52 protein-coding genes, 1 tRNA gene and 3 pseudogenes (1 of these 56 only partly in view) are annotated in these 55,496 nt (G+C 66.3%); 28 read left to right on the top strand and 28 right to left on the bottom strand.

The window, feature by feature from the left end:
* Together AAFF27_13775 and AAFF27_13770 are read left to right on the top strand one after the other, a co-directional pair.
* A protein-coding gene (locus tag AAFF27_13775) for an ArgE/DapE family deacylase (GenBank protein ID XAH21101.1) crosses the window boundary here: on the top strand, positions 1-957 show its 3' portion. The gene continues 381 nt to the left of window position 1, outside the view; 957 of the gene's 1,338 nt are visible here — the last part of the coding sequence; the start codon falls outside the window, past its left edge; the stop codon is at positions 955-957.
* A gap of 113 nt (positions 958-1,070) precedes the next feature.
* Complete coding sequence (locus AAFF27_13770) at positions 1,071-1,265, top strand: hypothetical protein (protein ID XAH21100.1); 195 nt, start codon at positions 1,071-1,073, stop codon at positions 1,263-1,265.
* On the opposite strand, the gene AAFF27_13765 is transcribed toward AAFF27_13770, so the two are convergent.
* The 4 genes and pseudogenes from AAFF27_13765 to AAFF27_13750 all read right to left on the bottom strand — a co-directional run bounded on the left by AAFF27_13765 (position 1,257) and on the right by AAFF27_13750 (position 4,184).
* Positions 1,257-1,655, bottom strand: a complete 399-nt coding sequence (locus AAFF27_13765) for a hypothetical protein (GenBank protein XAH21099.1) — start codon at positions 1,653-1,655, stop codon at positions 1,257-1,259. The genes AAFF27_13770 and AAFF27_13765 overlap by 9 nt on opposite strands.
* A gap of 25 nt (positions 1,656-1,680) precedes the next feature.
* Entirely contained in the window at positions 1,681-2,889 is a 1,209-nt protein-coding gene (locus AAFF27_13760) for a pyridoxal phosphate-dependent aminotransferase (GenBank protein ID XAH21098.1), read from the bottom strand.
* The gene (locus AAFF27_13755) at positions 2,886-3,551 is read right to left on the bottom strand and encodes an RraA family protein (protein XAH26238.1); all 666 of its coding nucleotides are present in this window, start codon (positions 3,549-3,551) and stop codon (positions 2,886-2,888) included. The genes AAFF27_13760 and AAFF27_13755 overlap by 4 nt, the downstream gene beginning before the upstream one ends.
* Positions 3,551-4,184 (bottom strand): annotated as a pseudogene (locus AAFF27_13750) (RraA family protein). The gene AAFF27_13755 and the pseudogene AAFF27_13750 overlap by 1 nt, the downstream one beginning before the upstream one ends.
* A 98-nt stretch (positions 4,185-4,282) precedes the next feature.
* Here AAFF27_13750 and AAFF27_13745 point away from each other — a divergent pair.
* Entirely contained in the window at positions 4,283-5,200 is a 918-nt protein-coding gene (locus AAFF27_13745; GenBank protein XAH21097.1) for a LysR substrate-binding domain-containing protein, read from the top strand.
* Positions 5,201-5,207: 7 nt separating this feature from the next.
* Here AAFF27_13745 and AAFF27_13740 read toward each other — a convergent pair whose 3' ends face one another.
* The 13 genes and pseudogenes from AAFF27_13740 to AAFF27_13680 all read right to left on the bottom strand — a co-directional run bounded on the left by AAFF27_13740 (position 5,208) and on the right by AAFF27_13680 (position 17,738).
* The gene (locus tag AAFF27_13740) at positions 5,208-5,339 is read right to left on the bottom strand and encodes a hypothetical protein (protein XAH21096.1); all 132 of its coding nucleotides are present in this window, start codon (positions 5,337-5,339) and stop codon (positions 5,208-5,210) included.
* Positions 5,340-5,357: 18 nt separating this feature from the next.
* Positions 5,358-7,367 carry an ATP-binding cassette domain-containing protein gene (locus tag AAFF27_13735; protein ID XAH21095.1) on the bottom strand — a complete coding sequence of 670 codons (2,010 nt, stop codon included), beginning with the start codon at positions 7,365-7,367 and terminating at the stop codon, positions 5,358-5,360.
* A gap of 78 nt (positions 7,368-7,445) precedes the next feature.
* On the bottom strand, positions 7,446-7,847 hold the full coding sequence (locus AAFF27_13730; protein XAH21094.1) for a type II toxin-antitoxin system VapC family toxin: 402 nt from the start codon (positions 7,845-7,847) through the stop codon (positions 7,446-7,448).
* Positions 7,848-7,854: 7 nt separating this feature from the next.
* On the bottom strand, positions 7,855-8,088 hold the full coding sequence (gene vapB / locus AAFF27_13725; GenBank protein ID XAH21093.1) for a type II toxin-antitoxin system VapB family antitoxin: 234 nt from the start codon (positions 8,086-8,088) through the stop codon (positions 7,855-7,857).
* A gap of 83 nt (positions 8,089-8,171) precedes the next feature.
* Positions 8,172-9,038, bottom strand: a complete 867-nt coding sequence (prmB, locus tag AAFF27_13720) for a 50S ribosomal protein L3 N(5)-glutamine methyltransferase (protein XAH21092.1) — start codon at positions 9,036-9,038, stop codon at positions 8,172-8,174.
* Complete coding sequence (dapE, locus tag AAFF27_13715) at positions 9,035-10,216, bottom strand: succinyl-diaminopimelate desuccinylase (GenBank protein ID XAH21091.1); 1,182 nt, start codon at positions 10,214-10,216, stop codon at positions 9,035-9,037. Before dapE ends, prmB begins: the two co-directional genes overlap by 4 nt.
* 24 nt (positions 10,217-10,240) lie before the next feature.
* Positions 10,241-11,407, bottom strand: coding sequence for a PilT/PilU family type 4a pilus ATPase (locus AAFF27_13710; GenBank protein XAH21090.1), 1,167 nt, complete (start codon positions 11,405-11,407; stop codon positions 10,241-10,243).
* Between the two features lie 47 nt (positions 11,408-11,454).
* On the bottom strand, positions 11,455-12,288 hold the full coding sequence (gene dapD / locus AAFF27_13705) for a 2,3,4,5-tetrahydropyridine-2,6-dicarboxylate N-succinyltransferase (protein ID XAH21089.1): 834 nt from the start codon (positions 12,286-12,288) through the stop codon (positions 11,455-11,457).
* Positions 12,289-12,304: 16 nt separating this feature from the next.
* On the bottom strand, positions 12,305-13,522 hold the full coding sequence (dapC, locus tag AAFF27_13700) for a succinyldiaminopimelate transaminase (protein XAH21088.1): 1,218 nt from the start codon (positions 13,520-13,522) through the stop codon (positions 12,305-12,307).
* A gap of 43 nt (positions 13,523-13,565) precedes the next feature.
* Positions 13,566-14,459: pseudogene (gene mmsB, locus AAFF27_13695) on the bottom strand (3-hydroxyisobutyrate dehydrogenase).
* Positions 14,460-14,531: 72 nt separating this feature from the next.
* Positions 14,532-15,692 (bottom strand): acyl-CoA dehydrogenase family protein, encoded by a 1,161-nt coding sequence (locus tag AAFF27_13690; protein XAH21087.1) that lies wholly within the window; start codon positions 15,690-15,692, stop codon positions 14,532-14,534.
* A complete protein-coding gene (locus tag AAFF27_13685) occupies positions 15,689-16,066 on the bottom strand; it encodes a lysozyme inhibitor LprI family protein (protein XAH21086.1) in 378 nt (125 codons plus the stop codon). The genes AAFF27_13690 and AAFF27_13685 overlap by 4 nt, the downstream gene beginning before the upstream one ends.
* A 151-nt stretch (positions 16,067-16,217) precedes the next feature.
* Positions 16,218-17,738: a CoA-acylating methylmalonate-semialdehyde dehydrogenase gene (locus tag AAFF27_13680; protein XAH21085.1), complete on the bottom strand. Its 1,521-nt coding sequence runs from the start codon at positions 17,736-17,738 to the stop codon at positions 16,218-16,220.
* Positions 17,739-17,839: 101 nt separating this feature from the next.
* Here AAFF27_13680 and AAFF27_13675 point away from each other — a divergent pair, with 101 nt between their 5' ends.
* Entirely contained in the window at positions 17,840-18,781 is a 942-nt protein-coding gene (locus AAFF27_13675) for a LysR family transcriptional regulator (protein ID XAH21084.1), read from the top strand.
* A 110-nt stretch (positions 18,782-18,891) separates the two neighbouring features.
* A complete protein-coding gene (gene glgC, locus AAFF27_13670) occupies positions 18,892-20,160 on the top strand; it encodes a glucose-1-phosphate adenylyltransferase (protein XAH21083.1) in 1,269 nt (422 codons plus the stop codon).
* A 2-nt stretch (positions 20,161-20,162) separates the two neighbouring features.
* Here glgC and AAFF27_13665 read toward each other — a convergent pair whose 3' ends face one another.
* Positions 20,163-20,660, bottom strand: coding sequence for a hypothetical protein (locus tag AAFF27_13665; GenBank protein ID XAH21082.1), 498 nt, complete (start codon positions 20,658-20,660; stop codon positions 20,163-20,165).
* Positions 20,661-20,765: 105 nt separating this feature from the next.
* Between AAFF27_13665 and AAFF27_13660 the strand changes: the two genes are divergently transcribed.
* From AAFF27_13660 to AAFF27_13650, 3 genes are all read left to right on the top strand, one after another.
* A complete protein-coding gene (locus AAFF27_13660) occupies positions 20,766-23,249 on the top strand; it encodes a glycogen/starch/alpha-glucan phosphorylase (protein XAH21081.1) in 2,484 nt (827 codons plus the stop codon).
* A gap of 505 nt (positions 23,250-23,754) precedes the next feature.
* Entirely contained in the window at positions 23,755-24,510 is a 756-nt protein-coding gene (locus AAFF27_13655) for a hypothetical protein (GenBank protein ID XAH21080.1), read from the top strand.
* Between the two features lie 26 nt (positions 24,511-24,536).
* Positions 24,537-25,478 (top strand): glycosyltransferase family 2 protein, encoded by a 942-nt coding sequence (locus tag AAFF27_13650; protein ID XAH21079.1) that lies wholly within the window; start codon positions 24,537-24,539, stop codon positions 25,476-25,478.
* A gap of 51 nt (positions 25,479-25,529) precedes the next feature.
* Here AAFF27_13650 and AAFF27_13645 read toward each other — a convergent pair whose 3' ends face one another.
* Complete coding sequence (locus tag AAFF27_13645) at positions 25,530-26,984, bottom strand: short-chain fatty acyl-CoA regulator family protein (protein XAH21078.1); 1,455 nt, start codon at positions 26,982-26,984, stop codon at positions 25,530-25,532.
* Between the two features lie 148 nt (positions 26,985-27,132).
* Between AAFF27_13645 and prpC the strand changes: the two genes are divergently transcribed.
* The 4 genes and pseudogenes from prpC to AAFF27_13625 all read left to right on the top strand — a co-directional run bounded on the left by prpC (position 27,133) and on the right by AAFF27_13625 (position 31,401).
* The gene (gene prpC, locus AAFF27_13640) at positions 27,133-28,290 is read left to right on the top strand and encodes a 2-methylcitrate synthase (GenBank protein ID XAH21077.1); all 1,158 of its coding nucleotides are present in this window, start codon (positions 27,133-27,135) and stop codon (positions 28,288-28,290) included.
* A 121-nt stretch (positions 28,291-28,411) separates the two neighbouring features.
* Positions 28,412-29,863 (top strand): bifunctional 2-methylcitrate dehydratase/aconitate hydratase, encoded by a 1,452-nt coding sequence (locus tag AAFF27_13635; GenBank protein ID XAH21076.1) that lies wholly within the window; start codon positions 28,412-28,414, stop codon positions 29,861-29,863.
* Between the two features lie 113 nt (positions 29,864-29,976).
* The gene (locus AAFF27_13630; protein ID XAH21075.1) at positions 29,977-31,209 is read left to right on the top strand and encodes a cystathionine gamma-synthase family protein; all 1,233 of its coding nucleotides are present in this window, start codon (positions 29,977-29,979) and stop codon (positions 31,207-31,209) included.
* Positions 31,210-31,218: 9 nt separating this feature from the next.
* Positions 31,219-31,401 (top strand): annotated as a pseudogene (locus tag AAFF27_13625) (voltage-gated chloride channel protein).
* A gap of 13 nt (positions 31,402-31,414) precedes the next feature.
* Here the strand turns inward: AAFF27_13625 and AAFF27_13620 are convergent.
* The gene (locus tag AAFF27_13620; protein XAH21074.1) at positions 31,415-31,846 is read right to left on the bottom strand and encodes a helix-turn-helix domain-containing protein; all 432 of its coding nucleotides are present in this window, start codon (positions 31,844-31,846) and stop codon (positions 31,415-31,417) included.
* A gap of 87 nt (positions 31,847-31,933) precedes the next feature.
* Here AAFF27_13620 and AAFF27_13615 point away from each other — a divergent pair, with 87 nt between their 5' ends.
* Positions 31,934-32,785, top strand: coding sequence for an SDR family oxidoreductase (locus AAFF27_13615; protein ID XAH21073.1), 852 nt, complete (start codon positions 31,934-31,936; stop codon positions 32,783-32,785).
* 2 nt (positions 32,786-32,787) lie between these two features.
* On the opposite strand, the gene AAFF27_13610 is transcribed toward AAFF27_13615, so the two are convergent.
* Both AAFF27_13610 and AAFF27_13605 read right to left on the bottom strand, forming a co-directional pair.
* Positions 32,788-34,068, bottom strand: a complete 1,281-nt coding sequence (locus tag AAFF27_13610) for an amidohydrolase family protein (GenBank protein ID XAH21072.1) — start codon at positions 34,066-34,068, stop codon at positions 32,788-32,790.
* Positions 34,069-34,184: 116 nt separating this feature from the next.
* Positions 34,185-35,912 (bottom strand): methyl-accepting chemotaxis protein, encoded by a 1,728-nt coding sequence (locus AAFF27_13605; protein ID XAH21071.1) that lies wholly within the window; start codon positions 35,910-35,912, stop codon positions 34,185-34,187.
* A 562-nt stretch (positions 35,913-36,474) separates the two neighbouring features.
* On the opposite strand from AAFF27_13605, the gene AAFF27_13600 reads away from it, so the two are divergent.
* The gene (locus AAFF27_13600) at positions 36,475-36,864 is read left to right on the top strand and encodes a VOC family protein (protein ID XAH21070.1); all 390 of its coding nucleotides are present in this window, start codon (positions 36,475-36,477) and stop codon (positions 36,862-36,864) included.
* A gap of 30 nt (positions 36,865-36,894) precedes the next feature.
* Here AAFF27_13600 and upp read toward each other — a convergent pair whose 3' ends face one another.
* From upp to AAFF27_13580, 4 genes are all read right to left on the bottom strand, one after another.
* Entirely contained in the window at positions 36,895-37,524 is a 630-nt protein-coding gene (gene upp / locus AAFF27_13595) for a uracil phosphoribosyltransferase (protein ID XAH21069.1), read from the bottom strand.
* A 51-nt stretch (positions 37,525-37,575) separates the two neighbouring features.
* Positions 37,576-38,886, bottom strand: coding sequence for a URC4/urg3 family protein (locus tag AAFF27_13590; protein XAH21068.1), 1,311 nt, complete (start codon positions 38,884-38,886; stop codon positions 37,576-37,578).
* Positions 38,883-40,199: a GTP cyclohydrolase II gene (locus tag AAFF27_13585; protein ID XAH21067.1), complete on the bottom strand. Its 1,317-nt coding sequence runs from the start codon at positions 40,197-40,199 to the stop codon at positions 38,883-38,885. The genes AAFF27_13590 and AAFF27_13585 overlap by 4 nt, the downstream gene beginning before the upstream one ends.
* 75 nt (positions 40,200-40,274) lie before the next feature.
* Entirely contained in the window at positions 40,275-41,780 is a 1,506-nt protein-coding gene (locus tag AAFF27_13580; GenBank protein XAH21066.1) for a helicase HerA-like domain-containing protein, read from the bottom strand.
* Positions 41,781-41,906: 126 nt separating this feature from the next.
* On the opposite strand from AAFF27_13580, the gene AAFF27_13575 reads away from it, so the two are divergent.
* Positions 41,907-42,200, top strand: coding sequence for a phosphopantetheine-binding protein (locus AAFF27_13575; GenBank protein XAH21065.1), 294 nt, complete (start codon positions 41,907-41,909; stop codon positions 42,198-42,200).
* 396 nt (positions 42,201-42,596) lie between these two features.
* On the opposite strand, the gene AAFF27_13570 is transcribed toward AAFF27_13575, so the two are convergent.
* Entirely contained in the window at positions 42,597-42,896 is a 300-nt protein-coding gene (locus AAFF27_13570; protein XAH21064.1) for a hypothetical protein, read from the bottom strand.
* A 115-nt stretch (positions 42,897-43,011) separates the two neighbouring features.
* Between AAFF27_13570 and AAFF27_13565 the strand changes: the two genes are divergently transcribed.
* The 8 genes from AAFF27_13565 to rng are packed head-to-tail and all read left to right on the top strand — an operon-like array spanning position 43,012 to position 49,873.
* Positions 43,012-43,731: a YebC/PmpR family DNA-binding transcriptional regulator gene (locus tag AAFF27_13565; protein XAH21063.1), complete on the top strand. Its 720-nt coding sequence runs from the start codon at positions 43,012-43,014 to the stop codon at positions 43,729-43,731.
* Positions 43,732-43,755: 24 nt separating this feature from the next.
* Positions 43,756-45,039, top strand: coding sequence for a phosphoribosylamine--glycine ligase (purD, locus tag AAFF27_13560; GenBank protein ID XAH21062.1), 1,284 nt, complete (start codon positions 43,756-43,758; stop codon positions 45,037-45,039).
* Positions 45,036-45,980, top strand: coding sequence for an oxygen-dependent coproporphyrinogen oxidase (gene hemF, locus AAFF27_13555; protein XAH21061.1), 945 nt, complete (start codon positions 45,036-45,038; stop codon positions 45,978-45,980). Before purD ends, hemF begins: the two co-directional genes overlap by 4 nt.
* A complete protein-coding gene (gene nadD / locus AAFF27_13550) occupies positions 45,971-46,591 on the top strand; it encodes a nicotinate-nucleotide adenylyltransferase (GenBank protein XAH26148.1) in 621 nt (206 codons plus the stop codon). The genes hemF and nadD overlap by 10 nt, the downstream gene beginning before the upstream one ends.
* Entirely contained in the window at positions 46,588-47,289 is a 702-nt protein-coding gene (gene rsfS, locus AAFF27_13545; protein XAH26237.1) for a ribosome silencing factor, read from the top strand. The genes nadD and rsfS overlap by 4 nt, the downstream gene beginning before the upstream one ends.
* Positions 47,290-47,296: 7 nt before the next feature.
* Positions 47,297-47,764, top strand: coding sequence for a 23S rRNA (pseudouridine(1915)-N(3))-methyltransferase RlmH (rlmH, locus tag AAFF27_13540; GenBank protein XAH26147.1), 468 nt, complete (start codon positions 47,297-47,299; stop codon positions 47,762-47,764).
* A gap of 12 nt (positions 47,765-47,776) precedes the next feature.
* Positions 47,777-48,391: a Maf family protein gene (locus tag AAFF27_13535; GenBank protein ID XAH26146.1), complete on the top strand. Its 615-nt coding sequence runs from the start codon at positions 47,777-47,779 to the stop codon at positions 48,389-48,391.
* A gap of 3 nt (positions 48,392-48,394) precedes the next feature.
* Positions 48,395-49,873, top strand: a complete 1,479-nt coding sequence (gene rng, locus AAFF27_13530) for a ribonuclease G (protein XAH26145.1) — start codon at positions 48,395-48,397, stop codon at positions 49,871-49,873.
* 18 nt (positions 49,874-49,891) lie between these two features.
* Here rng and msbA read toward each other — a convergent pair whose 3' ends face one another.
* On the bottom strand, positions 49,892-51,676 hold the full coding sequence (msbA, locus tag AAFF27_13525; protein XAH26144.1) for a lipid A export permease/ATP-binding protein MsbA: 1,785 nt from the start codon (positions 51,674-51,676) through the stop codon (positions 49,892-49,894).
* Positions 51,677-51,809: 133 nt separating this feature from the next.
* On the opposite strand from msbA, the gene tolB reads away from it, so the two are divergent.
* The 5 genes from tolB to AAFF27_13500 all read left to right on the top strand — a co-directional run bounded on the left by tolB (position 51,810) and on the right by AAFF27_13500 (position 55,461).
* Positions 51,810-53,129 (top strand): Tol-Pal system beta propeller repeat protein TolB, encoded by a 1,320-nt coding sequence (gene tolB / locus AAFF27_13520; GenBank protein XAH26143.1) that lies wholly within the window; start codon positions 51,810-51,812, stop codon positions 53,127-53,129.
* A gap of 49 nt (positions 53,130-53,178) precedes the next feature.
* Positions 53,179-53,718 carry a peptidoglycan-associated lipoprotein Pal gene (pal, locus tag AAFF27_13515; protein XAH26142.1) on the top strand — a complete coding sequence of 180 codons (540 nt, stop codon included), beginning with the start codon at positions 53,179-53,181 and terminating at the stop codon, positions 53,716-53,718.
* A 62-nt stretch (positions 53,719-53,780) separates the two neighbouring features.
* On the top strand, positions 53,781-54,512 hold the full coding sequence (ybgF, locus tag AAFF27_13510; GenBank protein XAH26236.1) for a tol-pal system protein YbgF: 732 nt from the start codon (positions 53,781-53,783) through the stop codon (positions 54,510-54,512).
* An 18-nt stretch (positions 54,513-54,530) separates the two neighbouring features.
* Positions 54,531-55,349, top strand: a complete 819-nt coding sequence (locus tag AAFF27_13505) for a tRNA threonylcarbamoyladenosine dehydratase (protein XAH26141.1) — start codon at positions 54,531-54,533, stop codon at positions 55,347-55,349.
* 36 nt (positions 55,350-55,385) lie between these two features.
* A tRNA-Lys gene (locus tag AAFF27_13500) sits at positions 55,386-55,461 on the top strand.
* Positions 55,462-55,496: the final 35 nt, after the last annotated feature.

The raw sequence follows: 55,496 nt of genomic DNA, 5'->3' as shown, positions 1-55,496 counted from the left end.
CCGGTAGGGGCAGAGGCGCTGTGGCGGCACCCGCCATTCCAGCCCGTGCTGGAGGGTGACCGCCTGTATGGGCGCGGCGCGGCGGACATGAAGGCCGGCATCGTGGCCTATTGCATGGCCTACAAGGCGCTGCAGGACCTAGGCTTGGAGCCGGCGTCGCCGGTGGTCCTGCAGTCGGTGGTTGAGGAAGAGTGCACCGGCAATGGCGCGCTGGCCTGCCTGGTGGCGGGCTACCGGGCCGACGCCGCCATCATCCCCGAGCCGCTGGGCGGCATCATGACCTGCCAGTTGGGGGTCTTGTGGCTGAGCATCGAGGTGCTGGGCAAGCCGGCCCATGCCTCGGTGGCGCAGACCGGGGTCGGGGCCATCGACTTCTCGATGTACCTGTTTGCAGAACTCAAGAAGCTGGAGCAGCGCTGGAACGCACCTGACGCGCGCTACCGCAACTATGCGCACCATGCGCATCCGATCAACTTCAACCTGGGCAAGGTGCAGGGCGGTGAATGGGCGTCGTCCGTGCCATCGGCCTGCCGCAGCGACATCCGTATTGGCTTCTATCCCGACATGAAGGTGGCGCAGGTCAAGGCCCAGGTCGAAGCGGTGCTGGCTGCCGCCTATGCGGCGCACCCCGCGCATGACAGCCTGCGCTATGAGGTCGTGTACCAGGGCTTTCAGGCCGATGGCTTTGCGCTGGACCTGGACGAGCCCATCGTGACAGAGCTGTCCAAATGCCACCTGGAGGTGCTGGGCCAGACGCTGGAGCCGACCGCCTTCACCGGCACCACGGATGCCAAGTTCTTCAACCTCTACGGCAATACGCCAGCCGTATGCTACGGCCCGACCGGCGCCAGCATCCACGGCATCGACGAGTGGGTATCGATAGACAGCCTGATGCAGACCGCCGCCGTGCTGGCGGTGTTCATGGCGCGCTGGTGCGGCGTCAACGCATTGGACTGACGGCGGTCCTTGCAGGCCTGGCGTAGGCCTTGCGGCGAAATGCTCGGGCTGGTGTCCTACGCCCGCGTCACGGGGGCCGGTGCTAGCTTGGAAGAACCCCAAGGAGCATGACCATGAGCACCGCCAGTGACATCAAGAAAATGACCGACGTTCTGCACCTGCCGGATGCGCTCGCAGCGCTGTCCGGCTCCGACCGCGACCGGGAAGCCGCGGCGGCACACAAGCATCCGCCGACAGAGGATGACAAGAAAGACGAGGCTCCCGCGCCCAAGGCCGGGGAGCAGGCCGCCGTGCCTAAATCAGGCTGAAATCAGCGCCGCATCCACCAGCCGCACGCGGTGGTCGATGTAGTAGCCGCCAAATTCGGTATAGCGCAGCACCAGCCGGCCACAACTGCCGCAGCGGAAAACATCGCTTCGGTTGAAGGGAAAGTAGGCCACCGCGATGGGTGCGTCGGCTGAGTCGTAGCGTGTGCCGTCGGGGTGGAATTCCTCGAAGGTCGGCTCGTCCACCGCGGGATCGCGCAGGGTGCCTAGCGGCTCCAGCAGCGCCGCCGGCCAGCGGTCTTCGGTGATGCTTTCCCAGGCCAGGGCCTTGTGCAGGCCGCAGGCGCAGTGCGCGGTGGAGGCGGGCGGTGTGGCAGATTCGGCGAGCGCCTTCAATGTTGCGGTGTTGAGCAGAATCGTGGGCTGAATCATGTGCTGCAGTCTACCTTTGCACGGGCTATTTCAAGGTCTGGCAAAAGTGCTGAATGGCTCCGCAGGCGGCACCCAGCGCATGCTTGTCTAGCGCATAGGCGATGCGCAGGTACGGGCCCAGGCCGAATGCGCTGCCGTGCACTACCGCCACATGGGCCTCGTCCAGCAGCGCACCAGCCACGTCCTCGTCCGTAGCCAGCAGCGTGCCGGCTGGCGTTGTGCGACCAATCAAGCCGGCGCAGGACGCGAACGCGTAGAACGCGCCACCCGGTACCGCGCAGTGCAGCCCGGGCGCCTGGTTGAGCAGTTGCACCATCAGGTCGCGCCTTTGTTCGAAGGCTGCGCGCGTGCTGCCAATGAAGTCTTGCGGCCCGGTCAGGGCGGCCAGCGCCGCATGCTGGGAGACCGAGCTGGCGCCCGAGGTCTGCTGCCCTTGCAGCTTTTCCATGGCGTCGAGCAGCCAGCGCGGCCCGGTGCCAAAGCCGATGCGCCAGCCGGTCATGGCATAGGCCTTGGAGACGCCATTCATCGTCAGGGTGCGGGGCCGCAGGCGCGGCTGTACCTGGGCGATGGTGTGAAAGCTGGCACCGTCGAAGACCAGGTGCTCGTAGATGTCGTCGGCCAGCACCAGTACCTGCGGGTGGGCCAGCAGCACCTCGGCCAGGGCTTGCAGCTCTGCGCGGCTGTAGACCGCGCCGGTGGGGTTGGAGGGCGAATTGAGGACCAGCCAGCGCGTGCGCGGCGTGATCGCTGCCGATAGCGCCTGCGGCGTGAGCTTGAAGCCGCTCTCGCTGCCGCAGGCCACGATGACCGGGCGCGCGCCGCACAACTGCACCATCTCGGGGTAGCTGACCCAGTAGGGCGCGGGCACGATCACCTCGTCGCCCTCGTTCAGGGTCGCGGCCAGGGCGTTGTAGATCACCTGCTTGCCGCCGCTGCAGACGATGGTGTCCTGCCAGCTCACGGCCAGGCCGTTCTCGCGCTGGAACTTGGCCGCCACGGCCTCGCGCAGTGCGCGCAGGCCGGCTACCTGTGTGTAGCGCGTGTGGCCGTTGCGGATGGCGCTCACTGCGGCGTCGCAGATGTGCGGCGGCGTATCAAAGTCTGGCTCGCCGGCGCTCAGCGAGATGATGCGGGTGCCCGCGGCGCGGTGGGCCGCCACGCGGTCAAGCATGCGGTAAGTGGCAGAGGGCTGTGCGCTGGCCAGGTGCCGGTTCAGGGTGTCCACGCTCATGGCGCCTTCCTCTGCAGCGTGTGGTAGCCCAGGGCTGCACGCGCCTGGCCCAGGGTCTTGCCTTGGGCTATCTGGGCGCGGATGTCGGCCTCCACTGCCTCGATCTGGCGCGCCACCGCCGCCACTTCGCGGGCACGCGCACGCGGCACCACGACCACGCCATTGGCATCGGCCACGACGATGTCGCGCGCGGCGACCCGGGCCGTGCCTATGGAGACCGGCACATTCACCGCCTCGACCTGTACCCGGTCCTTGCCGGTGCGCATGAAGCGGCCCTGCGTGAACAAGGGGTAGCCGTCGCCCAGGGCCTTGCCGACATCGCGGCAGACGCCGTCGATCACGGTGGCGGCGATGCCTCGTGCGCCGGCGTACTGGGTCATGATGTCGCCCCACACGGTGCAGTCGGTGCGGCCGTTGTTGTCTAGCACCACCACATCGCCTGCGGCCACGTCGTCGATGAAGTCGCCCACCGTGCCTGCCGGCGTGCTGGCCGCGACGTATTTCACGGTGAAGGCCGGGCCGACGACGACTTGCCGGTAGTCGTCCAGCGGCATCAGGCCCAGGCATTGGCCGGGCAGGCCGAGCTTGTCCAGCGCGTCAGAGACGCCGGGCGTATCCAGGCCCGCGAAGAGGGCGACCAGTTCCTTGTCTTCTGCCTGCATCATGCGGCCCCCGTGTGGATGGCGTTGAATTCCGTGTCGTGCATGACCTCGGCAACCGAGCGGCCGGCGCGCAATGCGCTCGCCCAGCGCCAGCACTTCTTCGATCCGGGCGGCCGGCACAAAGACGCTGCCGCAGCGGTCGGCGATCACGTAGTCGTCCTCGTGGACCCACACGCCCGCCACGGTCACGGGCTGGCCCGAGGCCACCTGCACGACGCGGTTGCGCGCGCTGACCATGGTCACGCCACGGCCGAACACCGGGTAGCCGATGGCCTCGCTGCCGTCGATGTCGCGGCTCATGCCATCTATCACCGAACCCCGGATGCGCCTGGCCTTGGCCGCATTGGCCAGGATGTCGCCCCAGCAAGAGATGCCTTCGATGCCGCCGGCAATGACCAGGATGCGCTCGTCCGACTGCACTTGCGCAATCACGGGCGAGATCAGGTGCACCGTGGGCGCCGCATCAGTCTTGGGGCCGAGCTGGATGGTGCTGGCGCGGCCGACGATGCGGGGGCAGCTCCACAGCGGACGCAGGCCGAAGGTGGCGCCGGGCAACTGGAGGAAATCCAGCGCGTCGGAGACGGTGTTGGTGTCGAGCGCGGCGAGCCGGTCGAGCAAAGAAGGCGATGTCATGCGGGTCCTGGAATGCTTGCAAGGCCCGCACTGTCGGCCGTAGAGTTCAATACGTAAATTCCGAAGAGCGGAATCTATCCATACGTTGAACCTATCAAATGACCACGATCAACTTTCGGCTCATTCGCCACCTGTGGCTGTTCCTGGCGGTGGCAGAAGAACAGAACTTCGGCCGCGCGGCCAAGCGCCTGGGCATGTCGCAGCCGCCGCTGACCGAGCAGATCCAGGTGCTGGAGCAGGCCTTGAAGGTGAGGCTCTTTGAGCGCTCCCGGCGCGGTGCGCAGCTCACGCCCGTGGGCGCGGCCATCCTGCCGGCGGTACGCAAGTTTGCCGAGCAGCTTGAGCGGCTGGAGCTGGCCGTGCGCGAGGCCACGGCCGGCCAGACCGGCGTGCTGACCATAGGTGCGATCAGCTCCGCCATGCTGGATGTGCTGCCGCCCCTGGTCGAGCGCCTGAAGGCCGACTATCCCCAGCTCACGGTGTCGGTCAAAGAGATCGACAGCGTCGACGCCGTGCCGGCGCTGGAGGCGGGCGATGTGGATCTGGCCTTTGCGCGGCTGGAGGGCGATCTGGGCACAAGCATCCAGACCATGCCGCTGACCGAGGACCGCCTGGCCGTGGCATTGCCGCGCAGCCATGCCCTGGCGGCTTCACCGCGCATCCGGCTGGCGGCCTTGGGGGAAGAGGCTTTTGTGATGTTCTCGCGGCAAGTCAGCCCGGTGTACTTCGACTGCCTGGTGGCGGCCTGCCGCGCCAGTGGCTTTTCGCCGCGCATCCTGCACGAGGTGCGCTCCGTGGCCTCGCAGATTGCATTCGTCGGCTGCGGCCAGGGCATTGCACTGGTGCCGTCCACGCTGAAGAAGCTGGCGCCCGAGAACGTGGTGGTCCGGCCGCTGAAAGAAAGCCTGAGCGTGGTGACCACGGCCGTGGCCTGGAGCACGGCGCGCACCAACCCCATGGTCGATGCGGTGGTGGCCGCGCTGCAGCGCAAGCGCAGCGGGAAGAAGGGCGACTAGTGTCGCGTCAAGCATGATCTGCCGGTGTGCGCTTGCCCTCGCCGCGCATCGCTGCGTTGCAGCCCTTGCCCAGGCGTAAAGCCTGGGCTGCGGCCTGCGCCTTGCGCTGCACGCCGATGCCTTCGCACCCATCCGTCACCTCACCCTTGACGCGACACTAGCCCAAGGCTTCCAGCTCTGCCGTCAGCTGCAGCCAGCGCTCTTCCAGCGTTTCGGTTTCGGTGCTGATCTGCTTGAGCCGCTTGCCGGCGTCGGCGATATCGGCGGGCACTTTGGTGTGCTGCAGGCGCTCTTCCTGCTTGGCCTTTTCTTGCTGCAAGCTGGTCAGGCGCTGGTCGATCTCACCCAGTTCGCGCTTCAAGGGCCGCGCGTTGGCCGAGGCCTGCTGGCGGCTTTGCGCATCTTGTTTGCGCTGGTCGCGGCCGGCGGCGGGCTTTTCTGCATCAAAAGTGGCTGTAGCCCTTGCTGCTTCTGGGCTTTTAGCTATTGTTTTTGCTGCAGGCTCGGCTGCAGCGGCGCGCTCGGCCACCTTGGCGGCTTCGCGCAGGCGCTTGGCCTCGTCCAGCAGGTAGCGCTGGTAGTCGTCCAGATCGCCGTCGAAGGGGCCGACCACACCACGGCCGACCAGCCAGAACTCGTCGCAGACCGAGCGCAGCAGCGCGCGGTCATGGCTGACCAGCATCAGCGTGCCTTCGAACTCGTTCAGCGCCATGGCCAGGGCCTCGCGCGTGGCCAGGTCCAAGTGGTTGGTGGGCTCATCCAGCAGCAGCAGGTTGGGGCGCTGCCAGACCATCATGGCCAGCACCAGCCGGGCCTTCTCGCCGCCGCTCATGGTGCCGACCGACTGCTTGACCATGTCGCCGCTGAAATTGAAGGTGCCCAGGTAGCTGCGCAGGTCTTGCTCGCGGCTGGGTTGCTTGGCGTCGGCACCCATCTCGCGGGCGAGGCGGATCATGTGCTCCAGCGGCGTGTCCTGCGGGCGCAGCACGTCCAGCTCTTGCTGGGCAAAGTAGCCGATGCGCAGGCCCTTGCCTTCGATGATGCTGCCAGACAGCGGCGCCATGTCGTGGGCCACGGTCTTGACGAAGGTGGACTTGCCCTGGCCGTTGGCGCCCAGGATGCCGATGCGCTGGCCCGCCAGCACCGACTTGCTGACGCCTTGCAGAATGATCTTGGGCGGCGCGCCTTCTTCTTCGGCCGCGTAGCCAAAGGAAGCGTCGCTGATCGACATCATTGGATTGGGGATGTTGCCCGGCTCCTTGAACTCGAAGGTGAACTCGGCCTCGGCCAGCAGCGGCGCGACCTTCTCCATGCGCTCCAGCGCCTTGACCCGGCTCTGCGCCTGCTTGGCCTTGCTGGCCTTGGCCTTGAAGCGGTCGATGAACTTCTGCAAGTGGGCGATCTTGTCCTGCTGCTTGGAGAAGGCGGCCTGCTGCTGCTCCATGTGCAGCGAGCGCATTTCCTCGAACTTGCTGTAGTTGCCGCCGTAGCGCGTGAGCTTGGCGTTCTCGATGTGCAGCGTGACATCGGTGATGGCGTCCAGGAATTCGCGGTCATGGCTGATCACGATCATGGTGCCGGCGTACTTCTTGAGCCAGGCTTCGAGCCAGACCAGCGCGTCCAAGTCCAAGTGGTTGGTGGGCTCGTCGAGCAGCATCAGGTCCGACGGGCACATCAGTGCGCGTGCCAGTTGCAGGCGCATGCGCCAGCCGCCCGAGAAGCTGTCCACCGGGTTGTCCAGCTCGCTGGTCTTGAAGCCCAGGCCCAGGATCAGCGCCTGCGCGCGCGGCACGGCGTCGTGGTCGCCGGCGTCGGCCAGGTCGGTGTAGGCGTGGGCAATGGCCATGCCATCGTCAGCTTCTTCGGCCGCGGCCAATTGGGCGCGCAGCTCGGCCAGGCGGGTGTCGCCGGCCAGCACGAAGTCGGTGGCCGATTCAGACGTTTCCGGCATGTTCTGCGCGACCTGTGCCATGCGCCATTGCGCAGGGATGGAGAAGTCGCCCCCGTCCTCGTGCAGCGTGCCGTTGAGCAGCGCGAACAGGGTGGACTTGCCGGCGCCATTGCGGCCGACCAAACCGACCTTCTCGCCGGGGTTGAGGGTGACGCTGGCGCTATCGAGCAGCACTTTGGCGCTTCGGCGCAGGACGACGTTCTTGAGATTGATCATGGGGAAAGACAGAAAAACAGGTGCGCTGGGCGCATGGGAAGACGGTGTGGCGAAGGGGCGGCTAAGTGGTGGAAAGCGTCAGGGCTCGGCCCAGTTCGCCAGCCGCAGATCCGGCACGCGCTCGAATTCGCGCAGCTTGTGGGTCACCAGCGTGCAGCCCAGGGCACGGGCATGGGCTGCGATCAGGGTGTCGATGGAGCCGATCGGACGGCCTTGACGCTCCAGCGTGGCGCGTATGTCGGCATAGTGCCAAAGCGATTCATCACCAAAGGGCACCAGCTCCAGCGGCGCCAGGAATTTCTCCAGCGCCATGCGGTTGCGCTGCGATCCCGACTTGGCCACGCCAAACGCCAGTTCGGCCGCCGACAGGCTGGAGATACCGATGTCGCCCGCGTGGTACTGGCGAAAGCGCTGGATTACATGGGCCGGCCGTTCGTTGATGATGTAGATGCAGATGTTGGTGTCGAGCAGGTATTGCATGCCGCCGTCACACCACCAGGTCAGGCCGTACCTGTGCTTCAGGCTGCTCGCGCTCCAGGCGAAAGCCGGGCTCGAACTCGTCCAGCGCCGCTTCCAGCGTGGCCCAGGGGTCGTCCACCGGCAGCAGCAGCACGCCGTTGCCAAAATGCTTGACCACCACCTCGGTACCGGCAAAGCGGTAGTCCTTGGGCAGGCGCACAGCCTGGCTGCGGCCGGAGGCAAAAAGGCGGGCGGTTTCCATGTGAGGGTTTCTAGGTAGATGCCGATAACTATCAGCGGTAGCTACCATGATACCAGCCACGCCTGCGGCGGCGTCTGGGGAGGTCAGTTGACCAAGGCCGCACGCTCGACCAGCAGTACCTGGTCTTCCCCCGCGCTGGTGCTCAGCCAGAACACCGGCAGCTCGGGGAAGGCGGCTTCGAAATAGGCGCGCTCGTTGCCGATCTCCAGCACCAGCACGGCGTCTTCGGTCATGCAGGCCGGGGCGTCTTGCAGCAGTTGGCGGATGAAGTCCATGCCGTCGGTGCCGCCGGCCAGGGCCATTTCGGGCTCGGCGCGGTATTCGGCTGGCAGCTTGGCCATGCTCTGGGCGTTGACGTAGGGCGGGTTGCACAGGATCAGGTCGTAGGGCCCGCGCACGGCGGCCAGGCCGTCGGAGCTGAGCAGCGTGATGCGCTCTTGCAGGCCGTGCTTGGCGACGTTGATCTTGGCGACTTCCAGCGCGTCGGCGGAGAGGTCGGCCGCGTCCACGCTGACATCGGGGTAGGCCATGGCGGCCAGCACGGCCAGGCTGCCGTTGCCGGTGCACAGGTCCAGCACGCGCTGGGTGTGCTCGCTCAGCCAGCCGTCGATGTCGCCTTCGGCCAGCAGCTCGGCGATGAAGCTGCGCGGCACGATGGCGCGCTCGTCCACATAGAAGGGCACGCCTTGCAGCCAGGCTTCTTGCGTCAGATAAGCGGCAGGCTTGCGCGTGGCGATGCGTGCTTCAAAAAGTGTAGCTACAAGCCCTTGCTCCGCCTGGGCTACAGGCTGATTTGACACTGAATCTAAATCATCCAGCGGCAAACCCAGGCGCCACAGCACCAGCCAGGCGGCTTCGTCGAAGGCGTTGGTGGTGCCGTGGCCGTAGGCCACACCGGCGGCCTTCAGTTGCTGCGCGCCGGCCTCTATCAGTGCAAGAACCGTCGTCATGCCACTGCGCCCGCCAGGTTTTCCAGCGTGCGCCGGTAGATGTTCTTCAAGGGCTCGATGTCTTCCAGCCGCAGGTGCTCGTCGATCTTGTGGATCATGGCGTTGGGCGGCCCGCATTCGACCACCTGCACGCCCAGCGGCGCGATGAAGCGGCCATCGCTGGTGCCGCCGGTGGTGGAGAGTTCGGTCGTCAGGCCGGTCTCGGCCTTGATCGCGGCGCTGATCGCGTCCAGCAAGTTGCCTGGTTCGGTCAGGAAGGGCTGGCCGCCAATGGTCCAGCGCAGCTCGTAGTCCAGGCCGTGCTTGTCGAGCACTGCCCCTACCTGCTGCTGCAGGCCTTCGGCGGTGGATTCGGTGGAGAAGCGGAAGTTGAAATCGACCACCACCGTGCCCGGGATCACATTGCTGGCGCCGGTGCCGCCGTGGATGTTGCTCACCTGCCAGCTGGTGGGCGGGAAGAAGGCGTTGCCCGCGTCCCACTGCGTGGCGGCCAGCTCGGCCAGTGCCGGCATGGCTTCGTGGATCGGGTTCTTGGCCAGTTGCGGGTAGGCGATGTGGCCTTGTATGCCCTTGACCGTGAGCTTGCCGCTCATGGTGCCGCGCCGGCCGTTCTTGACCATGTCGCCGGTGCGCTCGACCGAGGTCGGCTCGCCGACGATGCACCAGTCGATGCGCTCGCCGCGCGCCTGCAACTGGCGGCAGACGGCCACGGTGCCGTCTACGGCCGGGCCTTCTTCGTCGCTGGTGAGCAGCAGGCCAAGCGTGAGCGGCGTGTCGGGCGAGGCGGCCAGGTATTCCTCCAGCGCGACGACGAAGGCGGCGATGGATGTCTTCATGTCGGCCGTGCCGCGACCAAACAGCTTGCCGTCGCGGTGCGTGGGCACGAAGGGCGGGCTGGTCCATTGATCGAGCGGGCCGGTGGGCACCACGTCGGTATGGCCGGCAAACACCAGCGTTGCTGCGTTATTGATAGCTGAAAGCCCAGTCCCCGTCTGGGCTGAAGGCCTTTTTGCCCATAAATTGTGAACGCGAAAGTCGTCCGGCCCGCTGTCCATGCGTTCGCAGACAAAACCCAGCGGTTCGAGCCGGCGGGCGAGGATCTCCAGGCACTGGGCGTCGTCGGGTGTGACGGACGGGCGGGAGATCAGTTGCTCGGCAAGGTGCAGGGTACGGGACATCGGGAGGTGGGAAAGGGGAAAAGGTCAGTGCTTGACGTCAAGCACGATGTCGGTGAAAGACGGCCCGTCGTCATTGAGCGGCGACTGGGCGCTGGCCACGGCAGCGGCCGCCGCAGCTTTGGATGCCATGGCAAAGTCGTTCTGCAGCCGCCACATCAGGTTGGTGGGCGAGTCAGCGTGGGCAACGCCTTCCTTGCGCTCGACGATGCCTTCGGTGATCAGGCGGGCAATGTCTTCCTCGAAGGTCTGCGAGCCCTCGGCCATGGACTTTTCCATGGCCTCTTGCACGCCCGAGAAATTGCCGTTCTCGATCAGGTCCGACACCAGCTTGGTGTTGAGCATGACCTCGACCGCCGGCACGCGCGTGCCCTTGGCGGTGCGCAGCAGGCGCTGCGACACCACGGCCTTGAGGGCGGACGACAAATCGCCGAGCAGCGTCGGGCGCACCTCGACCGGGTAGAAGCTCAGCACCCGGTTCATGGCCTGGTAGCTGTTGTTGGCGTGCATGGTGGCCAGGCACAGGTGGCCCGACTGGGCGTAGGCGATGGCCGCCGACATGGTCTCGCGGTCGCGGATTTCGCCGATCAGGATCACGTCGGGCGCCTGGCGCAGCGCGTTCTTCAGCGCGACCTGCAGCGACTGCGTGTCGACGCCGATCTCGCGCTGGTTGATGATGGATTTCTTGTTGCGGAACAAGAATTCGATCGGGTCCTCGATGGTCAGGATGTGGCCCGAGGCGACCTCGTTGCGGCTGTCGATCATCGAGGCCAGCGTGGTGCTCTTGCCGGAGCCGGTGGCGCCCACCATCAGCACCAGGCCGCGCTTCTCCATGATCAGCTCGCGCAGCAGCGGCGGCAGGTTCAGGGTGTCGAGCCGGGGAATCTCGCTGTGGATGTAGCGCACCACCACCGCGAACGAGCCGCGCTGGCGCATGGCGCTGACGCGAAAGCGCCCCACGTCCTTCATGGCAAAGCCGGCGTTGAGCTCGCCGCTCTCTTGCAGCTCTTCCATGCGCTGCGCCGGCAGCACCTCGGCCAGCAGCGCGCGCGGTGTGTCGTAAGGCAAGATCTGGGCGTTGACCGCCACGCACTCGCCGTTGATACGCAGCGTGGCCGGCGCATTGGCCGACAGGTACAGGTCTGACGCATGCTGCTCGGCCATCAGCCGCAGAAGACGTTCCATCGTGCCCATGCGCGGTTCCTTGGAAGGTGGAAGAGAAGGGCGGTGGCGCTGCGCGATCAGTCGCGCAGGAGATCGTTCAGGCTGGTGCTGGAGCGCGTCTTGGCATCCACCGTCTTGACGATGATGGCCGCATACGTGCTGTAGGCCGTGCCGTCAGCCGTCTTCTTGGGCAGGTTGCCGCTGATGACCACGCTGCCGGAGGGCACGCGGCCATAGAACATTTCACCGGTTTCGCGGTTGAAGATCGGGGTGCTCTTGCCGAGGTACACGCCCATGCCGAGCACGGAATTTTCTTCGACGATCACGCCTTCGACCACTTCCGAGCGCGCGCCGATGAAGCAGTTGTCTTCGATGATGGTCGGGTTGGCCTGCAGCGGCTCCAGCACGCCGCCCAGGCCCACGCCGCCAGACAGGTGCACGTTCTTGCCCACTTGGGCGCAGGAACCGACGGTGGCCCAGGTGTCGACCATGGTGCCTTCATCGACATAGGCGCCAATGTTCACGTAGCTGGGCATCAGGATCGCGCCCTTGGCAATGAAGCTGCCACGGCGCGCCACGGCCGGCGGCACCACGCGCACGCCGGTGGCGGCGATGTCGGCTTCGCTCTGGCCCGAGAACTTGGTGGGCACCTTGTCGAAGAAGCTCAGGTCGCCCGAGCGCATCAGCACGTTGTCCTTCAGGCGGAAGGACAGCAGCACGGCCTTCTTGATCCATTGGTGCACGGTCCACTCGCCCACACCGTGGCGCGTGGCCACGCGCAGGCGGCCGGTATCGAGTTCGGCGAGCACGTGCTCGACGGCATCGGCGATTTCCTTGGGGGCAGAGGCGGGCGAGAAGCTGGCGCGGTTGTCCCACGCGTTGTCGATCAGGGTCTGGAGTTGCTGCGTCATTGGATTACTGCTTGTACTACTTGGAATGGGCTTGGACGAACTGGACGATGCGGCGCGCGGCTTCGGCGCACTCGGCGGTTTCCGCGACGAGGGCCATGCGCACGCGCCCGGCGCCTGGATTGGTGCCGCCGGCCTCGCGGGCGAGGTAACTGCCGGGCAAAACCGTCACATTGTATTGAGCCAGCAGGTCACGGGCGAAGGCGGCATCGTCGCCACCGAACGCGGGCGGGATGCCGGCCCACAGGTAAAAACTGGCGTCGGGCAGGGCCACGTCCAGCGCCTGCGCCAGGATGGGCGTGACCTCGGCAAACTTGGCACGGTACTGGGCGCGGTTGGCCACCACGTGCTCCTCGTCGCCCCAGGCCGCAATGCTGGCGGCCTGCACCACCGGGCTCATGGCGCTGCCGTGGTAGGTGCGGTAGAGCAAGAAGGCCTTCATCAGTGCCGCATCGCCAGCGACAAAGCCGCTGCGCAAGCCGGGCACATTGCTGCGCTTGGACAGGCTGGTGAAGGCGACCAGGTTGCGGAAGTCGCTGCGGCCCAACTGGGCCGCGGCCTCCAGGCTGCCCAGCGGCGGCTCGTCGCGGAAATAGATCTCGCTGTAGCACTCGTCCGAGGCGATGACAAAACCGTGGCGGTCGCTCAGCGCGAACAGCTTTTGCCACTCGTCCAGCGGCATGACCGCGCCGGTCGGGTTGCCGGGCGAGCAGACAAAAAGCAGTTGCGTGCGGGCCCAGACATCGTCCGGCACGGCATCCCAGTCCACCGCAAAGTTGCGCGCCGGGTCGCTGGGCGCGTAGTAGGGCGTGGCGCCCGCCAGCAGGGCCGCGCCTTCGTAGATTTGGTAGAACGGATTGGGGCAGACCACCACCGGGTCGGGCCGGGTCGGGTCGATCACGGTCTGGGTAAAGGCAAACAGCGCCTCGCGCGAGCCGTTCACCGGCAGCACCTGCGTGGCCGGGTCCAGCGCCAGCGCATAGCGCTTCTGCAACCAGCCGGTGAAGGACTGGCGCAGCGCCAGGTCACCCGCCGTGGGCGGGTAGCCCGCCAGCCCGCCTTCGGCTTTGAAGGCCGCATCGGCCAGGGCCTGCTGGATGAAGGGCGGTGTCGGGTGCTTGGGCTCGCCGATGCCGAGGCTGATCGGCCGCAGGCCGGGGGCGGGCGTGACACCCGCAAAGAGTTGCCGCAGCCGCTCAAAGGGGTAGGGCTGCAGACGCGAGAGCAGGGGATTCATGGGCGGGGATTATCCCCTGCGGTGAAGAGCCCTTCGGGGCAGGTCAAGCCTTCTGTACTAACCGGATCACGCTGGAGAAATCCAATGCCCCATGCCCAGCCAGGCTATGCGCCGCATACAGGCTGCGCGCCAGTCCGCCCAGCGGCGTGGCGGCGCGCACGGCAGCGGCGTTTTCCTGGGCCAGGCCCAGGTCTTTCAGCATCAGGTCGGTGCCAAAGCCGCCGGCGTAGCCCTTGGAGGCGGGCGCGTTTTCCATCACGCCGGGCAGGGGGTTGTACTTTTCCAGCGCCCAATTGCCGCCAGAGCTGCGGCGCATGATTTCTGACAGCACTTTTGGGTCCAGCCCGTTGGCCACGCCCAGGGCGATGGCCTCTGCCGTGCCGATCATGAGGATGCCCAGCAGCATGTTGTTGCAGATCTTGGCGGTCTGGCCGGCGCCGGCGTCGCCGGCATGGAAGATGTTGGCGCCCATCTTCTCCAGCAGCGGGCGGGCGCGCTCCAGCGCCTGGGCGGTGCCGCCCACCATGAAGGTGAGCGTGCCGGCAATGGCGCCGCCGGTGCCGCCCGATACGGGGGCGTCCAGGCAGTCCAGGCCGCGCGCGGCGGCGGCCTCGGTCACCTTGCGTGCGGTGGCGGCAGAGATGGTGCTGCAGTCGATCACCAGCGTGCCGGCCGGCAGTTGCGCCAGCAGGCCCTTGTCGCCCAGGTACAGGCCTTCGACGTGCTGGCTGGCGGGCAGCATGCTGATGACGGCATCGGCCTTTTGCACGGCGTCGGCGGCTGTTGCGGCGATGGCGACGCCATCGGCACGCAGCTTGTCGCAGGCGGTGGCCGACAGGTCGAAGGCGCGCACGCTGTGGCCGGCCTTGTGCAGGTTCAGGGCCATGGGGCCGCCCATATTGCCCAGGCCCAGGAATGCGATGTTCATGGTGTTTGTCTCCGGTTTTTTAAGGAAAAGTGGCTTTTGCCCAGGTGGGGCCTGGGCATGTAGCTATTAAATAAGAAGCGCCTAGCGGATCGCGTCGGGCGCGCCTTCTTCCAGCATCCGGCGCGCCACGATCACCCGCATGATCTCGTTCGTGCCTTCCAGGATCTGGTGCACGCGCGTGTCGCGCACCAGCCGCTCCAGCGGGTATTCGCGGATATAGCCGTAGCCGCCGTGGATCTGCAGCGCCTCGTTGCAGACGGCAAAGCCGGCATCGGTGGCAAAGCGCTTGGCCATGGCGCAATAGGTGCTGGCGTCGGGGTGGCCGGCGTCGAGCTTGCTGGCGGCCAGGCGCACCATCTGGCGCGCGGCGACCAGCTCGGTTGCCATGTCCGCCAGCTTGAACTGCAGCGCCTGGAATTCCGCCAGGGGTTTGCCGAACTGCTGGCGCTGGTGCAGATGCCGCTGCGCCGCCGCCAGCGCGCCTTGCGCGGCACCGACCGAGCAGGTGGCGATGTTGATGCGCCCGCCGTCCAGCCCCTTCATGGCGATCTTGAAGCCTTCGCCCTCGGCGCCCAGCAGGTTGGCTGCCGGCACCCGCACGCCGTCGAAGCTGATGGTGCGCGTGGGCTGGCTGTTCCAGCCCATCTTTTCTTCCTTCTTGCCGTACTGGATGCCGGGCGCGTCAGCCGGCACGACAAAGGCCGAGATGCCCTTGGCGCCCGGGCCGCCGGTGCGCGCCATCAGCACCAGCACATCGGTGCTGCCCGCGCCAGAGATGAAGGCCTTGCTGCCGGTGATGAGGTAATCACCGCCGTCGCGCTCGGCACGGGTGCGCAGCGAGGCGGCGTCAGAACCGGCGCCGGGCTCGGTCAGGCAGTAGGAGGCCAGCTTGGCGCCGCTGGTCAGCGCCGCGCCCCATTGGCTGCGCACGGCATCCGTGCCCCAGGTGCCCAGCATCCAGGTCGCCATGTTGTGGATGGTGATGAAGGCGGTGGTGGACGGGTCTACCGCCGCCATCTCCTCGAACACCAGCGCGGCATCGAGCCGGGGCAGGGCCAGGCCATCGATTTCTGCCGGCGCGTAGAGCCCGCAAAAGCCCAGCTCGCCGGCCAGCCGGATCGCCTCGCGCGGGAAGATGCATTCGGCGTCCCAGTGCGCGGCGTGCGGCGCCAGCTCGGCCTGGGCGAAATCGCGTGCGGTTTGCGCGAAGGCCTGCTGCTCTTCGCTGAGTTCAAAGTTCATGGTGTCTTCCTGCCCCAGCCGGCCAGCGCCTGGGTGCGTTCGGTGGATGCCTTTTCCATGCAGCCGTAGAAGAACAGCGGCCAGGCAGAGCCGCCTTCGTTGGGCCGCGCCTCGGTCTTGCAGCCGGGATCGCGCCGGCGCAGCCACTCGCGCTGCTCGTGGCGCAGGCGGGTGCGGCCGTCGGCGTCGAGCTGGGCCATGACTTCGCCGTAGCGAATGTTCAGCCGCGTATCGGCCGCCTGGAAGTCGCGTACCGCGCAGGCATTGAGCTGCTGCTGGTTGCCGTCGGGCTTGCAGTCGGCGCCGGCTTGCGCCAGGGCCAGTACGGGAGCAAGCAGCGCCAGCAGTCCTGCAGCTACGGCGGTGTTCAGCATTCCACCGGCTCGTGTGCAGCGCCCGGCGCATGCAATTGGCGCAGATCCAAGCCGCAAACACCGCGGAACTGGCTTTGCCAGGCCGCTGGTGTTGCCCCCGGTAGGGGGTTGGCGGAAGCGACACGAAGTGCGCGTAGCCTGGGGGCGAGCATTATTTCAGGCTGATGGTGGTGTTGACGCCGTGGGACACGGTGTCGTCGTCAAACCAGCGCGCCGTCACCGTCTTGGTCTGGGTATAGAACAGCACCACCTGCTTGCCGTAGGGGCCCAGGTCGCCTAGCTTGGAGCCGCGCGAGCCGCTGAAGGAGAACATGGGCACCGGCACCGGAATTGGCACATTGATGCCGACCTGGCCCACGTCGATGTCTTCCTGAAAGCGCCGTGCCGCCGCGCCCGATTGCGTGAAGATGGCCGTGCCGTTGCCATTGGGGTTGGCGTTGATGAGGGCGATGGCCTCGTCGATAGTCGCGGCCCCGGCCAGGCACAGCACCGGGCCAAAGATTTCCTGCTCGTAGATGGTCATGCCGGGCTTCACGCCAGAGAAGACGGTAGGGCCGACGAAGTTGCCCTTTTCATAGCCGGGCACCTGTGGCTGGCGGCCGTCCAGCTCCAGCGTGGCGCCGTCGGCCAGGCCGCGCTCGATCAGGCTGGTGACCCGGTCATGCGCGGCGCAGGACACCAGCGGGCCCACGTCCACGCCTTTTTCAGTGCCGGCGCCCAGCTTGAGTGTCTTGGCCTTGGCGACCAGATCGGGCACCCACTTTTGCGCGTCGCCCACCAGCACCGCCACCGACAGCGCCATGCAGCGCTGGCCTGCGGCGCCAAAGGCCGCGCCGGCCAGGGCGTTGAGGGTTTGCTCCTTGTTGGCATCAGGCATGACGATGGCGTGGTTCTTCGCGCCCATCATGCATTGCGCCCGCTTGCCGGCCGCCGTGGCGCGGTTGTACACATGGGTGCCGACCTTGGTCGAGCCGACAAAGCTCACCGCCTTGATGTCGGGGTGGTCGCAGATGGCGTTGACTGCCGCCTCGCCGCCGTGCACCACGTTCAGCACGCCGGGCGGGATGCCGGCCTGCAGCGCCAGCTCGCACAGGCGCATGGTCACCATCGGGTCTTGCTCAGAGGGCTTGAGCACGAAGGTATTGCCGCAGGCAATCGCCATGGGAAACATCCACAGCGGGATCATGGCGGGGAAGTTGAAGGGGGTGATGCCTGCGCACACGCCCAGCGGCTGCTGCAGGGTGTAGGTATCGACGCCGCCGGCCACGTTGTTGGCCAGCTCGCCCAGCTGCAGGTTGCCGATGCCGGCCGCGTGCTCCACCACCTCCAGGCCACGGAACACGTCGCCCTCGGCGTCGGGCAGGGTCTTGCCCTGCTCGGCGGTGAGGATGGCGGCCAGCTCGGGCATGTTCTCGCGGATCAGTTGCTGGTACTTGAGGAAGACCCGCGCCCGCGCGCCGATGGCGGTCTTGCGCCAGGTCTTGAAGGCCTCCTTGGCGGAGGCAACGGCGGCGTCGATCTCGGCTGGCGTGGCAAAGGGCACGCGCGCCAGCACTTCTTGCGTGGCCGGGTTGACCACGTTGCGCCACTCGGTGGTTTTGGATTCGACAAACTGGCCGCCGATCAGCAGCTTGACGGTGGGTGCGAGGACCTCGGGGGTGCGAGCATTCATGGCGTGTCTCCGTTGTGGTTGGGCTGATGCTAGCTGTGCAGTTTTGTGATGACAATAGACAAATACGCAGCAAGCATCTGCAAATATGCAAAGGACCGCCGATGGACTGGAACAACCTGCGCTTCTTTCTGGAACTGGCCCGCGCCGGCACGCTGGTGGGGGCGGCGCGCCGGCTGGCGGTAGACCACACCACGGTGGCGCGGCGGGTGCAGGCGCTGGAGCAGGAGCTGGGCACCGCGCTGTTCGTGCGCGAAGCCGCCGGCCACCGCGTGACCGATGCCGGGCGGCATCTGCTGCCGCAGGTCGAGGCGATGGAGGCGGCCTTTCAGGCAGTGGAGAGCGCCGCGCCCGCGCCGCGCGAGGGCTTGTCGGGCCTGGTGCGCATAGGCGCCACTGAGGGCTTTGGCACGGTGGTGCTGGCGCCGCAACTCGCCTTGTTTGCGCAGCAGCACGCATCGCTGGTGATCGACCTGCTGGCGCTGCCGCGCCTGGTGCACCTGTCGCGGCGCGAGGCCGACATCGTGATATCGCTGGAGCGCCCGGCGCGCGGCCCGGTGGTGGTCGTCAAGCTCACCGACTACGCGCTGCAGCTGTATGCCGCCGAGAGTTATCTGGCGCGCCACGCGCCCATCACCACGCGCGAAGACCTGCGCGGCCACACCTTCATCAGCTACGTGGACGACTTGCTGTTCAGCAAAGAACTGCAGTACCTGGCCGAGCTGTACCGGCCCACCCAATTCGCGCTGCGCAGCACCAGCGTGGTGGCCCAGTGCCAGGCCGCGGCGGCGGGCGCAGGGCTGGCGGTGCTGCCGGCCTTTTTGGCCGACCGCGAGCCGGCGCTGCGGCGCGTGCTGCCGGGCGATGCGCGCTTTATCCGCAGCTTCTGGATGTCCATGCCCGAAGAAACCAAGCACCTGGCGCGCATGCAGGCGGTGTGGAGCTTTCTGCGCGAGACGGCGCAGGCGCAGCAGGGGCTGCTGCTGCCCGATGCGGATGCGGTGCCGCCTGCGCAAGCGCCCCGGCGCGGCCGGCCGCGCGCATAGGTGCTTGCTGGCACGCCGCTTGCTCGCTGCTTGGGCATAGAACGGCGGGCGGGCACGCTGGTGCCGGCCCCAGCCGCCGATGGCCACCCGCACCCGGAGACAAGCCCGCCATGTCCACTTCGCTCCAGACCCATCAACTCGTGCGCCGCTCCATGGCGCTGGTGCTTGCCGGCGGCCGCGGCTCGCGGCTCAAGCAACTGACGGATCGGCGCGCCAAGCCGGCGGTGTACTTTGGCGGCAAGTTCCGCATCATTGATTTCGCGCTGTCCAACTGCCTCAACTCGGGCATACGGCGCATGGCGGTGCTCACGCAGTACAAATCGCATTCACTGCTGCGCCACCTGCAGCGCGGCTGGAGCTTTCTGCGCCCGGAATTGAACGAGATGGTCGACCTGCTGCCCGCGCAGCAGCGCATAGACGAAGAGCACTGGTACCGCGGCACGGCCGACGCCATCTACCAAAACCTGGACATCGTGCGCTCCAAGCGGCCCGAATACGTGCTGGTGCTGGCGGGCGACCATGTCTACAAACAAGATTACTCGCTGCTCATCAAAGACCACGTCGAGGGCGGCCTGGGCTGCACCGTGGGCTGCATCGAGGTGCCGCGCATGGAGGCCACGGCCTTCGGCGTGATGGCGGTGGATGAGGCCCGCCGCATCCTGGCCTTTGTCGAGAAGCCGGCCGACCCGCCCGCCATGCCCGGCCAGCCCGATGTGGCGCTGGCCAGCATGGGCATCTACGTCTTCAACGCGGATTACCTCTACCGGCTGCTGGAAGAAGACGTGGCCAACCCCGACAGCAGCCATGACTTTGGCCACGACGTGATCCCGCGCGCGGTGGCCGCAGGCCAGGCGCTGGCGCATCCGTTTGGCATGTCTTGCGTGCCGCAGGTGGAGGGCGTGGCACCGTACTGGCGCGACGTGGGCACCATAGACGCCTTCTGGGCCGCCAACCTGGACCTGGCCAGCATCACGCCCGAGCTCGATATTTACGACACCGACTGGCCGATCTGGACCTACCAGCCGCAGATGCCGCCCGCCAAGTTCGTACCCGACCGCGACGGCCAGCACGGCGTGACCACCAACACCATCGTCGCCGGCGGCTGCATCGTGTCGGGCTCCAAGGTCACCAACTCCGTGCTGTTCTCCAACGTGCGGGTGCATTCCTACTGCAGCATCGACCAGGCGGTGATCCTGCCGGAGGTCACCATCGGCCGTGGTTGCCGGCTGCACAAGGTGGTGGTGGACCGGCGCTGCGTGCTGCCCGATGGGCTGGTGGTGGGCGAAGACCCAGGCTTGGATGCTGCGCGCTTTGAGCGCACGGCCGATGGCGTGGTGCTGATCACGCCGGGCATGCTGGCGCGGCTGCCAGCGCCCTGACCTCAGGCCGGCGGCAGCAGCATGGCGATGCGCTCGCTCAGGCCATCGGCCCGCTCGGTGCCGGCCAGCGCCTCTACATCGGCCACGATCTCGCGTGCCACGGCCAGCATGGTGTCGCGGTCGCGCGCCTGGCGCAGGGCCTCGCGGTAATGCTCGGCCTTGTCCGGCAGGCGGCGCACGAACATGCGCTCGCAGATGTCGAACAGAAACATGCGCGTGGTGGCCAGGGACCGCTTGCCGCCAAAGTCGTCGGCCGCCTGGGGCACGACGATGGCTGGCGGCGGCGACGCTGCCTGCGCCGCCAGCAGGTAGCCGTCGGCCAGCAGCCGGTCGATCAGTGCCGCGTCGCCGGGCACCAGGGCCAGCAGTTGCTGCTGCGTGCGCAGGCCGTCGGCCATGAGCAGGCAGGCGCGCTCCTTCAGGCCCAGGCTGCGCTGGCCCGAGGCCAATTCCTGGCGGGCCTTGTCCGATTTCTGGAGCGGGAGAGGGTGGCTGCTCATTGTTTCCAAAGGTATATGGGCTGAATGAAGCTGCCGTGACGGTTTTCTGCCCGCGCCGGGCATGGTTGATGCATCCTTGTGGCTACCGTTGCTCTGTAAGCCGCCATGCCATTCACCACCGCCCTCCAGTCCCGGGATTTCGAATACGACCATCCGGACCGCGGCGTAGCCGCCTTCAAGCGGGCCCTGGCCAACAAGCTGATGTACGCCATTGGCAAGGACCCGATCGCGGCGCGCCCGGAAGACTGGCTGCACGCTGCCCAACTGGTGGTGCGCGATCAACTGGTCGAACGCTGGATGGCCACCACCCGCGCCCAGTACGAGCAGGACGTCAAGCGCGTCTACTACCTGTCGATGGAGTTTTTGATCGGCCGCACCTTCACCAACGCCATGCTGGCGCTGGAGGTGCAAGACACCATGCGCCTGGCGCTGGCCGACTTTGGCGTCAGCCTGGAGGACATCGGCCGGCTCGAGCCCGACGCCGCGCTGGGCAACGGCGGCCTGGGGCGGCTGGCGGCCTGCTTCCTGGATTCCATGGCCACGCTGGGCGTGCCGGGCTTTGGCTACGGCATCCGCTATGAGTACGGCATGTTTCGGCAGACGGTGGTCAATGGCGAGCAGGTCGAGGTGCCCGACTACTGGCTGACCCACGGCTACCCCTGGGAATTCCAGCGGCCCGAAGTCGTCTACCGGGTGCGTTTTGGCGGCCGGGTAGAGGCCCGGCGCGAATACGGCGCGGCCAAATGGGTAGACACGCACGACGTGCTGGCCATGGCCTATGACAGCATCGTGCCCGGCTACGGCACCCAGGCCACCAACACGCTGCGCCTGTGGTCGGCCAAGGCGGCCGAGGAAATGGACTTGTCGGCCTTCAATCGCGGCAGCTACATGGCTGCGGTGGAGCGCAAGAACCGCTCGGAGAACGTCTCGCGCGTGCTGTATCCGGACGACTCGACCGAGTCCGGCCGCGAGCTGCGCCTGCACCAGGAATACTTTTTCTGCAGCGCCAGCGTGCAGGACATGCTGCACCGCTACCTGCGCACGCACAGCAACTTCGACCAACTGGCCGACAAGCTCTGCATCCACCTGAACGACACGCACCCGGTGCTGGCCGTGCCCGAGCTGCTGCGCCTGCTGATAGACGAGCATGGCCTGGACTGGGACACGGCCTGGGGCCTGGCGCAGCGCATCTTCAGCTACACCAACCACACGCTGATGCACGAGGCACTGGAGACCTGGCCGGTCGAGATGCTGGGCCGGGTGCTGCCACGGCACCTGCAGATCATCTTTGACATCAATGCCCGCTTCCTGGTCGAGCTGGCGCAGTCCACCGGCCATGACGTGGAACTGATGCGCCGGGTGTCGCTGATCGATGAATCAGGTGACCGCCGGGTGCGCATGGCCTACCTGGCGGTGCTGGTGAGCCATTCGATCAACGGCGTGTCGGCGCTGCACTCAGACCTGATGACGCAGTCGATCTTTGCGGACTTTGCCCGGCTCTACCCCGGGCGCTTCAACAACAAGACCAATGGCGTGACGCCGCGCCGCTGGCTGGCCCAGGCCAACCCGCCGCTGACCGCGCTGCTGGACCAGCGCCTGGGCCGTGGCTGGCGGCGCGACCTGTCGCAATTGCAGGCGCTGCGGCCCATGGCGGCGCAGCCGCTGTTCGTCCAGGCCTTTCGCCACGCCAAGCAGCGCAACAAGGAGCGGCTGGCGCGCTGGGTGCAAGAGCACCTGGGCATTGCGCTGGATACCTCGGCCATGTTCGATGTGCAGGTCAAGCGCATCCACGAGTACAAGCGCCAACTGCTCAACCTGCTGCACGTGGTGGCGCGCTACCAGCGCATCCTGGCCGATCCGCAAGGCGCCCACGTGCCGCGGGTGGTGCTGTTCGCCGGCAAGGCGGCATCGGCCTATGCCCTGGCCAAGCTCATCATCCGGCTGGTGCACGACGTGGCGGCGGTCGTCAACACCGACCCGCGCGTGGGCGACCGGCTCAAGGTGGTCTTCATCCCCAACTACAGCGTGAGCCTGGCCGAAATCATCATCCCGGCGGCCGACCTGTCCGAGCAAATCTCCACCGCCGGCACCGAGGCCTCGGGCACCGGCAACATGAAGCTGGCGCTGTCGGGCGCGCTCACCATCGGCACGCTGGACGGCGCCAACGTCGAGATGCGCGAGAACGTCGGCGCCGACAACATCTTCATCTTTGGCAATACCGCCGCCGAAGTGGCAGACATCCGCGCCAGCGGCTACCAGCCGCGCATGCTGTACCAGGCCAACCCGGAGTTGAAGCATGCGCTGGACGCGATCCGCGACGGCGTGTTCTCGCCCAGCGAGCCCGCGCGCTACCAGCAGATCTTCGACACCCTGGTCGATTGGGGCGACAAATACCTGCTGCTGGCCGACTTCGCCAGCTACCTGCAGGCGCAGGAGCGGGTCGACTCCCTCTACCGCGACCCGGACGCCTGGACGCAGAAGGCGATCCTGAACGTGGCGGGCATGGGCCCGTTCTCGTCAGACCGCACGATTGCGCAGTACGCGGACGAGATCTGGCACAGCAAGCCGGTGCTGTTGCCGCGCGCCTGAGGTGGGCGCAGCAGGCAAAAGCGGCTAGTTACACTCAGGGCCGCCTGCCGGCACCGGATGCTGCGGCTCAGGGCCGCAAGGCAGGCGCGATTTCATGGACTGTGGATTTTGCAAGGGAGGGGCGCAAGCACAGTTCGCATTCGCCAAGCCCTGGGCGATCTCCGAGAAAAATTTTCAATGTGGGTAAAACTGGTTTTTGCGCTTGCGCACTACGCGGCATTGGCGGCGTTTGCGCTGTCCTGCTGGGGTGTCGGTAGTCTGGTTGCGGGGAGGGCCGCGCAAGAGCGCAGCAAGGACTTCTGGCTGGCCCAGGCGCTGTGCGCGGTGATCGGCACCGGGCTTGTCATTTGCCTGCTGCAGTTCCTGGCGATCGCCGGGCAACTGCGGCCGCTGTTCATCTATGGCCTGGGCGCGCTGGGACTGCTGCTGGCGCTGTGGCAGCTCAGGCGCATGCGGCTGCGCGACTTTGGTGGAGTGCACTGGAGCACATGGCTGGTGCTCGGCTTTGCCGCATGCCTACGGCTGGCCGAACATCGCCCTGTGGCCCGCACTGCTGGCGCCGCTGCTGGTGCGCTGGTCACGCGACCGGATGGCCTACTGGGGCGCCGTCGCCTTCGGGCTGTATGCCTTCGTGGTGTGGATGCTGACCTCGCACTACCCGCGCTATCTGCTGCCGGCCTATCCCATGATCGGCCTGCTGGCTGTGTCGGCGGGCTTCTTCGTCCTGCAGGGGCTGGCCACGCCGCTGGCGCGCTGGGCCGCGCCATGGCGGCGTCCGGCGGTGCAGGCCTGCTTCAAGGTTGGCACCTGCGTTGTGATGTTGCTGCTCCTGGAAAAGATCGTGTCGACGAATGTCCAGCGTGAATGGTCGCTGGTGGCCGTCACGCCGCAGGACCGGGCTGAGGTCGTGAAGCTTGCCCTGCCCGAGTACGCGGGGGCGCTGGGCTATCTGCAGCAGCATCCGGGGCTCAAGGTCTACCAGAGCGGCATGGAAGGGGCGCTCTACTACGCGCCTGCGCCCATCTGGGGCGACCACTTCGGCCCGTGGCGCTACCGCGACTTCGTTATGCTGGCGCCGCGCGAGCTGGCCCAGCGCCTGGCGAAGTTCAAGTTCGATACGCTGGTGCTGAGCACCGCCGGGCGTGAAGCCCTGCTGAACCACCCCGACATGCCGCGCTATTTCTCCGAGGTCCATACCGACCCGGCTTTCCGCATCTTCAAGGTCAAGGCGTCTGCCGACGATGACCTCCGTACGCCATGACGAACCCTTCACATTCGATTTCAGCCATGTCCTCAGCCAACAGCACTATTGCCGTCGTACTGCCTTGCTACAACGAGGCGGCCTGCATCGGCCTGGTCATCCAGCAGTTCCAGGAGGCGCTGCCCGAGGCCACGGTGCATGTGTTCGACAACGCATCGACGGACGACACCGCAGCGGTGGCCAAGGCGCACGGCGCGCAGGTGCACCATGTGGCGCTCAAGGGCAAGGGCAACGTGGTGCGCCGCATGTTCGCCGACGTGGAGGCAGACATCTACGTCATGACCGACGGCGACGCGACCTATGACGTCTCCAACATCCGCGAAATGATCGACGGCGTGCGGCTGCAGGGCTGCGACATGGTGGTGGGCGTGCGCGTGGACGACGGCGCCAACGTCAAGACCTACCGCCCCGGCCACCGCCTGGGCAACCAGTTGCTGACCGGCACCGCCGGGGCGATCTTTGGCGGCACCTTCACCGACATGCTGTCGGGGCACCGCATCTTCTCCCGGCGCTATGCCAAGTCCTTTCCGGCCATGTCGCATGGCTTCGAGACCGAGACCGAACTGACGGTGCACGCCCTGGGCCTGCGCATGCCTTATATGGAGTTCCCGGTGGCCTACCGCTCGCGGCCAGAGGGCTCGGTGAGCAAGCTGTCGACCTACCGCGACGGCTGGCGCATCCTGCGCACCATCCTGGGGCTCTTCACCAGCGAACGGCCCATGAGCTTTTATTCGCTGCTGGCGGCGGTGCTGGCGCTGGGTTCGGTCGCGCTGGCCGAGCCGCTGGTCACGACCTACCTGGAAACCGGCCAGGTGCCACGCTTTCCCACGGCCATTCTGTCTACCGGGATGATGATCAGCGCCTTCCTGTCGCTGGTCTGTGGCGTGCTGCTGCGCAACGTCACGCTCGCCCGCCAGGAAGCCAAGCGGCTGGTGTACCTGGCCATTCCGTCGGCGCGCAAGGCGTAGGCGCGGCGATTGCTATCGTAAATATAGCTATTAGCCCATGTGGGTAAAGGGCTAAAGCCCTTTTTGACCCATATTTTCTGCGGTGTAGGGCGCAAAGCGGCCTTCGTTCTCGTTCACGTCCAGCGGGCGGCCGATGAAGGGGAAGGCGCGCTGCGGGCAGTCGGCGCGCTCACACACCTTGCAGCCCATGCCGATGGGCGTGGGCACCTCCGGGTCCTGCAGGTCCAGGCCCTTGGAGTACACCAGCCGGTGCGCATGCGACAGGTCGCAGCCCAGCGCAATGGCAAAGGTCTTGCCCGGCGAGCCATAGCCGCCATGCGCGCGCGACACGCTGCGCGCCACCCACAGGTAGCTGCGGCCGTCGGGCATGCGCGCAAGCTGGGTCAGGATGCGGCCGGGCTGGGCAAAGGCCTCGTACACGTTCCACAGCGGGCAGGTGCCGCCTACCTTCGAGAAGTGAAAGTGCGTGGCCGACTGCCGCTTGGAGATATTGCCGGCGCGGTCCACCCGGATGAAGAAGAAGGGCACGCCGCGCGCCTGCGGCCGCTGCAGCGTGCTGAGGCGGTGGCACACCGTCTCAAAGCCCACGCTAAACAGGCGGCCGAGCCGGTCGATGTCGTAGCGCAGCGCCTCTGCCGCATCCAGAAAGCGCTGGTAGGGCAATAGCAGCGCACCCGCAAAGTAATGCGCCAGCCCGATGCGCAGCAGCCCGCGCGAGGCCGGCGCGGCCAGTTGCGCCTCATCCACCAGCGCACGCAGCGGGCCGTCCATCTCCAGCAGGGCGAGCTGGGTGGCCAGCTGAAACGCGCGGCGGCCCGCGCCCAGGCTGGGCGACAAGGCCAGCAAGCGCTGCTGCGGGTCGTAGTGGCGATGCCGGTCGGCGCCGGCCGGTGCGCTGCTGGCCACCACGGTCACGCCGTGCCGCTCGCGCAGGCGCTCGACCAGGCGCTGGCCGGTGTCTGCCGCGTCGGTGCCGGCCTGCAGCTCGCCATGCACGCGCTCGGCGGCTTCGTCCAGCACGCCTATGTAGTTGCGGTGCGCAAAGAAGAAGTCGCGCACATCTTCGAAGGACATGGGGGAGGGCGCAGGAGCGCTGCCGCGCGCGTCGCCACCGGCGCTGGCAGCGCCAGCCAGGGCCTCCATCTGCTCCACCGTGGCGCGGTAGCGCTGGTGCAGCGCGATCAGGCTGCGCGCCACGGCCGGCATGTGGGCGGCGACCTCGCGCATCTCGGCCAGGCTCACGGCGTGCTCGGGCGTGGCGTCGGCCAGCACCTCGCGCATGCCGGCGGTCAGGCGCGCCTCGTCGTCTTCCGAGAACACCTGCACGTCGATGCCAAACACGGCATTGATCTTGAGCAGCACGGGCACCGTCAGCGGCCGCTGGTTCTGCTCCAACTGGTTGAGGTAGCTGGGCGACAGGCCCAGCGCCTGGGCCAGGCCGACCTGGTTCAGCCCGCGCTCTTCGCGCAGGCGGCGCAGGCGCACGCCCATGAACATCTTCTTCATCGCTGCTCCGTTATTCGCAAAATTTGCAAAACCATGGGCATGGATTTGCAAATGATCGCCAATTCAAGCCTTCATTATGCGAGCGCATTTGCGTAAATTGCGAATCACCGTTTGCCGCATGTTGCGGCCGCTGCCAGAAGGAGATTCCATGACGCTGCTATCCACCCCGCCGGCCTTCAAGCCCAAGAAGTCCGTGGCCCTGTCGGGTGTCACCGCCGGCAATACCGCGCTGTGCACCGTCGGGCGCACCGGCAACGATCTGCACTACCGCGGCTACGACATCCTGGATATTGCCGAGGTCTGCGAGTTCGAGGAAATCGCCCACCTGCTGGTGCACGGCAAGCTGCCCAGCCGCGCCGAACTGCGCGCCTACAAGGCCAAGCTCAAGGCCCTGCGCGGCCTGCCCGCCAGCGTGAAAGAGGTGCTGGAGCGCCTGCCCGCATCGGCCCACCCGATGGACGTGATGCGCACCGGCGTCTCTACCCTGGGCTGCGTGCTGCCCGAGAAGGACGACCACGCCACGCCCGGCGCGCGCGACATCGCCGACCGGCTGATGGCGTCGCTCGGCTCCATGCTGCTGTACTGGTACCACTGGTCGACCCAGGGCCGGCGCATCGAGGTCGAGACCGACGACGACTCGATCGGCGCCCACTTCCTGCACCTGCTGCACGGCCAGAAGCCGCCCGCCAGCTGGGAGCGCGCCATGCACACCTCGCTCAACCTGTATGCCGAGCACGAGTTCAATGCCTCGACCTTCGCCGCGCGCGTGGTGGCCGGCACGGGCAGCGACATCTACTCGACCATCGCCGCGGCCATCGGCGCGCTGCGCGGCCCCAAGCATGGCGGCGCCAACGAGGTCGCGTTTGAAACCCAGAAGCGCTACGACAACCCCGACGAGGCCGAGGCCGACATCCGCCGCCGGGTCGAGGCCAAAGAGGTGGTGATCGGCTTCGGCCACCCGGTCTACACCGTGGCCGACCCGCGCAACGAGGTCATCAAGCGCGTGGCCAAAAACCTGTCGGACGAGGCCGGCAGCACCCGCATGTTCGACATTGCCGAGCGGCTGGAGGCGGTCATGTGGGACGCCAAGAAGATGTTCCCCAACCTCGACTGGTTCAGCGCCGTGAGCTACCACATGCTGGGCGTGCCCACCGCCATGTTCACACCGCTGTTCGTCATCGCCCGCACCAGCGGCTGGGCCGCGCATGTGATCGAGCAGCGCGTGGACAACAAGATCATCCGCCCCAGCGCCAATTACACCGGGCCGGAAGACCTGGCCTTTGTGCCGCTGGCCGAACGGGCCTGAGCCAGCACAAAACCGTTCGCCCTGAGCCTGTCGAAGGGCCTGTCCTGAGCTTGTCGAAGGAAGCCCGCCGAAGGGCCTGCCTGTCACGTCAACCCTGTATCCATCGAAAAAGAAAGCCTCCATGTCCGCCGCCATCAGCAACGTCCGCCCCCAGCCCGACCAGGTTCTTGTCGACATCGTCGATTACGTGCTCGCCTACAAGCTCAACAGCAAGCTGGCCCTGGAGACCGCGCGCAGCTGCCTGATCGACACCCTGGGCTGCGGCCTGGAGGCGCTGGAGTACCCCGCCTGCACCAAGCTGCTGGGCCCCATCGTGCCGGGCACGGTAGTGCCGCACGGCGCCAAGGTGCCCGGCACGCAGCACCAGTTGGACCCGGTGCAGGCCGCCTTCAACATCGGCACCATGATCCGCTGGCTCGACTTCAACGACACCTGGCTCGCGGCCGAGTGGGGCCACCCCAGCGACAACCTGGGCGGCATCCTGGCCACCGCCGACTGGCTCAGCCGCAATGCGGTGGCTGCCGGCAAGAAGCCGCTGAGCATGAAGGACGTGCTCATCGCCATGGTCAAGGCACACGAGATCCAGGGCTGCCTGGCGCTGGAGAACTCCTTCAACAAGGTCGGGCTGGACCACGTCGTGCTGGTCAAGGTGGCATCCACCGCCGTGGTGTCGCAACTGCTGGGCCTGACGCGCGATGAAACCATCAACGCCGTGTCCCTGGCCTGGGTCGATGGCCAAAGCCTGCGCACCTACCGCCACGCACCCAACACCGGCAGCCGCAAGAGCTGGGCCGCCGGCGACGCCACCAGCCGCGCGGTGCGCCTGGCACTCATCGCCAAGACGGGCGAGATGGGCTACCCCAGCGTGCTCAGCGCCAAGGGTTGGGGTTTTTACGACGTGCTGTTCAAGGGCCAGCCCTTCAAGTTCCAGCGGCCTTACGGCAGCTACGTCATGGAGAACGTGCTGTTCAAGATCAGCTTCCCGGCCGAGTTCCACAGCCAGACGGCGGTAGAAGCCGCCATGACCCTGCACGCGCAGTTGAAGAAGGCCGGCAAGACCGCAGACGACATCAAGAAGCTCACCATCCGCACCCACGAGGCCTGCATCCGCATCATCGACAAGAAGGGCCCGCTCAGTAACCCGGCCGACCGTGACCACTGCATCCAGTACATGGTCGCCGTGCCGCTGATTTTTGGCCGCCTCACCGCCGCCGACTACGAAGACGGCGTGGCCGCAGACAAGCGCATCGATGCGCTGCGCGACAAGATCGTTTGCGTCGAAGACACGTCCTTCACCCAGGATTACCACGACCCTGAGAAGCGCAGCATCGCCAATGCGCTCACGGTCGAGTTCAAGGATGGCAGCAAGCTGAAGGAAGTGGTGGTCGAGTACCCCATTGGCCACAAGCGCCGCCGCAAGGACGGCATCCCGCTGCTGGAGGCCAAGTTCCGTACCAACCTGGCGCGCCGTTTTCCCAAGAAGCAGCAGGACGCGATCCTGGCCGTGTCACTCGACCAGAAGGCGCTGGAGGCGATGCCGGTGCACGAGTACGTGGATCTGTATGTGATCTGAATGCTACTAAAAATGTAGCTATATGCCCAGTCTGCGCCTGGGCTAAAGGCCTTTTTCGCTTGCAGACACATGGGCGAGGTAAATTAGCCCCCTTTTGCCCAAGCTTGCCTGCCATGACTTCCCGCGGATTCACCACCGATATCGTCCACGCCGACCGCGCCTTTGGTGCCGAGCACGGCGGTGTGCACCAGTCGGTGCATACCTCTACGCAATACGGCTTTGACCGGGTGGAAGACCTGATCGGCGTGTTCCAGGGCACGCGGAAGGGCGCCTACAACTACGCGCGCCAGGGCACGCCGACCACGGCCGCGCTGGAGTCCAAGCTGACCCGCATGGAAGGCGGCGTGGGCACGGTCAGTTTTGCCACGGGCATGGCAGCCGTCACGGCGCTGTTCATGACGCTGCTGCGCGCGGGCGACCACCTGGTGGCCAGCCGCTACGTGTTTGGCAACACCAACAGCCTGCTCGACACCATGGCCGGCCTGGGTGTGGCGGTAAGCAAGGTCGACGCAACAGCGGTAGAGCACGTGGCCGCCGCGCTGCGGCCTGAGACGCGCATGGTGTTTGTCGAGACCATCGCCAACCCCGGCACGCAGATCCCGGATCTGGAAGCCATAGGCGCGCTGTGCGCCGAGCGCGGCATTCTGTTCGTGGTCGACAACACCGTGCTGTCGCCCGCGCTGTTCCGCCCGGCGGCGGTGCGGGCCAGCCTGGTGCTGCATGCGCTGACCAAGACCATTGCCGGCCACGGCAATGCGCTGGGCGGGGCCATCGTGGACACCGGCCTGTTCGACTGGTCCAACTACCCCAACATCGCAGCCAACTACCGCAAGGGCGACCCGCGCCAGTGGGGCCTGACGCAGCTGCGCAAGAAGGGCCTGCGCGACATGGGCGCCACCTTGTCGTCCCAGCACGCGCATGCGATTGCGGTGGGCGCCGAAACCCTGGTGCTGCGCGCGCGCCAGGCCAGCGAAACCGCGCTGGCGCTGGCCCAGTTCCTGCAGTCGCACCCGGCGATTGCGCGGGTGCACTACCCCATGCTGGCCTCGCACCCGCAGCATGCGCAGGCGGTGAAACTGTTCAAGGGCGGCTCCTGGCTGATGTCCTTTGAGCTGCGCAAGGCCGACGACTGCCTGGCCTTCATCAACCGCCTGCAACTGCCGGTAAAGGCCACCGGCCTGGGCGACACGCGCAGCCTGGTGATCCCTGTGGCCCACACCATCTTCTGGGAAGCCGGCGCCGCGGTGCGGGCCGACATGGGCATCAGCGACGGCATGGTGCGCTTCTCGGTCGGGCTGGAGGATGAGGCCGACCTGCTGAACGACCTGGGGCAGGCACTGCTCTGAGGCCCAGGCGCGGGGCCCTACACGGCCTCGGCCTTCTTCCTCTTCGCGCTCGACGGCGCTACCCATTGGCGCGAGGCGCATCGGCAGATCATCTGGCGGCTGCCGCTGCGCATGGTGCCTCTGGTGCTGGGCGGCACGCTGGTCTCGCATCTATTTGGGGCCTCGGTCGGGCGCGAGGGCACGGCCGTGCAGCCCTGGCGTTGGGTCAAGTGCTCGACTGATCAGCGAGCACCGCTTCGCGTTCTTCCCGCGCCCGCAAGATGCTGCGCAAATTCAGCTCGATCCAGTCCGCCAGACCCTCCACGCGCTGGCCCACGTCCTGTCCGAGTGGCGTCAGGCTGTACTCGACATGCGGCGGCACCACCGGATAGGACTTGCGCAGCACAAAGCCATCGCCCTCCAGGCATTGCAGGGTCTGCGCCAGCATCTTCTCGCTCACCCCGCCAACCTTGCGACGCAGGTCGCTGAAGCGGTGAGTGCCCCCCAGCAAGGCCACCAGCACCAGCACGCCCCAACGGCTGGTGACATGGCTGAGCACCTCACGAGAGGGGCATTTCTCGGTAAACAGGTCGCCGCGCAGCAACTGCTCGGCGAGGGTCTTTGATGCGTCCGGCAGGGGCTTGTAATTTTTTTTCATACTAACCTTTTGGTGTGTACTTACTAAAAGTTTGTATGGCCGCTATTCTGACCGTCTATCTCTTCCACGTACACAGGAGTTTTGATCATGATCGTCGTTACCGGTGCTTCCGGCCAATTGGGCCGCCTCGTCATCCAATCGCTGCTGAGCAAAGTGCCAGCGTCGCAGGTCATTGCCGCCGTGCGCCAGCCCGCGCGTGCCGCCGATCTGGCGGCGCTGGGCGTGCAGCTTCGCCAAGCCGACTACACCCAGCCCGCAACGCTGGATGCCGCCTTCCAGGGCGCCGAGAAAGTGCTGCTGATATCGTCCAATGAGCTGGGCCAGCGCGCGGCACAGCACCGCAACGTGATCGAGGCTGCCAAGCGCGCCGGGGTCTCGCTGGTGGCCTACACCAGCGTGCTGCATGCCGATACTTCACCACTGGGCCTGGCCGCCGAGCACGTCGCCACCGAAGCTCTTCTCAAAGCCTCCGGCCTGCCTTTTGCCCTGCTGCGCAACGGCTGGTACACCGAGAACTACCTGGCCAGCGTGCCGCCAGCCCTGCAGCACGGCGCCTACATCGGCAGCGCAGGCGAAGGCCGCGTTGCCTCGGCCGCCCGTGTCGACTATGCCGAGGCAGCGGCGGCGGTGCTCACCCTGCCCAGCCAGGCGGGCAAGGTCTACGAACTGGCGGGCGACGAGTCCTACACCCTCACGGAATTTGCCGCCGAGCTGAGCAAGCAAGCCGGCAAGACCATTCCCTATGTCAACCTGTCAGAGGCCGACTACAAGGCCGCGCTCCAGGGCGCAGGCCTGCCCGAGCCCGTGGCGGCCCTGCTGGCCGACTCGGACGTGGGCGCATCCAAGGGCGGTCTTTTCGATGACGGGCACCAACTCAGCCGCCTGATCGGCCGCCCGAGCACCCCGCTGGCGCCTTTGATCAAGGGCGCGCTGCAGTAAGCCTAGCGGTGCAGAAAATCCGCCTGCGCCGGCCGCCCAGGCAGGTGCAGTTGGGCGGTCGCTGGCGGGTTCTCGGCCAGCAAGCGGCCACGGCGGTAGACCTTGAGGCGGGTGGCGCGCAGGCGCAGCGCCTCGACCGGGTCTTGCGCCTGCAGCAGCACGAAGTCGGCGTGGCCGCCGGGCGCCAGGCCGTAGCCTTCAAGCCCCATGATGCCGGCGGGCGCGGTGGTGACCGCCTCGAAGCACTGGCGCATGGCGGCCTGGCTGGTCATTTGCGCCACGTGCAGGCCCATGTGGGCCACGTCCAGCATGTCGCCCGAGCCCAGGCTGTACCACGGGTCCATGCAGCAGTCCTGGCCAAAGGCCACGCGCACGCCGTGCGCCAGCAGCTCGGGCACGCGGGTCATGCCGCGGCGCTTGGGGTAGCTGTCGTGCCGGCCCTGCAGGGTGATGTTGATCAGCGGGTTGGAGATGACGCTGACCTGCGCCTCGGCAATCAGCGGCAGCAGCTTGGACACGTAGTAGTTGTCCATCGAATGCATGGAGGTGCAGTGCGAGCCGGTCACGCGGCCGTGCAGGCCCAGGCGCTGGGTTTCGGCGGACAGGGTTTCGATGTGGCGCGACAGCGGGTCGTCGCTTTCATCGCAATGCATGTCCACCAGCAGGCCGCGCTCGGCCGCCAGCTCGCACAGCAGGCGCACGCTCTCTGCGCCCTGGGCCATGGTGCGCTCGAAATGCGGGATGCCGCCGACCACCTGCACGCCCATGTCGAGTGCGCGCTTGAGGTTGTCAAAACCGCCCGGGCTGCGCAGCACGCCATCCTGCGGGAAGGCCACCAGTTGCAATTCCAAATAGGGCGCCACGCGCTTTTGCACGTCGAGCAGGGCCTGCACCGTGAGCAGTTGCGGGTCGCTGGTGTCCACATGGCTGCGAATGGCCAGCAGCCCACGGCCCACGGCCCAGTCGCAGTAGGCGAGGGCGCGTTCAACCAGTGCCTCGTGCGTGAGCTGGGGCTTTAGCTCGCCCCACAGCGCAATGCCTTCCAGCAGCGTGCCGCTGGCGTTGACGCGCGGCAGGCCGTAGCTGAGCGTGGCGTCGAGGTGGAAGTGCGCATCGACAAAAGGCGGGCTGAGCAATTGGCCGGCGCAATCCACCTCTTCATGGGCGGTGGCGGCAATGGCCGGCTCGACCGCCAGGATGCGGCCATCGGCCACGGCGATGTCTTGGTGGGTACGGCCATCCGGCAGGGTGGCGTTGCGCAGGATCAGGTCTGGAGAAGGCATGGGCGTGGGGTGGCTGGAATAGGGCAGCCGCACGCAAGTTCCATGCGCGGGGCCAGTGGGGTGCGCTTGATTATCGAAGCCCCACCGGCCCGCCTGGCATGGTGCTTAGACCGCGCTCAAAAGCTGGTCCAGTCGTCGTCGGCACCCGCCTGCTGGCTGGCCAGTTCCCGCTCAGGGGCCGGGGCTGGCGGCTTGGCCTTGGGGGTGGCGGGGCGCGCCAGTGCCACCGGGCGCGGCCGGGCGGCCACCGAAGGCGCCGGTACATGGAGCTTGGCCGGAGCCGCGGCACGCACATGCTCCTGGCTCAGCTTGAAGACCTCGACCGAGCGCACCAGCAGTTCGGCCTGCTGCCTCAGGCTTGCGGTGGCGGCAGCGCCTTCCTCGACCAGCGCGGCATTCTGCTGCGTGGCCTGGTCCATCTGCGTGATGGCTTCGCCGACCTGCGAGACGCCCGAGCTTTGCTCGGTGCTGGCGGCGCTGATCTCCGTCACGATGTCGGTCACCCGCCGGATCGCACCGACGATCTCTTCCATGGTCTGCCCGGCCTGCGCCACCAGCACCGAGCCCAGGTCAACCTGCTCGACGCTGCTGGTGATCAGGGTCTTGATCTGCTTGGCGGCATCCGCGCTGCGCTGGGCCAGGCTGCGTACTTCAGACGCCACCACGGCAAAGCCACGGCCCTGCTCGCCGGCGCGGGCGGCTTCCACCGCGGCGTTGAGCGCCAGGATGTTGGTCTGGAAGGCGATGCCGTCGATCACGCTGATGATGTCGGCGATCTTGCGCGAGCTGTCGTTGATGTCCTTCATGGTGCCGACCACCCGGGCCACCACTTCTCCGCCCTTGGCGGCCACGTTGCTCGCGCCCTGCGCCAACTGACTGGCCTGCTTGGCGTTGTCGGCGTTGTGGCGCACCGTGCTGCCCAGCTCCTCCATCGTGGCGGCGGTTTCCTGCAGGGCGCTGGCCTGCTGCTCGGTACGCTGGCTCAGGTCGGCATTGCCCTGGGCGATCTGCGTGCTGGCGGTGGCCACGCTCTCGGAGTTGCTGCGCACGCCGCTCACCAGCTTGATCAGGTTCTGCTGCATCTGCCGCAGTTGGGCGATCAGGCTGTGCTCGTCGTTGTCGCGCACCGGGATGGATGCGGTCAGGTCCCCCCGGGCCAGGGTTGCGACCGTTTGGGCCGCCACCGTGGGCTCGCCGCCCAACTGGCGCAGCAGGCTGCGTACCAGCCAAGCGCCACACAGCGCAGAGCCCAGCACCGCCACCACCGCCGCCAGCAAGGACAGCCATAGCGCCGTCGAGGCGGCGGCCTGCTGCGACTCGACCTTGCTCTGGGCCAGCCGGTCTTGCGTGCTCTTGAGTTCGGCCAGGCTGCCGAAGGTCTTGTCGGCGTTGTCCTTGACCTCGTTCTTGTTGATCTCGCCGCCGCGCTGGACGTCGCCCTGCTCAATCGCCGCTACCTGGTGCTCCATGCCAAGGCGCATGCGGCCGTAGGACTCCGACAGTGTCTTGACCGAGGCCGCCATGTCAGGGTCGGCGGTGGCGCGTAGGGTCTCAATCAGCTTGTCGGCTTGAGTGAAGCGCGCGGCGTTCTCCGTCTTCCAGCCAGTGATGGCTTCTGGCGTGCCGATGGCGATCATGCGCAAGATGTTGATGTCCGAGCGCGTCAGCAGTCCGTCGATCTGCCCGATCAGCGAGGCCACGCGGTAGTCCTGTGTGTAGAGGCTGTCCAGCTCGGCGGTCACGCTGGATTGCCGGTTGAGCAGAAACAGAGTCAGTGCGGAGAAAGCAGCCACCACGCCAATAAGGAGCGTGGTCAGCCGTCGTTTGACGGTCCAGGTATTCATGGTGTTTTTAAGGACTGTGGAAAAAGAGAAAAAAGAGCGCGGCACCTGCACTTGTGGCGGTAGGTATGACTCCGTATCTGGCGCGGCAACCCGCGCCTCAATGCATGCATCAAGATTGATTCATCATGTTACGTAGGTCACTGAAAGTTATGGCAAGGGTTGCTGCGCAATACTTTGTAAGTGAAGTTACGCTCTTGATTCAGAGGGGTGCGAAGCCTTGGCCAAGGCGTTCAGGTCTTGCCAGGGCGCGCCAGTGGCAAGCTGCGCAATTCAGCCCCATGAGGCGTGCAGACTTGGCGCGGCAGGTACCACCGCAACGCAGGCCACGGGTGTGGTGGCCTCACCACGAGGTGACAGCGCTATTTAAAAACTATAGCTGGAAGCCCGGGTGAATACTGTGTTTCACGCACTTTTATGCGTGAAACATAGAAAACACCAGGGCATATAGCTATACATTAGATAGCATTCGTTCTGCTGCTTTTCTGTCGGCTGTCGGATTTCTTCAAGACCGTGGCAAGGCGCCTGCCTACGCTGCCCGGCACCATCCACAGGAGAGTTCTCTATGCAATTCGGCTACACCATCCTCTACGTCGAAGACGTGCCCGCCACCATCGCTTTCTATGAAGCCGCCTTTGGCCTGAAGCGCCGCTTTGTGCACGAGGGCGGCGATTACGGTGAGCTGGACACCGGCGCCACCACGCTGGCGTTTTCATCGCTGCGGCTCATCACGCAGCTGGGCAAGAACCCGCAGCGCGCCAGCGCAGAGGCGCCGTGTTTCGAGATCGCGCTGGTCACCGACGACGTGCCTGCCGCCATAGCGCGCGCCGTGGCCGCCGGGGCAGCACTGCGCCACGCGCCAGAGCAAATGCCCTGGGGCCAGACCGTGGCCTATGTGGCGGACCTGAATGGTTTCCTGGTGGAGCTGTGCACGCCGGTGGCGGCTCAGCCGTAGCCGGCCTGCGCCACGGTGGCCCGCAAGGGCCTACTTGGTGCCAAAAATGCGGTCGCCGGCATCGCCCAGGCCGGGGCGGATGTAGCCGTGCTCGTCCAGCCCACGGTCAATCGCGGCGGTGTAGATCGGCACGTCCGGGTGGGCGGCCTGCAGCGCGGCCACGCCTTCGGGGCAGGTCAGCAGGCAGACGAACTTGATCGACTTGGGGTTGAGTTCCTTCAGGCGCTCGACGGCGGCGATGGCCGAATTGCCGGTGGCCAGCATCGGGTCGACCACGATCACGTCGCGCTCGTGCATCTCGCTGGGCATCTTGAAGTAGTACTCGACCGCGGTCAGCGTCTTCGGGTCGCGGTACAGGCCGATATGGCCCACGCGCGCGCCTGGCACCACGGACAGCATGCCTTCCAGAATGCCGTTGCCGGCGCGCAGGATGGACACAAACACCAGCTTCTTGCCATCGATGACCTTGGCGGTCATGGGCTCTAGCGGGGTTTCGATCTCGATCTCGGACATGGCCATGTCGCGCGTGACCTCGTAGGCGGCCAGGCTGGCCAGCTCGTTGAGCAGGCGGCGAAAGCTGTTGGTGGAGGCATCCTTGCGGCGCATCAGCGTGAGCTTGTGCTGGACGAGGGGATGGTCGAGAAGGTGGACGTTGCTCATTGAATAAAAGAAAAGAAGTCTTGGTGTTCTTGTCGGTGCAAGAGGAAAAAATCAAAAAACCGTGCCGTCGCTCTCGATCTCCAGCGGCGGGCTTCCGCCACGCAAGCGCTGTGCCCATTCGCGTCCGGCGGCCCAGGTGCCGCCTTCCAGAACGCAGGCCAGGGGCATGGCTTCTGCCGACAGACCGAGTCGTGCGCGCACCAGCGGCGCCAGCTCATCCAACAGCGCCACGGTCAGCGCGCGCCATTCGACGATGCAGGCATCGCCCGCTTTCCAGCGGCGAAGGCCGGTATTCTCGCGCAGCCGCAGCACCCCGCTGTCCAGCAGCAATCCACCGTTGCGGTATTCGGGCAGGCCGGTGAGTGCATCGACACCATGCACCTTGACGCCGGCCCACAAAAAAGGCTCCAGCAGCGAGTAGGTGAGCCACTGCGACAGCTTGTGAAACGGCATCCAGCCGTCTGACAGGCCCGGCCCCTGCGCCTCGGGCAGCGGCCAGCAGTCGCCCACCGGCAGGCCGCCAATCGCATTGCCGGCCGGCCAGATGCCGTTGAGCGTCATCAGCAGGGTGCTCAGGATGTCGTGCGCGCGGACCTCGGCGGTGGATGACAGATCGTCGTCATCGGTGTTGGCCAGCATGTCGAAGATGCGGCCTGGCCGCCCCTCGCGGCCGTATTCCGACGGATGCTCGGCCAGCGTCTCGCCCAGCCGGCGCAGCAGCATGGCGCGGCCATCCAAGCCCACCAGCGGGTTGCCGGGCGTGACCTGGAAGGCCTGCGCCAACTGTTCGGTGATCAGGCCGCGCAGGCCCATCGCATCCACCTGCAGCGGCGCGTTGGCCTGGCTGGAGAACATGCCGGCGGTAAAGGCATGAAAGCTGGCCACGGCCAGGCCTTCGGAGCGGCTGAAGCTCTGGCCGCTGGCGGCATCCTGGTACTTCCAGTCCGGTCCGGCGCCGGCGTCCAGCAACACGCTGACCAGCGCCAGGTCGATCTGCGCGCGGGCCCGCACGGCCGGCGCAACCGGGCCCAGCAGTTCCTGCAAGCGCGCCCGGCGGTCCACGCCGCCAGCCTCGAAGTGGCGCCAGCGGCTATGGAAGGGAATGGCGCCATGCGGGTAGCGGCTGCGCGTGGCGCGCACCACCGCATCGGCGGCACCACCCAGCGCCTGCTCGTCCACCGTGAAAAAGGCTGAGCGGCCATCGCGCGCGCGCTGCAGCAGGGCCTGGGCGCGGCGGCGGATCTCGGCCGTGGAGCAGAGCAGGGCGGCGGCGCCGGCTGGCCGCTCTGCCGCGCCGGCCTCAATGTTGGCAAGAATGCGCGCCGTCTGCGCATCTGGCGGCGTTGCAGGCAAGTCCTTCATTCGTTCAACCCCCGGCCCTTGGCCTTCTTGAGTTCATCGGCGTCCGGCACCGGGCCGGGCGTGAAATAGCCGGCGGCCATCTTGGCGTCGATTTCGACCCGCGCATCGGCCGGGATCAATGAGTCCGGGATGTTGACCCGGGTGCCCACCTCAATGCCGGCGCCGGTGATGGCGTCGTACTTCATGTTGCTCATGGACACCAGCCGGTGGATCTTGGTGATGCCCAGCCAGTGCAGCACATCGGGCATCAGCTCTTGAAAGCGCATGTCCTGCACGCCGGCCACGCATTCGGTGCGGGCAAAGTACTGGTCGGCGGTGTCGCCGCCCACCTGGCGCTTGCGCGCGTTGTAGACCAGGAACTTGGTCACCTCGCCCAGCGCGCGGCCCTCCTTGCGCGAATAGGCCACCAAGCCCACGCCGCCGCGCTGCGCGCCCTGTATGCATTCCTCTATCGCGTGCGTCAGGTAAGGCCGGCAGGTGCAGATGTCGGAGCCAAACACGTCCGAGCCATTGCATTCGTCATGCACCCGCGCCGTCAGCTCGACCTGCGGGTTGGCCAGGTCGGCCGGCTTGCCAAAGATGTAGAGCGTCTGCCCACCAATGGGCGGCAAGAACACCTCCAGATCCGAGCGCGTGACCAGCTCCGGGTACATGCCACCGGTTTCCTCGAACAGCACGCGGCGCAGCTCGTTCTCAGGGCAGCCAAAGCGCCGTGCGATCTCGGGCAAAAACCACACCGGCTCCACCGCCACCTTGGTCACCAGCGCCGCGCCCTGGGCCGTCAAAAAGACGCCGTCCGCCTTCAAGCGGCCGGCCTGCAGCGCCTCTATCACCTCGGGCAGGATCACATGGGCCTTGGTCACCGCAATGGTCGGCCGTATGTCGTAGCCCGCGGCCAGCTCGGTCGCATACACCTGCGCCACGGTCGCGCCCCACGGGTCCATCGACACGATCTTGCCCGGCATGCTCCACTGCGGATGCGGGCCGATCACATCGGTTGGCATGGTGTTGGTCAGGTCGGCCCGGTGCTGGGCGGACAAGGCCCCAGACGCCACGGCCAGCGCGCGGTAAATGCTGTAGGAGCCGCTGTGCGTGCCAATCACGTTGCGGTGCGCACGGGTCGTGGTGGTGGCCACCACCGGCCCACGTTCAGCCGCAGTCGGCGCACCCCAGCGGATCGGCAGCGCGCCAAAGCCGCCCGAATGCGAGGTCAGCCGTATGTGGTGCGGCGGCGGGACCAGGGGCTTGGAGGGGAGGGCGGCAGGCACCTCGACAAGCAATTCCGGCAGCGTGACGACGGTGGTCTCGGGCATGGATGCATCCTCCAAAAGCCCAATGTAGCCACCGCCCGCAGCAGTGACAAGCAAGCCGCGTAGGAGAGCGCCGCGTCAGCGTTTCTTGCCGAAGATGCTGCCCAGCACTCCGCGGATGATCTCGCGGCCCACCGTCGTGCCCATGGTGCGCACGGCGGATTTGGCCATGGACTGCGCCAACCCGTCGCGCTTGCCGCCGCGCGGGCCAGTGCTGCCAAACAGCACATCGTTCAGCCCGCCCAGCAGGCCGCCGTCCTTGCCATCGACGGCGCCGCCGCTCTGGCCCGGTGCCGCTTGCGGCGCGGCAGCGGTACGGTCACGCAGCACCTCGTAGGCGGATACCCGGTCCACGGCCGTGTCGTAAACACCCGCCACCAGCGAATCCTTCATGAGCGCCGCGCGCTGCTCGTCGGTGATCGGCCCGATCAGGCTGGCCGGCGGCAGCACAAAGGCGCGGTCGGTCACGCTCGGCCGGCCCTGCGCATCGAGCAGGCTGACCAGCGCCTCGCCCACCGCCAGCTCGGTGATGGCGGTTTCTATGTCCAGGCCCGGCTTTTGCCGCATGGTCTGCGCCGTGGCCCGCACCGCCTTTTGGTCACGGGGCGTAAAAGCGCGCAGCGCATGTTGCACACGGTTGCCCAGTTGCGCCAGCACGCTGTCGGGGATGTCCAGCGGGTTCTGGGTGACAAAGTACACGCCCACGCCCTTGGAGCGCACCAGGCGCACCACCAGCTCGATGCGCTCGATCAGCACCTTGGGCGCGCCGTCGAACAGCAAATGCGCCTCGTCGAAGAAAAACACCAGCTTGGGCTGCTCCGGGTCGCCGATCTCGGGCAACTGCTCGAACAGTTCGGACAGCAGCCACAGCAAGAAGGTGGCGTACAGCCGTGGTGACTGCATCAGCCGCTCGGCTGCCATCAGGTTGACCACGCCCTGGCCGCCCACGGTCTGCAGCAGGTCCTGGATATTGAGCATGGGCTCGCCAAAGAACTTCTCGCCGCCCTGGCTCTCGATCTGCAGCAGGCCGCGCTGGATCGCGCCCACACTGGCCGCGCTCACGTTGCCGTAAGAGGTCTTGTAGTCCGCAGCGTTCTCGCCTACGTGCTGCAATATGGCACGCAGGTCCTTCAGGTCGAGCAGCAGCAGGCCCTGGTCGTCGGCAATGCGAAACACCAGGTTCAGCACGCCGGCCTGGGTGTCGTTCAGGTCCAGCATGCGGCCCAGCAGCAGCGGGCCCAGGTCCGAGATGGTGGCCCGCACCGGGTGCCCCTTCTCGCCAAAAACATCCCAGAACGTAACCGGGCAGGCCGCTGGCGCCGGCGGTGTGATGCCGCGGGCTTCGAGCACGCCGCGCAGCTTGTCGCCAATCTGGCCCGGCTTGCCAATGCCGGCCAGGTCGCCCTTGACATCGGCCATGAACACCGGCACGCCGATACGGGAAAGCTGCTCGGCCAGCGACTGCAGGGTCACCGTCTTGCCGGTACCGGTGGCGCCGGTAATGAGTCCGTGGCGGTTGGCCAGTGCCGGCAGCAGGGCAAAAACGGTCTCGGCGTTGCGGGCGATCGGGAGCGGTTCGGCCATCATGCGGTCCGGTCGTGAAGAGCTTGCCAGTGTAGCCAGCCGGTGCGGCGACCCCAAGGAGACGCCAGAAGTGCGACTTCTATAATCGCCCACCCGAAAGTCCATCAAGAATATCCAGGAGAGCCTTTGTCCACGACCGTTAGCCAGGAAAACTCGCAAAACCAGTCACCGCTCGAAAACGAGATTGCAACACTGCTGGTGGGCGCGTTGAACCTCGAGGTGCTGCCGGGTGCCATTGCACCAGAGGCGCCCCTGTATGGCGATGGCCTGGGCCTTGACTCGATCGACATCCTGGAAGTCGCGCTGGAGGTGTCGCGCAAGTACGGCTTTCAGTTGCGCTCGGACGACGAGCGCAACCAGCTGATCTTCCAGTCCCTGCGCAGCCTCGCTGCCCACGTTGCTGCGCACCGCAGTTCCTGAGGCTCGGACCACCGTGTCGCGCTGGCGCATAGCACTGCTCCTGGCCGCTTTGGCCGGCTATGCATTGCTGTCCCACTGGATGATGCTGTACCACCCGGCCGCCCCCTGGGCGGTGGCCGTGCTGCTCGGCCCCCTGTGGCTGTCCAGCTTTGGTCTGGTGCCCCCGCGGCATGTGGCCTGGGGTTACCCCCTTATTGGCGCGCTTGGCCTCGGACTTGGCGCCTTGGTAATGCAAGGGCAGGCCGGTGACGTCGACCTGCTCTATATGCTGCAGCACGTGGCCATCAACCTGCTGCTCGGCGCCTGGTTTGCCAGCAGCTTGCGCCCCGGTCGGCTGCCGCTCATCAGCGGCCTTGCAACACGGGTGCATGGCACGCTCTCGGCCGGCATGCAGCGCTACACACGGCGCCTGACCTTCAGTGCCTCACGTGCGACCAGGCCGGTGCCGATGCCCACGTCCAGAACATCTGCGCCAGAAGTCAGGCCTGCCCGCTCCAGCGCCCCGCGGCGATACCAAGGGCCAGAACCCAGGGCAAGGACACGCTCAATGCGCTCATAGTCGGGTGCCGTGTCATCAAAAATACGGCGCAAGAATGCCTGGTGTTCCTCCTCGTTACCGTAGTAGCGCGACAGCGGTGCATGCGGGGGCAGCACTGCAGGAGTCTCGGCGGCCGAGGAGGATGCGGGCTGATTCATCTTGGGATTATCGCTAGAACAAGGCCCGGGAAAGCCCGCATCCAGCCGGGACAAGACGCCTCAAAAGGTAAGATCGAGCATTGCCCACGATAGGGCGAGCAGAGAGATACCAAGAATGGCTGGACACAGCAAATGGGCCAATATTCAGCACCGCAAGGGGCGGCAGGACGAGAAACGCGGCAAGGTCTGGACCCGCGTCATCCGTGAAATCATGGTCGCAGCGCGCGCTGGCGGCGGCGACCTCGGCGTTAACCCGCGCCTGCGGCTGGCGGTCGACAAGGCCAAGGCCGCCAACATGCCGGCCGACACCATCAAGCGCAACATCGACAAGGCCACCGGCAACCTCGAAGGGGTGAACTACGAGGAAATCCGTTACGAAGGCTACGGCATTGGCGGCGCCGCCGTCATCGTCGACACCATGACCGACAACCGGGTGCGCACCGTGGCCGAAGTGCGACATGCCTTCAGCAAGTACGGCGGCAACATGGGCACCGAAGGCTCGGTGGCCTTCCAGTTCAAGCACTGCGGCCAGATGGTCTTTGCCCCGGGAACGTCTGAGGACAGGGTCATGGAAGTGGCGCTGGAAGCCGGCGCCGAAGACGTGCTGAGCGACGACGATGGCGCTATCGAGGTCCTGACCAACCCGGCTGACTTCGAGGCCGTGAAGAACGCACTGGAGGCCGCCGGCCTCGCGCCCGAAGTGGCCGAGGTGACGATGCGTGCCGAAAACACCATAGACATCGTGGGCGAAGACGCAGCAAAGATGCAGAAGCTGCTCGATGTACTCGAAGACCTGGACGATGTGCAGGCGGTCTACCACAACGCAGCGCTCTGACCTTTTTCTTGAATTGATCCCTACGTGAAAACATTAGTCATCGGCGGCGGTGGCCGCGAACACGCTCTGGCCTGGAAACTGGCCCAGTCGCCCAAGGTGCAGCAGGTTTATGTTGCACCCGGCAACGGCGGCACGGCGCGCGACCCCCAACTGGAAAACATCCCCCTTACCGACGTCAAGGCCCTGCGCGAATGGGCGCAAAAAGAGAAGATCGGCCTCACCGTGGTCGGCCCCGAGGCACCGCTGGCGGCGGGCGTGGTGGATGAATTCCGCGCGCACGGCCTGAAGGTCTTCGGCCCGACCCGCGCCGCCGCGCAGTTGGAAAGCTCCAAGGCCTTCTCCAAGGCCTTCATGCAGCGCCATGGCATTCCTACGGCCGAATACGACACCTTCACCGACCCGGTTGCCGCCCACGCCTATGTGGACCGCATGGGCGCGCCCATCGTCGTCAAGGCCGACGGCCTAGCCGCCGGCAAGGGTGTGGTCGTGGCCATGACGGTGCAAGAGGCGCATGAGGCGATCGACTTCATGCTGGCCGAGAACAAGTTCGGCGTGGTGCACAACGAGGGCGGCGCGCGCGTCGTCATCGAAGAGTTCCTGCAGGGTGAGGAGGCCAGCTTCATTGTGCTGTGCGACGGCAAGAACGTCACCGCGCTGGCCACCAGCCAGGACCACAAGCGCCTGCAGGACGGCGACCTGGGCCCCAATACGGGCGGCATGGGCGCCTACTCCCCGGCACCGGTCGTGACCGCCGACGTGCATGCCCGCGCCATGCGCGAAATCATCCTGCCGACCATCCGCGGCATGGAGAAGGACGGCATTCCCTACACCGGCTTCCTGTACGCCGGCCTGATGATCGACAGCCAGGGCCGTCCCAAGACGCTGGAATTCAACTGCCGCATGGGCGATCCGGAAACACAGCCGATCATGATGCGCCTCAAGAGCGACCTGTCCGACGTGATGCTGGCCGCCACCGAAGGGCGCCTCGATCAGGTCGAACTCCAGTGGGACCGCCGCGTCGCGCTGGGCGTCGTCATGGCCGCGCACGGCTACCCGCTGGACCCGCGCAAGGGCGACGCCATCCACGGCCTGCCTGACGACGAAGACGAGGCCATGGTGTTCCATGCGGGCACCGTGCTGGAGGATGACACCGTGAAGACCTCCGGCGGGCGCGTGTTGTGCGTCACCGTGCTGGCCGACAACGTGCGGCAGGCGCAGCAGCGTGCCTACGATGTGGCGCGTGGCATTCACTTTGACGGTGCCCAGTACCGCCGCGACATCGGCCACAGGGCCATCCGCGGCGGATGAGCACGCCTGCGCAGTTGCTGCCCGCTGCGGCGGTACGCAGCTACCTGCTGGGCCTGCAGCAGCGCATCATTGCCGCGCTTGAAGACATCGAGGCCGCAGCCGGCGGCTCGGTCGCCTTTGTCAATGACCCGTGGCAGAAACTGCCCGGCGAGCCGCTGCAAGGCGACGGCATCACCCGCATTCTTGAAGGTGGTGCCGTGTTCGAGCGCGCCGGCTGCGGTTTTTCGCACGTGCGCGGGCCGCGCCTGCCGCCGTCAGCTACCGAGCATCGGCCACAACTGGCCGGCGCGCCCTTCGAGGCCATGGGCGTATCGCTGGTGTTCCACCCGCGCAACCCCTATGTGCCCACGGTGCACATGAACGTGCGCATGATCGCGGCCGGCCATGCCGGGCAAGAGCCGGTCTGCTGGTTTGGTGGCGGCATGGACCTGACGCCGATCTACGGTTTCGAGGACGACGCCGTGCACTTCCACACGGCTTGCCGTGACGCGCTGGCCCCTTTTGGCGAGGACAAGTACCCGCGCTTCAAGAAGTGGTGCGACGAATACTTTTTCCTCAAGCACCGGCAAGAGGCTCGCGGCATCGGCGGCATCTTCTTCGACGATTTCGAGGAACTGGGCCAGAAGCGCAGCCGTGCGGTGATGCAGTCGGTCGGCGACGCATTCCTTGGTGCCTACCTGCCCATCGTGGCGCGGCGCCAGCACATGGCCTGGGGCGAGCGCGAGCGCGAGTTCCAGCTCTACCGGCGTGGGCGCTACGTGGAATTCAACCTGGTCTGGGACCGCGGCACGCACTTTGGGCTGCAGTCCGGTGGCCGCACCGAGTCCATCCTGCTGTCCATGCCGCCGCTGGCCGCATGGCAGTACCGCCATGCCCCAGAGCCCGGCTCTGCCGAAGCGGCCTTGGCCGAGCGCTTTCTGCCGCCACGCGAATGGGTGTGAAGCTGGCCGCCGCCGCGCGGCGCATCGGCGTATTTGGCGGGGCCTTCGATCCGCCGCACCGGGCCCATGTAGCCCTGGTGCGTGCCGCGCTGGAACAGTTGCAGCTCGACGTGATGCACGTGCTGCCCACGGGCCACGCCTGGCACAAGACACGCCCGCTCAGCGCCGCAGAAGACCGCCTGGCCATGACCCGCATCGCCTTCGAAGGCGAGCCGCGCGTACTGGTCGACCCACGCGAGCTGCACCGCGACGGCCCCACCTACACCATCGACACTCTGCACGAACTGGCAGCAGAAAATCCCGGCGCCGAGCTCTACCTGCTGCTGGGCGCCGACCAGGCCAGCGCGCTCGATCAGTGGCACGACTGGGAGGCGATTTTGCGGATTGCTATAATTTCAATAGCTGAGCGCCAGGGTGCAGCAATGGCTAAGGCCAGGTTTGACCCTGAAAAACTGTCTTTTGCACGCGTGCGCCACCTGGAATTGCCCGCCATGGATGTGAGCGCCACCGAGGTGCGCGCCCGCGCCGCGGATGGCCGGGGGATTGGCCGTCTGGTCCCTGCAGGCGTTGCACGCTATATTGAACTCCATCACCTTTACCGAACTGCCTGATGACCACCACCAAAACGGAAACCGCCGCAAAAAAAGACGTCCACAAACTCCAACGCGCCATCGTTGATGGCCTGGAGGACGTCAAGGCGCAGGACATCCAGGTGTTCAACACCGAGCACCTCTCGCCGCTGTTCGAGCGCGTGGTGGTCGCTTCCGGCACCTCCAACCGCCAGACCAAGGCGCTGGCCGCCAGCGTGCGCGACGCCGTGCGCGAGGCCGGGTTCGGCAAGCCACGGATCGAGGGCGAGGAAAACGGCGAGTGGATCATCGTGGACTGCGGCGCAGCCGTGGCCCACATCATGCAGCCGGCGATCCGGCAGTACTACCACCTGGAAGAAATCTGGGGCGACACCCCGGTGCGCCTGAAACTTGGCGCCGTCAAGCCTGCCAAACCCACCAAGGCTGCAGAAGAAAAACCCCTGACCGCCGCCGCTCGCAAGCCAGGCAAGGCTGGCGCCAAGACGGCTGCAAAAACAGCGGCGAAGGCACCTGCAAAGACAGCAACCGGCAAGAGCGCACCAGCCAAGGCGCCCGCCAAGAAAGCCGCGGCCAAGACTCCAGCCGCCAAGGCGCCCATCAAGACGGTAGTGGTCAAGGCCTCCGTGCGCACCAACGCCAAGCCGTCGCCGGCCAAGGCAGCGGTCGCAAAGAAGGCTCCGGCCCGCAAGCCCGCCGCCAAGAAGACCCCAAAGGCCTGAGCCCTCGGTGAAGCTTCTGATCGTGGCGGTCGGCCAGCGGATGCCGGCCTGGGCCCAGACCGCCTACGACGATTACGCCAAGCGTTTCCCGCCTGAGCTCAAGGTAGAGCTCAAGGCCGTCAAGACCGAGCCACGCGGTTCCAAGTCGCTGGAAACGCTCTATGCGGCCGAGCGTGGCCGCATAGAGGCGGCCATCCCGCGCGGCACCCGCATCGTGGTGCTGGACGAGCGCGGCACGTCACTCACTACCGTGGCCCTGGCGGGCCGGCTGAAACAGTGGCAACTGTCGGGTGACGACGTGGCGCTGGTGATTGGTGGCCCCGATGGGCTGGACCCGGGTTTTCGCCGTGCTGCGCACGAATCCATCCGCCTGTCGGACCTCACCCTGCCGCACGCCATGGCGCGGGTGCTGCTGATCGAGCAGCTCTACCGTGCATGGTCCGTCAACGCATCGCACCCCTACCACCGCGAGTAAGGGGCTTGGCCCATGTCCACCTTCATCTATCTTGCATCGCAAAGCCCGCGCCGTGCCCAACTGCTGGAGCAGATGGGCGTTGCCCACCAGCCCTTGCTGCCCAATGCCGAGGGCGATGTGGCAGAGGATGCCGAAGCCATCGAAGCGGTGCACCTTGGCGAAGCACCGGCTACCTACGTGCAGCGCGTGACGGCCGGCAAGCTCGATGCCGCGATCGCCCGATTCGTGCGGCGGCGACTGCCGCCCGCGCCCATTCTGTGTGCTGACACCACGGTAGCGCTGGGCCGGCGCATCCTGGGCAAGCCTGCGGATGCGGCCGAGGCGCGCGACATGCTGCAAAGCCTCTCCGGCACCACGCATCGGGTGCTGACCGCCGTGGCGCTGCAGCACGGCAGCCAGCGCATGGCTGCGCTCAGCACGTCGCAGGTGCGCTTCGACACACTGAGTAGCGCGCAGATCGAGGACTACGTGGCCTCGGGCGAGCCTTTCGGCAAGGCTGGCGGCTACGGCATACAGGGGCGGGCGGCCACGCTGATATCGCGCATCGCTGGTAGTTATTCGGGCATCATGGGACTGCCGGTCTACGAGACATCCGCACTATTGCGGTCGGTCGGCTTTCTGCGCTGAACTATGCAACAAGACATCCTCATCAACTGGTCGCCGCAGGAAACACGCGTCGCCGTCATCGAACATGGTGCGGTGCAGGAGATCCATGTCGAACGCACGCTGGAGCGTGGGCTCGTCGGCAATGTCTATCTGGGCAAGGTATCGCGCGTGCTCCCGGGCATGCAGTCGGCCTTCATCGACATCGGCCTGGAGCGCGCCGCCTTTCTTCATGTGGCCGATGTCTGGCACCCGCCGGCTGAGGGCGAGTCGCTGAGCCAGGCGCGCCAGTCGCAGCCGCAGGTACCAATAGAGAAGCAGGTTTTCGAAGGCCAGGCGCTGATGGTGCAGGTCATCAAGGACCCGATAGGCACCAAGGGCGCGCGCCTATCCACCCAGATCAGCATCGCCGGCCGGTTGCTGGTGTTCCTGCCGCAGGACGACCACATCGGCGTGTCGCAGAAGATTCCACTGGAGCAGCGCGAGTCCTTGCGCCGGCGCCTGCAGACCCTGGCCGGGGAGGGCGCCAAGGGCGGCCTCATCCTGCGCACCAATGGCGAGGACTCATCCGATGCCGAGCTGGCCGAAGATATCTCTTACCTGCGCAAGACCTGGGCACGCATCCGTCAGGCTTCGATGCAGTTGCCCCCACGCTCCTTGCTGCACCATGACCTGAATCTGTTGCAGCGCGTGCTGCGTGACCTGGTGAGCGAAGAGACGCAGGCCATACGCATCGACTCACGCGAACAATTCGACCGGTTGCTGGCCTTTGGCCAGGAGTTCATGCCGGCAGCGGTCCCCAAGCTGCAGCATTACAAGGGCGAGCGCCCGATCTTCGACCTGTTCTCGGTGGACGAGGAAATCGCCCGTGCGCTCGGGCGCCGGGTAGACCTTAAATCTGGCGGCTACCTGGTGGTGGACCAGACCGAGGCGCTCACCACCGTGGACGTCAACACCGGTGGCTTCGTCGGGGCGCGCAACTTCGACGACACCATCTTCAAGACCAACCTTGAGGCGGCCCAGGCCATCGCACGGCAACTGCGCCTGCGCAACCTGGGTGGCATCGTCATCGTTGATTTCATCGACATGGTGCGCGAAGACCACCAACAGGCCGTGCTGACCGAATTCCGCAAGCAACTGGCGCGCGACCGGGTCAAGACCTCGTCTGGCAGCTTCTCTCCCCTGGGCCTGGTCGAGATGACGCGCAAGCGCACCCGCGAATCGCTGGCCCACATGTTGTGTGAGCCCTGTCCGGTATGCCAGGGCAAGGGCATCGTGAAGACGGCGCGCAGCGTCACCTACGACATCCTGCGCGAAATCCTGCGCGAGGCGCGCCAATTCAACCCGCGCGAATTCCGCGTGGTGGCGTCGCCAAAGGTGGTTGAGCTGTTCCTGGACGAAGAAAGCCAGCACCTGGCCGAACTATCCGACTTCATTGGCAAGCCGATTTCACTGCAGTCCGAGACAGCGATGGCGCAGGAGCAGTACGACATCGTGCTGCTCTAGCAGCGCCGGCTTGCGGCGCTAAAGCTCGGGCGCAGAGGCTGGCGCATGCAGGCGCGCATAGAGCCCGTTCTGCCTCAGCAGCGCCTGGTGCGGCCCTTGCTCGACGATGCGCCCATATTGCATGACCACCACGCGGTCGGCATGCTCGATGGTCGACAAGCGATGGGCAATGATTAGCGTGGTGCGCCCCTGCATCAGACGCTTGAGGGCGTCCTGCACCAGCCGTTCTGATTCCGTATCCAGCGCGGATGTGGCCTCGTCCAGGATCAGGATGGGCGCGTTCTTATAGAGCGCGCGTGCAATCGCCAGGCGCTGGCGCTGGCCGCCAGAGAGCTGGGCTGCGTTGTGACCCACCGGCGTGTCCATGCCTTGCGGCATGGAGGCCACGTGCTCAGCAAGATTGGCGGCCTCCAGGCAGTGCTGCAGGCGAGATCTGTCGATGGCCTGGCCCATGGCGACATTGGCGGCGACCGTGTCGTTGAACATCACCACGTCCTGGCTCACCATGGCGAACTGCGAGCGCAGGGTAGGCAGGTCCCAGGCGGCAACGTCCTCGCCCTCGACCAGGACATGGCCGGCCGTCGGTAGCACGAAGCGCGGCAGCAGGTTGACCAGCGTGGTCTTGCCGGACCCCGATGGTCCGACAAAGGCCACGACTTCGCCCGGAGCGATCTGCAGGCTGAGCCGGTCGAGCGCGGGCAGTCCATCGTCGCGGTAGCGCACGGTTACGTCGTGCAGCTCAATGGCACCGCGCGCAGCAGCGGGCGGACGCCAGGTGCCGCCGGACTCGGTCTGCACTTGCTCCATCAGCATCAGGCCCCGCTCCAGTGCCGCCACGCCGCGCGTGATCGGCGCAGCGACATCCGCCAGGCGCCGTATCGGGGCGATCAGCATCAGCATGGCCGTGATGAAGGCCACGAAGTCGCCCACGCTCACGCCCTGCGCCGCGGTGCCAGAGCGGCCCTGCCAAAGCGCGGTCACGATTACGGCCGACAGCGCCGCTGCGGCCAGCAATTGCGTCAACGGCGTCATGGCGGCCGAGGCAATGGTCGACTTGATGGCCAGCCCGCGCAAGCGCCCGCTGAGCGTGTCGAAGCGCCCGGCCTGGGCCTCTTGCGCTCCATGCAGGCGCACCATGCGGTGGGCAAGCACGTTCTCTTCGACCACATAGGCAAGGTTGTCGGTCGCCTCCTGGCTGCTCTTGGTGACCCGGTAGAGACGGCGCGACAGCGTCTTCATGATCCAGGCCACGCCTGGAATCAGTACCCCCACGATCAGGGTGAGCTGCCAGTTGAGGTAGAACAGATACAGCAGCAGTGCAATCAGCGTAAAGCCATCGCGCGACAGTCCTAGCAGCGCCTGCACCAGCAAGGTCGCGCCGGTCTGCACTTCGTACACGACGGTATTGGACAGCGTGCTGGCGGACTGTTGGCTGAACAGCCCCATCTCCGCGGAGAGCAGGTGCTTGAACATGGCCTGGCGCAGGCGGAGCATGCCTTCATTCGCAATGCGTGCCAGCGCGTACTGCGACACGAACTGGGCCACGCCCCGGATCGCGAACAGGCCGATGATGCCGGCCGGCACCATCCACAACTGCAAACTGCCCGCCACGAAGCCATTGTCGAGCAGCGGCTTCATAAAGGCTGGAATCAGGGGTTCGGTCACGGCGGCCACCACCGTGGCCAGCACCGCAAGTGTCCATGCGGCACGCTGGCCGCCGAAGTAGACGGAAAGCCGGCGCAAACGCTGGGTCAGGGAGTGGGGCGCGGGGGCCGTGTCGGCGTGGGCATCGGGAGATTGCATGAGTCGCGGATTCTACGTTTGCCAAGGTGCTACACCTTTTGTGACAGGGCATCTCCACCTGTGTGTAACATCCGAACTTCAGAAGTGTGGGATGCTCCAATCTGGTCCCATATCTGACACGTCTCTGTTGCCAATGAATTACCAACGCACTGCTTCTACGCCTGTCCCAGATTCGTTTTCCTTCAGGCGCCGAGGGATCGTGGCGTCCCTGCTTGGCGCTTCCGCATTGCCGGCCCTGGCACAGTTCCGCGTGGATATTGTCGGCGTGGGCCTGACCCAGTTCCCCATCGCCATTGCCCCTTTCCGCGGCGAAGGTCAATCACCACAAAAAATCTCGTCCATCGTCCAGGCGGACCTGGAGCGTAGCGGCCGCTTCCGCAGCGTCGACGCCAGCGCCGAGACTCTGGACGAGACCTCTCGCCCCGACGTCAGCGTATGGCGCCAGAAGGGCGCAGACTCTCTGGCCGGTGGCAGCGTCACGCGCTTGGCCGATGGGCGCTACGACGTGCGCTTTCGCCTCTGGGATGTCGTCAAGGGCCAGGACCTTGGCGGCCAGAGCTTTGTCGTGCCGCAAGGCGATCTGCGCTTGGCCGCGCACCGCGTGGCCGACTTCATCTACGAAAAACTCACCGGCGAAAGAGGTGTGTTCTCGACCCGCATCGCCTATGTGACCAAGGCCGGTTCGCGCTACACGCTCTGGGTGGCTGATGCCGATGGCGAGAATGCGCAGCCGGCGCTGGCCAGCCCGGAGCCGATCATCTCGCCGGCCTGGTCGCCTTCGGGCGGCCAACTCGCCTACGTGTCCTTCGAGTCGCGCAAGCCCGTGGTCTATGTGCACGATGTGGCCTCGGGCAAGCGCCGGTTGATCGCCAACTTCCGTGGCTCCAATAGCGCACCGGCCTGGGCGCCGGATGGCAATTCCCTGGCCGTGACCCTGAGCCGCGACGGTGGCTCGCAGCTCTACACCATCAGTGCCAACGGCGGCGAGCCGCGACGGCTGATGCAAAGCGGCGGTATTGATACCGAACCAGTGTTCTCCGCCGACGGCCGCAGCATCTACTTCGTCAGCGACCGCGGCGGCGCGCCGCAGATCTATCGCATGGCCGTGTCCGGCGGCAACGCCGAGCGCGTGACCTTCAGCGGCAACTACAACATCTCGCCTGCCCTGAGTCCGGACGGCCGCTACCTGGCCTATGTCTCGCGTATCGGTGGCGCCTTCAAGCTGCAGGTGATGGAGATTGCCAGCGGAACGGTCAACTCCATTACCGACACTTCTGCCGACGAAAATCCGAGTTTTGCTCCGAACGGCCGCTTGCTCGTGTACGCCACGGTGCAGCAGGGTCGCGAGGCGCTCATGACCACCACGCTCGACGGCAAGATCAAGGCGCGTCTTTCCGGGCAGGGCGGAGACATCCGGGAACCGGACTGGGGTCCGTTCCAGAAGCAGCCCTGACACTTTTCTCGCCCATTCCATTCCAAATATCCATATCGGAGGTTTTCCCATGTTCAAGCAAATCACTCTCGCCTTTGCCATCACGGCGGTACTCGCTGGTTGCAGCTCTCCTGTCAAGCTCGACGAAGCTCCGGTGGAAGACCGCAGCGCGGGCGCCATCGGCACCAATCCGGGCGCAGGTGCAAACGGCACCAGCCAGAGCGGTGTGGCGCCGGTGGACCTGGGCGCCTCGGCGGCAGACGCTGCGGGCCCGGTGGGCGTGGCACGCATCGTCTACTTCGACTACGACAGCTACATCATCAAGCCCGAATTCCAGTCGCTGATCGAGTCCCACGCCCGCTTCCTGCGTGCCAACCAGGCGCGCAAGGTGGTCATCGAAGGCCATACGGATGCACGCGGTGGCAGCGAATACAACCTGGCCCTGGGTCAGAAGCGCTCCGAGGCCGTTCGCCGCGCCTTCGGCCTGTTGGGCGTGGGCGACAGCCAGGTCGAGGCAGTGAGCTTCGGCAAGGAAAAGCCTGCCGTTCCGGGCAACACCGAAGACGCATTCGCGCAAAACCGCCGCGCTGAAATCTCCTACCGCCAATGATCCGCTTGCCAGCGAAGACCTGCCGCCCCCTGGCGGCTGCTGTGTTCGCCGCCTGCGCCCTCATGGGCGCGGGCGGCGCGCAGGCGGGCCTCTTCGACGACGATGAAGCGCGCCGCGCCATCCTGGAAATTCGCCAGCGCATCGACGCAAACAAGGCCCAGACCGACAAGCTGAGTGAAGACCTGCGGCGCTCGAACAGCGAAAACGCCCAGTTGCGCAGCAGCCTGCTGACGCTGCAGGGCCAGATCGAAACCTTGCGTGCGGATCAGGCCACGATGCGAGGTCAGAACGAGCAGCTCACACGCGACGTGGCGGATCTGCAGCGCGGCCAGAAGGACATCTCCAAGGGGGTGGATGATCGCCTGCGCCAGTTCGAGCCGGCCAAGGTCACGGTCGACGGCATGGAGTTCACGGCCAACCCTGCGGAGCAACGTGACTTCGATGCGGCCCTGGCCACGTTCCGGCAGGGCAATTTCACGGATGCGCAGACGGGCTTTTCGGAGTTCATGAAGCGCTACCCGCAAAGCGGCTACACGCCGTCGGCCTTGTTCTGGCTGGGCAACGCCCAATACGCCAACCGCAATTACCGCGACGCCATCACCAACTTCCGCGGCCTGCTGAGCCAGGCACCGAACCATGTGCGTGCGCCGGAAGCAGCCTTGTCCATTGCCAACTGCCAGACCGAGCTGAAGGACACCAAGGCCGCGCGCAAGACGCTGGAAGACCTGCTCAAGGCCTATCCGCAATCCGAAGCCGCATCGGCAGCGAAAGAGCGCCTTGCACGGCTGCGCTGAACAGTGCTCCCCGGCTCCGTGGTGACACTGCCGGAGCTGGCGCCGGATCAGGCAGACCCGGCTCGCCGCTTCGGTGGTCTGGAGCGCCTGTACGGCGTGGAGGGCGCAACCCGCGTGCGGGCCGCGCGGGTTGTTGTCGTCGGCATTGGCGGTGTGGGTTCCTGGGCGGCAGAGGCGCTTGCGCGCAGCGGCGTTGGGCGGCTGGTGCTGGTGGATCTTGACCATGTGGCGGAGTCCAACATTAATCGCCAAGTGCACGCGCTGACGCCCACCATCGGGCAGGCCAAGGTGCTAGCGATGCGTGACCGTATCCGGCTGATCCACCCCGACTGTCAGGTCGATGTGGTGGAGGAATTTGTCGATGCGGAGAACTGGCCTGCCGTGATACCCGGACCGGTGGACGCCGTGATTGACGCTTGCGACCAGGTCAAGGCCAAGACCGCCATGGCCCAGTGGGCGCGCAGGCAAGGGCGGCGGGCTGTCTTCATCAGTGTCGGAGCGGCCGGCGGTAAACGCTGGGCGCACAAGGTGGATGTCGATGACTTGGCCCGCACGACCCACGACCCTTTGCTGGCGCAGCTGCGCTACCGGCTTCGCAAGCAGCATGGGGCGCCGCGCGATGGCAAGACCATCGGCATCGCCTGCGTCTTCAGTCGGGAGGCGGTTGCAGCGCCTGACGCCTCCTGCGCATTGGAGGGCGACGGCACACTGAACTGCCATGGCTATGGCTCCGTCGTGAGCGTGACCGCCACTTTTGGCTTCACGGCAGCGGGGTGGGTGCTGGACCGCATCGCGAGTTCGACAAACAGCCCGAAAGCGCCACAAGCCACGCTATAATCGTAGGCTTTGCTACTTAGCGATGCTGGGTGGCAGGGGACGTTAGCTCAGTTGGTAGAGCAGCGGACTTTTAATCCGTTTGTCGTGGGTTCGACCCCCGCACGTCCCACCAATACAAAAGGCCCTGAGCTCTTGCAGCTCAGGGCC

The sequence above is a fragment of the Xylophilus sp. GW821-FHT01B05 genome (genome assembly GCA_038961845.1).
Taxonomy (GTDB): Bacteria; Pseudomonadota; Gammaproteobacteria; order Burkholderiales; family Burkholderiaceae_C; genus Xylophilus.
The sequence above is the reverse complement of the archived record's forward strand: the minus strand, read 5'-3'. Positions and strand labels throughout refer to the sequence as shown.

Coding starts and splice junctions, on each gene's coding strand:
- AAFF27_13760 (XAH21098.1), bottom strand. CDS start 2,889: ATGAGCGTGGACACCCTGAACCGGCACCTGGCCAGCGCACAGCCCTCT.
- AAFF27_13680 (XAH21085.1), bottom strand. CDS start 17,738: ATGAATGCTCGCACCCCCGAGGTCCTCGCACCCACCGTCAAGCTGCTG.
- AAFF27_13745 (XAH21097.1), top strand. CDS start 4,283: ATGACCACGATCAACTTTCGGCTCATTCGCCACCTGTGGCTGTTCCTG.
- pal (XAH26142.1), top strand. CDS start 53,179: ATGTTCAAGCAAATCACTCTCGCCTTTGCCATCACGGCGGTACTCGCT.
- AAFF27_13605 (XAH21071.1), bottom strand. CDS start 35,912: ATGAATACCTGGACCGTCAAACGACGGCTGACCACGCTCCTTATTGGC.
- AAFF27_13565 (XAH21063.1), top strand. CDS start 43,012: ATGGCTGGACACAGCAAATGGGCCAATATTCAGCACCGCAAGGGGCGG.
- prmB (XAH21092.1), bottom strand. CDS start 9,038: ATGACGACGGTTCTTGCACTGATAGAGGCCGGCGCGCAGCAACTGAAG.
- dapE (XAH21091.1), bottom strand. CDS start 10,216: ATGTCCCGTACCCTGCACCTTGCCGAGCAACTGATCTCCCGCCCGTCC.
- AAFF27_13535 (XAH26146.1), top strand. CDS start 47,777: ATGTCCACCTTCATCTATCTTGCATCGCAAAGCCCGCGCCGTGCCCAA.
- prpC (XAH21077.1), top strand. CDS start 27,133: ATGACGCTGCTATCCACCCCGCCGGCCTTCAAGCCCAAGAAGTCCGTG.
- hemF (XAH21061.1), top strand. CDS start 45,036: ATGAGCACGCCTGCGCAGTTGCTGCCCGCTGCGGCGGTACGCAGCTAC.
- AAFF27_13600 (XAH21070.1), top strand. CDS start 36,475: ATGCAATTCGGCTACACCATCCTCTACGTCGAAGACGTGCCCGCCACC.
- dapC (XAH21088.1), bottom strand. CDS start 13,522: ATGAATCCCCTGCTCTCGCGTCTGCAGCCCTACCCCTTTGAGCGGCTG.
- AAFF27_13675 (XAH21084.1), top strand. CDS start 17,840: ATGGACTGGAACAACCTGCGCTTCTTTCTGGAACTGGCCCGCGCCGGC.
- rng (XAH26145.1), top strand. CDS start 48,395: ATGCAACAAGACATCCTCATCAACTGGTCGCCGCAGGAAACACGCGTC.
- AAFF27_13755 (XAH26238.1), bottom strand. CDS start 3,551: ATGCAGGCAGAAGACAAGGAACTGGTCGCCCTCTTCGCGGGCCTGGAT.
- AAFF27_13685 (XAH21086.1), bottom strand. CDS start 16,066: ATGCTGAACACCGCCGTAGCTGCAGGACTGCTGGCGCTGCTTGCTCCC.
- dapD (XAH21089.1), bottom strand. CDS start 12,288: ATGACGCAGCAACTCCAGACCCTGATCGACAACGCGTGGGACAACCGC.
- AAFF27_13610 (XAH21072.1), bottom strand. CDS start 34,068: ATGCCTTCTCCAGACCTGATCCTGCGCAACGCCACCCTGCCGGATGGC.
- AAFF27_13590 (XAH21068.1), bottom strand. CDS start 38,886: ATGAAGGACTTGCCTGCAACGCCGCCAGATGCGCAGACGGCGCGCATT.
- nadD (XAH26148.1), top strand. CDS start 45,971: ATGGGTGTGAAGCTGGCCGCCGCCGCGCGGCGCATCGGCGTATTTGGC.
- AAFF27_13620 (XAH21074.1), bottom strand. CDS start 31,846: ATGAAAAAAAATTACAAGCCCCTGCCGGACGCATCAAAGACCCTCGCC.
- AAFF27_13730 (XAH21094.1), bottom strand. CDS start 7,847: ATGCAATACCTGCTCGACACCAACATCTGCATCTACATCATCAACGAA.
- AAFF27_13710 (XAH21090.1), bottom strand. CDS start 11,407: ATGGGCACGATGGAACGTCTTCTGCGGCTGATGGCCGAGCAGCATGCG.
- AAFF27_13645 (XAH21078.1), bottom strand. CDS start 26,984: ATGAAGAAGATGTTCATGGGCGTGCGCCTGCGCCGCCTGCGCGAAGAG.
- AAFF27_13570 (XAH21064.1), bottom strand. CDS start 42,896: ATGAATCAGCCCGCATCCTCCTCGGCCGCCGAGACTCCTGCAGTGCTG.
- AAFF27_13770 (XAH21100.1), top strand. CDS start 1,071: ATGAGCACCGCCAGTGACATCAAGAAAATGACCGACGTTCTGCACCTG.
- AAFF27_13630 (XAH21075.1), top strand. CDS start 29,977: ATGACTTCCCGCGGATTCACCACCGATATCGTCCACGCCGACCGCGCC.
- AAFF27_13635 (XAH21076.1), top strand. CDS start 28,412: ATGTCCGCCGCCATCAGCAACGTCCGCCCCCAGCCCGACCAGGTTCTT.
- vapB (XAH21093.1), bottom strand. CDS start 8,088: ATGGAAACCGCCCGCCTTTTTGCCTCCGGCCGCAGCCAGGCTGTGCGC.
- AAFF27_13585 (XAH21067.1), bottom strand. CDS start 40,199: ATGCCCGAGACCACCGTCGTCACGCTGCCGGAATTGCTTGTCGAGGTG.
- AAFF27_13660 (XAH21081.1), top strand. CDS start 20,766: ATGCCATTCACCACCGCCCTCCAGTCCCGGGATTTCGAATACGACCAT.
- AAFF27_13615 (XAH21073.1), top strand. CDS start 31,934: ATGATCGTCGTTACCGGTGCTTCCGGCCAATTGGGCCGCCTCGTCATC.
- msbA (XAH26144.1), bottom strand. CDS start 51,676: ATGCAATCTCCCGATGCCCACGCCGACACGGCCCCCGCGCCCCACTCC.
- glgC (XAH21083.1), top strand. CDS start 18,892: ATGTCCACTTCGCTCCAGACCCATCAACTCGTGCGCCGCTCCATGGCG.
- ybgF (XAH26236.1), top strand. CDS start 53,781: ATGGGCGCGGGCGGCGCGCAGGCGGGCCTCTTCGACGACGATGAAGCG.
- AAFF27_13665 (XAH21082.1), bottom strand. CDS start 20,660: ATGAGCAGCCACCCTCTCCCGCTCCAGAAATCGGACAAGGCCCGCCAG.
- AAFF27_13580 (XAH21066.1), bottom strand. CDS start 41,780: ATGGCCGAACCGCTCCCGATCGCCCGCAACGCCGAGACCGTTTTTGCC.
- tolB (XAH26143.1), top strand. CDS start 51,810: ATGAATTACCAACGCACTGCTTCTACGCCTGTCCCAGATTCGTTTTCC.
- upp (XAH21069.1), bottom strand. CDS start 37,524: ATGAGCAACGTCCACCTTCTCGACCATCCCCTCGTCCAGCACAAGCTC.
- AAFF27_13735 (XAH21095.1), bottom strand. CDS start 7,367: ATGATCAATCTCAAGAACGTCGTCCTGCGCCGAAGCGCCAAAGTGCTG.
- AAFF27_13765 (XAH21099.1), bottom strand. CDS start 1,655: ATGATTCAGCCCACGATTCTGCTCAACACCGCAACATTGAAGGCGCTC.
- AAFF27_13650 (XAH21079.1), top strand. CDS start 24,537: ATGTCCTCAGCCAACAGCACTATTGCCGTCGTACTGCCTTGCTACAAC.
- AAFF27_13690 (XAH21087.1), bottom strand. CDS start 15,692: ATGAACTTTGAACTCAGCGAAGAGCAGCAGGCCTTCGCGCAAACCGCA.